Below are 57,671 nucleotides of genomic sequence, written 5' to 3' on the forward strand. Positions count from 1 at the left end.
GGGTGCACGCCAAATGCTGGCAAGCATGTTGTCTTGCTCTTGGTTGGTATCCTGAAATTCATCAACCAAAATAAGTGGGTAGCTGGTCTGAACAAAAGCTGCAAAGTGCTCACCTTGCTCCCCTTGTAGTGCTTCAGACAAAGTTTTTATTTGCTGCGCAAACGTAGTTTCACCCTGTTGCTGGAGGAGTGCAGGTAAACGCAGTTTCACTTGTTCACATAAATGGTATTTCAGATAACCTTCCGTTTCTACAAGCGCACTTTCCATATGCTGTGTATGTGCCAATACATCGACCAATTTTTGTAATGCTTCATCTGTATAGAAGCGTGTTGCATCTTGTTCAGCGCATTTCTTGGTAAAAACCTTACCGTCTTGAATGTTCTTCACAAACTTTTCAAGTGTTGTACGTGCATCTGTAAATTCTTTTAAAAAGAAGTGGCGCCCATCTTCTTTTAAAATACGTTCTATGGCCTCAGGAATAATTTGCTCAAATAAGACAGTAAAGCTATTTTGTCTAAATATTGTTTTGCTTACAGTTGGGAAAAAATTACCATCTGCCAAGTAGTAAGACGATAAGTGAGCAAAGCTCAAATTTCGTAGCTTGTCTCGTAACTTTAAAAATTGGTCTACTTCTATTTTTGGAGGCTGTACAGGCTTAAAGTATGCACTGGTAAAATTCAGTGCATCTTCTACAATTTTTATATACTGATGAGTTGGCTTTAGACGACCACTCATATAAAACCAATCTACTTGTTGTTGTGACTGTTTTTGTAGCCATTCACGCAGCACATCATGTATGAGTTGCTCGGTATACTGCTTTGACTGATCAGTAATATCAATTCGTTCAATTTTACCACTTTCAAATGCAAACTCTCGCAATAACTTTTGACTAAAGCTATCGAGTGTCCCCACAAACAACTCATCTAATTGCTCTAAAACCAATTGTAAACGACTACATGCATAAGCTACTTGTGTAGAAAATTTTTCTAATAAAACAATTTTTAATGGGTCTGCACCCTCTACCTTAAGTTGCTTGAAATGCTCAATATTTGCTTGATCATCAAATCCTTGTCGTTCCTTAAAGAATTGATGTATTTCAACCAAGCGCATACGAATACGTTGTTTCAACTCAGCGGCAGCAGCACGTGTAAATGTGGTTGCTACAACTTGTTTAGGCAAGTGCTTTTCTAGCAAAATACGCACAAGAAGACTAGACAGTGTAAAGGTTTTTCCTGAGCCTGCCGAAGCCTCTATCCAATGTAGCCCTTGAAATTGAATATCTTGAATGGGTTGAAAAGATACTTCTCGTACAGTTGGTTTCACAATGTTTTCCTTTTCAACTATTCATCAACATTCAAATATTCATAAATGGGCGCATATAGGCGATACGCCCATTCACGACAATGATTTTCTAATAAAATACTTGCATCTTGTTCCTGCAAAATAAATTGCCAATCTTGATGATACTTCGATGCTTTATCCTCACCTGCAGAGAATGCATCACTATATTTTTGTGGGTCATTCCAATGTTTAGAAAGTGTTTGCCAAGTTTTTTCATCTAAACCATTTTCTTCTGCCCATTCAGGCTGTTTGTTTCTTTCACTAGGTTTGAGCAAGAGTGCGGCAGGCAAAACAACAGGGGTCTTCAGTGCGTGTTGCCATAGACTCCACCAATGTTTCAAAAAGATATTTGCCTGTGCTGAACTAACCCCTTCATACGTAATGGTCTGATCACTAAATACAACAATATAACGATAGTCTTTGCCTTGCTCATCAAGGTTTAAATACTGCAGCCACAATAAATAATGAAGCCATGCTTTTGCACGTCGTTCGGCACGTGCACTTGAAATCTGTAGCTCAACCCACTGCGTTTCACTGGCTTGCTTTGGCACAGTAATACGTAAGTATACATGTTCTGAAATACATAACGTTTGTTGTGTCGTTTCTGTGGGCTTATCTGCATATGTATGCAAACGTTCTAATAATGTCAGATACTCTTGTTGCGACTGTTGCCATGCACTCTGCTGCACTTTACCCACAGGAAGCTGATCTAATAATATGTGCATATTTTCGACAGGTTCATCTTGTGCTTGTAAAAAACGCCTTACTTCATATCTTGCTAAACCATCCAACAGTAAGGGTTCTTCATCATTATTTTCTTCAATATTTTTTATATTTTCGACACCAAGCGTTTTTAAATAAAGCTGTGCGGGGAACGTAACATCATTCACCCATTGGTTGCTGTCTAATACCACAACATCCGATGTATCCATTTCATAACTCTGATCAATCCAAGGCTGTCTTCTTCCTGAATGGTGCTGTAATTGCTGTGCAACTGCAAACCATTGATCTTGGTAATGTATCGCACCTGAATTGATAAAGTTAATTGCATCAAAAGGTTGTAGTGCATGAATGTGATACATAGATTCAAGCTGTATTGGTACATTCATTTCTTTGAGATATTTCGACTTTTCTTCTGTAATTTCTGTATTTATATTTTCTTGAGTAATCAATGCCAAATGATCTATAAACTCTTGCAACACACTTGAGGGTTGCATTAGTTCACCACTTTTTTCATCAAAGCCATTATAAAATAACCAAAAATTCTCTTTGGCTAATAACAATGTATCTAAAAAAGCGCCTTGATCATCTTCTAAACGTGAGCGATCACCTAAAATTGGACGTAAAACTTGTATCAAATCAAAAGGGACATGCTGATTACGACTTGGAAACACACCACTGTCTAAACCAAGAACCACCATTAATTGATAAGAAATGGGACGAATTTGCCCAATTTCACTAAATGTAATATGCCCACTCGGTTCAGCATTTTCTAACTGACTTTCTAAGCCTTGCTCAATCTCTGAAATCACATATGCAAGTGGTAAAGTGAGGTCATCTAACTGCCCCATTTTTTCTTGTGAATTGCGCTTTTCATAGGTCACTGAAAGCGTCAACATACGAATATGTTTCTGAATGAGTTCCGCCACTGTACGTAAAATATCTTCGCCCTGTTGCTGAAACTGCGCAATTTCCTCCGCAAGTACAGTCAGCCAATACTCCACGCTGTAATGCTCTCCCTGCTCATGACAAATTAGCCAGTCTCGACGATGATCCAAGTCATTATAAATTTGAATTAAATAACCGATCAACGAAAAGTCTTCAGGCTGTACGTCCGCATAACTTAACGTATCTAAAACCATCGTATGTTCAGGTACTGCAATTCCCATGACTAAACGGTCTAAAGCAAATTTAAAACTAAAACGATAATCCTGATCTTCTTCAAGTAAAAAGCGTTTTAAATGTGCTTCATCTAGACCACGCTTAAACCCTGCATTTTCAAGGAGTGTAAGCATGCGTGTCACTTGTTCATGATCTAAACCATAATAGCGCTGTGTAGGCAATAAACTTAACCAATCGGCAAATTCACTATACTTAAAACGCCCTTGTGGCAACTGAATTCGACCAATCACTGCCAACCACGCATTGGTTAAATCAAACTGTGGTACACCTACAATTTTAATCGGTAAATAACTTTCCTGACGTTGCCCTTGTTGTCGCGGTGGTGGTGCAAACACACTACGAATCATGGGCTCAAGCATACTCAAATCAGGCGCAACCACTAAAATATCATCTAAACGGCGTGGTGCTTCTTTTGTTCCTTGTGACAACCAATATGTAAGCTGATCTTTTAAAACTTCAAGCTGCCTTAAATTGGAATGGCAGACATGCACTTGTATAGACTGATCCTCTAAAGCAAGCGGATAAGCATGCGCTTCGGGTTCCATAAGGAATAAAATATCGGACTGTACTTTACCCAATAAAGTATTCCGATAATCATCAAAGAATAAATCTTCCCATATTCCCTCTTCACCCGATGATAAGCCAGCCAATAAAGAGAAATGGTCACGTGCTTGTTTACCAAACCGTGTAAGCAATGGATGTCTCGACTCTCTTGCCTCTGCATTAAACGTTACATTAAAGGTTTGAATAAATGCTTCAATTTCTGTGTCTGTAACTTTTTTTCCTTGACGCTCAGTTTTATCCCTAAAACGCTGTACAGCCTGCGCATCATAGGTTTTTTTCCAATTTGGATCGACACTGTCCGCCCAATATTCTTGCGATGGATTGTAGTGATAAATCGTGACATCAATATATTGTCCCAAACGGCGCAAAAACTGTAATTGATTTGGGGGTAAATCTAAGAGTGTGAAAATTGTGACTTGTCGAGGTAACTGTTTTAATGCAGTAGTCTTGGTTGCTTCTAAAATTTGCCAAAACTGCTTATCAATGGCTTTGATTTTGAGAAAATCTTCATGAAAAACTTCATGCCATAACCAACGTTGCCATGCCTCTAACGATTCGGCTTGCTCTAAATTATATAAAGAAATATTTTTGGACTGTGGTGAAATCAAGGACTCCACATCAATAGGTCTATCTTGTCCCCAAGCATTGAGCCAATTTTGCTTACAAGTACACTTTCCTTGAGCATGTCCTTCAAAACAATAACCACGGTATAACATGTAATGACCAAATAGACGAGAAACCTGCTCAGAAACCCAATACAGCATGCTTTGCTTTTTTATTTGGCGTTGTAATGGGTCTGTTAAATGTGCAGCACTGTCAAAAATACGCGCAATAATATCGAATAACGCATGTTGCTCTGAGAGCTCTATTTGCGCAGATGTAATAAAAGGACGCAGTGCTTCATAAATACGCCACTTCATGACCAGTCGAGGAATATTTGCCTGACGAACTTGGTCTTTATCAGTCATTACTTGTTGGTAAACATACCACTGAAAAGTTTGAATACGCTGATGATAAATTTGATTGGCACTAATTCCTTGTTGCTCGGCAATATATTGTTTTAACCATTGTTCAATGGCCTGATTCGGCACAATAAAATGCTGTGTTTCCAACACCTGAAATGGATCATTCGTGACTTTCGATTGTTGCTTTAGTAGCATCTGTGCCAACACTTCAAGCTGTTGGCTTTGAAATACATGAATACCCATTTCTTATATTCCTCCGTTCCTAGAAGACGCATATTACATCACTCTATTCATCTAAAGTAGTGAAGTAAATTTACGTATCAATTACTTTTTTTATATACGTAAACACTTGCGAAGATTACCGTATTAAATGTAACCTTATTTTATCAAGCCAAATTTATATAAATATTAAGCTTATTGTCACTTTTATCGGCAACAAAAATTTTAAAGGTATCATGATATGAATATTGATAATGTACCCGAATATATTGATCCACATTTAGACTTAGAACAAGCAAAGCGTGAGTGCCTAGAGCTGATAAAAAAACGTGCTTACATTTCAGCAGGTGCTGCGATTGTCCCTATTCCATTTTTTGATGTTGTCATCGATGTCGGCTTACTTACATCGCTTATTCCCGAAATGAACCAACGCTTTGGGCTTTCAAAAGAATATGTGAGTGTTTTCAACCCAAAAACCAAAGAAGTAAAATGGGATGAACTCCGCAAACGTGGCGTTGAATTTACAGGCCTAATGGTAGCGCGCACAGGTGTTAAAAAATCAATTAATGGTTTTATTAGTCGTATGCTCACCAAACAAGTCACCAAGTTTATTCCTCTCGGTGGTCAAATTGTTTCAGCAAGTTTGGGCTATATTGTGTTCAAAAAGATTGCTGAAACACATATTGAAGACAGCTACAAACTTGCGAAAAGCGTTCAGGAAAAATCTCAGCCTACAACTGTAAGTGCTTAAGCCTTATGAAGGCGGATACCCCGCCTTCATTTGCTGAATAATTGCCTCTAGAACCTGTAACCGTGCATGTCGCTTATTGTCGGTGGCAATAATATGCCATGGTGCAAAAACAGTATCTGTATTGGCAAACATATCTGAAGCGGCTTGCAAATAATTATCCCACTTTTTACGATTTCTCCAATCTTCATCTGTAATTTTAAAGCGCTTATGCGGTGTTTCTTCGCGTGCCTTAAACCTTCTTTCTTGCTCATTTTTATCGATAGACAACCAAAATTTAATCACTACCGTATTGGTACTGACGAGATCCTGTTCAAAACGATTAATTTCATCATAAGCACGTTGCCATGCCGCATCATCTGCAAACTTTTCCACACGCTCGACCAACACTCGACCATACCAAGAACGATCAAAAATCGTAATTTTATCCTGATTGGTCTTCATCCAAAAACGCCATAAATAAGGATGTCTGAGTTCATACTTTTCTGGTGCAGAAATCGCATGAATCTCGTACTCACGTGGGTCAAGCTTCTTCACAATTCTTTTAATTGCACCCCCCTTACCTGCTGCATCCATCCCTTCAAACATAATGACGATACGGCGTTGATCTTCACGCAATAAGTGAGCCACTTGTTTCGTCAGTTTTTTTAATTGCTGTTTGTAAGATGAATGATCAAATGTTTGTTCTGGAGTATGAGTTAGTTTTTCATGAATACTGGATTGTTTCCAAATGGCTGTATTGACTACAGATGACAAAGCATCGTGTTTTAAATGCTTTAAGATATTAAGTGCAAACTTGGTGTTCCGTGATTTATTATCATCTTCATCTATCACAATCCAATCTTGAGTAAAACGTTGGCGTAATCTCTGTACATTTTCATACTGCTTTTTCTTATGCCAATCGACGCCATGTAAACGATGAAGTTGCTGTTCTGACAAGTCAATATTTTGAAGCCTTTTTTGCAAATGAGACCAAGATGTATCAAACCAAAATTTCATTACATCTACAGCATTGTTTTTTAAATCATCCTCAAAAGCCTGCATCTTCTGTACATACCCATCAAAGGTACTTTCATCAAAAGGATGATTAATGTGCATTGCTGTTGTGAGTAGATCACTATACCAATTGCCAAAAAGCACAACAATTTGTCCCTCTCTTGGAACAGAGGAAACATATGGTTGCCAAAAAGGTTGCTCATTATTCAGCAAATTTGGTGTGTCTGCCTTAACTCTTAAATAACGTGGATCCATCCACTCTCGTAATTGTTTTACAGCTTCACCTTTTCCTGCAAGTTCGATACCACTCACCAAAATAAGCAAACTTTTGCCAGTTTTTGTACCACGTGCTTTTTTAAAAGCATATTGTGCTTCGATGAGTGCAAGTGATAGTTCATCTTCACACATACTATTTTGGTTCATATCTACTTTCCCATTATTGTTCTTTTCGTTCATGATCAATTTATACCGTATTTTTACGCGATAAATATATTATTTTGAAGCAAGGCAATTTATGATGAATATGTTTTCTTTTGTTGTTTTATATTCATATGTCAAAACTTGCTGTACTTGATGATCTCGTATCACGGTATCAACAACTTAAATACCATAATAATCCTGCATTAAAAAAACGTTTACTTGATGTACAACAGTGGCAGAAACACAGACTATGCAAAGCACACCAACATTTTTTTGCACAAAAGAACCATGAGCTGATGGGGCACTATTTTGTGCAACGTTTATATGGTGGCCCTGACTTTGATCTCATTGCAGAACAAGTTTCTCGCCTCATTCAACACGCACATAAAATTGAACGTCTGATTCCAAGTGCAGCGATTGAAACAGGTACACATGGTATTGAGCTTTCCATCTTGGCCGTACAACTCGATGAAGAAGTTGCTGAAGCACTGCTTAAACAATATGACCCCAACACCCCCTTAAACAATGCAATGATGCAGCAGTGTTATATTCAAGTACAACAAGAAAAAGAGCGCCTTAAACAGATTGAAATGACAGACAAACTGGGCTGCTATTTAGACCGCCATTTACGCTCTTTTATGCTACAAACTGCATTCAAAATGGGAAAACCACTTGCATACAAACACCGCTTCGACACACTCTATCGTTTTATGCATGAGGGATTTGTTGCGCTCAAACCGCTAAACTCTGCTGCAACTTTTGTAAAAACGTTTACGAATAAAGAACGACAAGTGATTGAAAAATTACATACGGGGCATCCTTCACCATTTGCTTAACCAAGCAGTAAGATAAAATGCCACAACAACAGGTTTTTTCTGTATATTATTGACCTGTCTATACATTACAGCAAATACAAACAAAGATTCCTTGTTTAGGAATGTCGCTTTTTAACTATTCTTCGTGATCAGGAGAGACTCCATGTCGAATGAAAACCAAACGCCTACAACAACACCAAATACGGCTACTCAGTCAGACAAAGTGAGTCCATTTTTATCTTCTCCTTTACCTGAAGGTACGCCTCAGGGTCAGCAAACCTCATTGCAAACACCAAACGATAATAAATACACACTTCCAAAAGGTGCAAATAAAAACGAACACGTGGGTGAAACCACACACTTTGGTTTTGAAACAGTACGTACCGAAGAAAAAGAGCAAAAAGTTGCTCATGTATTTCACTCTGTTGCAAAAAAATATGACCTTATGAATGACCTTATGTCATTTGGTATTCACCGCTTATGGAAGCGCTTTGCAATTCAGATGTCAGGTGTGCGCCGTGGTCAGCACGTACTGGATATTGCAGGTGGTACAGGTGACCTTGCTAAGGTATTTAGTCGTGAAGTTGGTTCACAAGGGCATGTAGTTCTGTCCGACATCAACGAGTCGATGCTCAATGTTGGTCGCGATCGTCTTATCGATGCAGGTTGTACCAATGTCGACTTTGTTTTAGCAAATGCTGAATCTTTAGAACCATTTGAAGACAATAGTTTTGACCTTGTTACCATTAGCTTTGGCTTACGTAATGTTACCAATAAAGAGGCTGCACTTGAGTCTATGCTACGTGTACTTAAACCAGGTGGTCGCTTACTTATTCTTGAGTTTTCAAAGCCAATCTTTGAACCTTTTTCAAAACTCTACGATGCTTACTCATTTACAGCATTGCCGCTAATGGGCAAAATCATTGCAAATGATTCAGAAAGCTATAAATATCTGGCAGAGTCGATTCGTATGCACCCTGACCAAAAAACGCTGAAAGGCATGATGGAAAATGCAGGCTTCCAAAACTGTGACTACCACAACCTTACAGCAGGTATTGTTGCTGTGCATCGTGGCTTTAAACTTTAAAACATAAGGATATTCCTCATGTGGTCAGTATTGGCGCTTGGCGTTGCAGAAAAAATGGTTAACCGTATGGTTGACCTTGACGCACTCACACGTATTCAATTGAATTCGTTAGAAGGTCAACGACTACGCGTCATTATTGACTCTCCTCAACTCTCTGTAGATGTTCTTTTCGATGCTGAAAAGATTCGACTAGAACCGACGGTTACAGGTCATGCATCAACAACTTCTATTTTTGAGCAACGATCTTTTGACCAAAAAGAGCATGTGGTTGATGCTACCGCAACACTGCATGTCGAGAACATTGTTGCCTTGGCAAAGTTGCTACTAAATAAAGAGATGGGCAACATTCCTGTACAGGGTGACTATCATTTACTGCAAAATATTCAGAATATTTTACAGCACATGCAACCTGATATTGCTGCACAGCTTTCACCATGGATAGGTGCAAACCTTTCTAGTGCTCTCGGTCAAGTACATGTTGTGCCGAAATATCTTCAGCGCTCAATTCAAAGTCAGATGTTCTTTTTAGAAGACACCATTAAAGAAGACAGCAAGTTATTTGCTGCGCGATGGGAAATGGATGATCTCAACAAAGGCACTCGACAACTACAACAAAATATTGATCGCCTCGATGCTAAAATCAAATTGCTTAAAGCAAAGCTTCCTTTAAATCATTCGGGTGATTAAATTATGATTCCGCATATTTCACGTTTATTCGAAGTATGGCGTATTGCAGCGCATTATCGACTAGATACTTTAATCTCTGCGGAAGATATTCCACCCAAAGCACGCCCATTACTTAAGCTCATCCGCCTACACCCTGCAGCATGGTCAAGTAAGCATATAAACAACCCCATAAAACTGAAAGAAGCCCTTGAAGATATGGGGCCACTCGCCATTAAAATGGGGCAACTGCTTTCTACCAGACGCGATTTAATTTCACCTGAAATTTTACAGCAATTGGTCATGCTACAAGACCAAGTCAAACCATTTCCTGTACAAGTGGCAAAAGAGCGTATCCAAGCTGCTTTTAAAGCAGATTTAAATACCTTATTTAAGCGTTTTGATGACCAACCCCTTGCCGCTGCATCTATTGCTCAGGTTCATACGGCTGCCCTACATGATGACCGTGAAGTCGTTGTCAAAGTAACACGTCCTGATATTCGCCCCCAACTCATTCAAGATTTTGAAGTCTTAACATGGTTCGGACAACATTTAGAAAACCGACTCGAAGCTGCACGTGCAGTACATTTACTTGAAATTATTCAAGAATACCGTCAAACCATACTCAATGAACTCGATCTATCATTAGAAGCCAGTAATACCCGTCGTATGCGCCAGTGCTTTATAGGCTCAAGTATGATGTATGTGCCTGAAGTCTATATGGATAGCACAGATGCCATGGTTGCCGAGCGCATTACAGGTGTGCCTATTTCAGATACTGAAACCTTTGACCGCTTGGGAATGGACCGTGCAGATTTGGCTGAAAAAGGACTTACTGTCTTTTTTACACAAGTTTTTCGAGATAACTTTTTCCACGCAGACATGCATCCGGGCAATGTTTTCGTAGAAATCATTAACCCTAAAAACCCAAGATACATTGCACTTGACTGTGCAATTATGGGTGAGCTTTCCAAACAAGACCAAATGACTGTGGCACGCATGCTCCTTGCGGTCATGAATGGCAACTTTACACAATTGATTCAGGTCGTGCATCAAGCAGGTTGGATTCCACCCGATACAAACCAAGATGCACTTGCACGTGAGATGCGCAGAACCATTGCTCCAATGATTTCACAGCCAATGCATGAACTCGACTTTGCAGGCATCTTACTGCAAATTATGGATATTGCACGGCGCTTTAGATTAGAAATACCACCTCAACTCATGCTGTTGTTAAAAACACTAGTACATATCGAGGGCCTAGGCACAGATCTTTACCCTGAATTAGATATTTGGAAATTGGCAAAACCTATTTTAAACAAATGGGTCAAAGCCAATATGGATCCTATTTATAATATTAAACAATTTGGTAAACAGATCCCCGATCTTTTACTCGGTGCACAAGATTTACCAAGTCTGATTGTCGATAGCCTCAATGGATTAAAAAATCAGTCTGCATGGCAAGACAAGCAATTACGAGAAATACAACAACTGCGGTTACAGCTTGAGTATCAGCAAAAAAGAAACTGGATTTTTGGCAGCGTACTTTTAATTGTGCTCTCTATTGCGATTATTTCACCTTGGTTTATTTCTATACCGCTCATTATTATCAGTGCCTTACTTGTCATATGGCGTTTGGTTCGATAAGAAAAGCGTTTAGAATTCGTATAACTTCACGTACACTATTGGAATAGGTCTGTTATAGACCATATTTTCTTTTTTAGTTTTAATTTTGGTGATTTCCATGAATAACGTGCAATGGCTTGATGAGGTAAAATTTAACGAACAAGGCTTAATTCCTGCTATTGCACAGCATCATCAAACAGGTCGTGTACTCATGGTTGCATGGATGAATCGTACATCTCTTGCAATGACGGCAGAAAAAAACCAAGCGGTTTACTTCTCTCGTTCACGCCAAAAATTGTGGCATAAAGGTGAAACTTCAGGACACTTTCAAGTTGTCCATGAAATTCGCTTAGACTGCGATGCAGATGTCATTATTTTACAAGTAGAACAAAAAGGTGGCATTGCTTGCCATACAGGACGCGAGTCATGTTTTTATAGAAAGCTGACTGAAAATGGTTGGGAAATTGTAGATCATCAACTCAAAGACCCTAAAGACATTTATGCCAATGCCTCAGAGAAAAATGCACATACACTTGCAATGGAAAGTGCAATGACACAAGCAGAGTCTGTCGAAATTCTAGATTATTTAGGTCAGATGATGGTTGAACGCCAAAAAGCAGATCCCGACAGCTCATATGTTGCCAAGCTTTATCATAAAGGTTTAAATAAAATTCTAGAAAAAGTGGGTGAAGAAAGCTTTGAAACTATTCTTGCTGCTAAAGATTTTGACTTAGAAAAGAACTTGAACAATAAAAATGACTTCATCTATGAAGTGGCAGACCTTTGGTTTCATAGCATTGTGATGTTGGGATACTTCAACTTAAATCCACAAGATATTCTAAATGAGCTTGCGCGACGCCAAGGTCTTTCAGGTTTAGTCGAAAAGGCAAACCGTACACATTAAGATGACCACAACTCCAAAGCCTACAAACGAACAAAGTACAGCCATTGAACATGCATTGCTTGGTGAATCATTCAAAGTGGTTGCTTATGCAGGTACAGGTAAAACCACGACTTTACAAATGATTAGCCATGCCATGCCTCAACGGCGTGGTATGTATTTGGCATTTAATAAAGCCATTGCAAGTGAAGCTCAAAAAAAGTTTGACCGACAAGTCGACAGCAGAACTTTTCACTCCTTGGCTTTTCGCAGTGTCCCTCGTTCAATTACCGATAAGTTACGGCTTCCTCGTCTAAGCCCTGCTTTTTTGGCCAAAGAATACCGCCTTGAACCGATTACGCTGAGACGCTTAATGGGTGGACGCTATGAAAAATATACCATTATGCCAAGCCGCTTGGCAGGTCTAGTCGTCAATGCTGTAGGTTATTTTTGTTCTACAAACTCACAATACCCTGCCCCACGTCATATTCAAGCACCTAGTTGGCTACATACAGACGACATTAATGCATTACAAAAACACTTGTACCCTTTTTTAGAGCGACGTTGGCTTGAGTCAATTCACCCTGAGCATCAAGTAGGTATCGGGCATGATATCTATTTAAAACTATGGGCACTCTCTAATCCCGTTATTCCTGCAGACTACGTATTATTTGATGAAGCACAAGATGCCGATCCCCTCATGCTAGGTATTTTGCTCAAACAGCAACAAACCCAAGTCATTTATGTCGGCGATGCACATCAACAAATTTATGCATGGCGTGGTGCAGTCAATGCCATGCAGAAGCTGCCTTTGCCTGCTTCACGACTCACCACATCCTTTCGTTTTGGTGAAGACATTGCACAAGTGGCAAATTTACTCCTTGGCGGACTTGGTGAAACCGTACCTTTATTGGGGAATCCAAATCAAATCTCCAAAGTGGTGAATAAGCCTCATACCAAACAGCGTGATGCCATTTTATGTCGCACCAATGCACGTGCAATGGAGTTATTACTCGCAGGTCTAGTCAATCATGACAAAGTGACTTTGCAAGCAGATCATGCACGTTTAGGACGTTTTATAGATGCAGCAAGTATGCTTAAACAAGGAAAGCGCGTTACAGATGTACCTGAACTTGCGTGGTTTAACTCATGGCATGATGTACATGAATACTGTGAAACACATGAAGGCAGTGATATAAAACCATTGGTAAGATTGGTCGATGAACATGGTTCAGGCCCATTAAAAAAAGCACTTACCCAAATTACCCCCATTGATGAAGCAGACTATGTTATTTCTACTGCACATAAAGCCAAAGGCTTAGAATGGGATCGTGTTCATCTTGAAGATGACTACCAATTTAAGCTCAACCAACATGACTATAAAATTAGTGATGAGGAACTTCGTTTGCTTTACGTTGCATCTACACGTGCGAAATCAAGTTTAAATATCCATTATATTTATGATCTGATTCAACAACTTAAAAATAAAAAACCAAGAAAATAAAAAAGGAGCTTTCGCTCCTTTTTTATTTAAACTTTATCTTAGTTACGGTCAATACTGTTTAGCTCTCTAAATGCTTGCTCTAAACGTGTCACCATAGATGTTTGACCTGCACGTAACCATACGCGAGGGTCATAGAATTTTTTGTTTGGCTTATCTGCACCTTCAGGGTTACCTAACTGTGCTTGTAGATATGCTTCATTCTTTTTATAGAACTGTAAAACACCATCCCATGTTGCCCACTGTGTATCTGTGTCAATGTTCATTTTAATGACACCATAGCTGATAGATTCTTTAATTTCTTCAGCAGAAGAACCAGAACCACCATGGAATACAAAATCAAGTGAGTTATGCTCAAGATTATGTTTTTTGCTTACATAGTCTTGTGAGTCACGTAAAATTGTTGGTGTTAATTTCACATTACCAGGCTTGTACACACCATGTACATTACCAAATGATGCTGCAATGCTAAAACGTGGACTAATCGCATTTAGTTTTTCGTATGCATAGTCAACATCTTCAGGTTGTGTGTAAAGTGCTGAAGCATCCATATGGCTGTTGTCTACGCCATCCTCTTCACCACCGGTACAACCCAATTCAATTTCTAACGTCATGCCAATTTTTGACATACGTTCTAAGTATTTTGCACAAATTTCAATATTTTCTTCAAGTGATTCTTCAGATAAATCAATCATGTGTGAAGAAAACAGTGGCTTGCCAGTTGCTGCAAAGTGCTTTTCACCTGCATCTAATAAACCATCAATCCATGGCAATAGTTTTTTTGCACAGTGATCTGTATGCAGAATAACAGGTACACCATAATGTTCTGCCAAAAGGTGTACATGGTGCGCACCAGAGATAGCACCTAAAATTGCAGCGCCATGTGGCTGTTCTGTTTTTAAGCCTTTACCTGCAATGAATGTTGCGCCACCATTAGAAAACTGAATGATGATCGGACTTTTGACTTTTGCAGCAGCTTCAAGTGCAGCATTGATTGAATCCGTACCCACACAGTTTACCGCAGGAAGTGCAAATGCATTTTCTTTCGCTACAGCAAATACTTTTTGAACGTCATCGCCAGTTACAACACCTGGTTTTACAAAATCAAAAATTTTAGACATATTATGTTTTCCTATTTCATCAATCAGATGGATTCATTCGGATTACAAAAACAAAGTGAATTATATGATTTAACCCACATCGTATGATGCCGTTTGGAAAATTTCTTAATCAACCAAACCTTAGCATTACCATAAAACTTATTGATGAGATGGCAATACCAATTATTCATCAATTGAGCAGATCGTTTCTTATCTGCTCATTGCTTTTCGTAAAGTGACATCTTACTTTAAGCTGAGTAAAGGCATAGAAACAGAAAGAAATAAAATAGGCACATGAAAGTGTATATATAAAAGGTCTCGTCCCAATCATCACATTATTTAAGTGCGTTGCTTACGCTGCGTACTTATTAAGTGTTTATTCTCGATACGAACAAAATATCCTATTTCATTCTTCAGCAATATCCTATTTGCCTAGGCTCCTCTACTATTAAGAATACAGCAAAACTGAATAGCAGCATCAAATCGTAACCATTTTAAGACCATATGATTGTCATATCGTCCCGTTGTTTTGTTGTCAACTACTCTACAAGTAAAGCGGCATTTGTCATATACGACTTAAGACACAGTGACACTGTAAGTCTCATAATCACTTGCCAAATAAAGCAAAAATAAGATAACAGATTTATTGTTGTATACCTAAATTTTTTGGTTGAAGTTTCACTAAGTTCATTTTTGCTTTTGGCACACAATATGCACACCTCTTATAAAACAGATAAGAGATCTAAAATGATAAATCGCCATACAAATAAAATAACTCGAAACACACCATGGTATCAGCTTATTCTCGGTCTCATATGTATGGCTTCTATTTCTAGCCCGCAGTATATTTGGACATTATTAACCAAACCGTTTATCACAAAACTAGGCGTGAGTCTTCCCGAGCTACAAGTCACATTCTCACTACTTATTATTCTGCAAACCTTCTTCTCTCCATTTCAAGGCAAATTGATTGATAGATTTGGGCCTAAATTGCTCATTTTTATAGGTACCATTTTATCTGGTCTAAGTTGGATTCTTTCCTCACAAGTGACCCATTTAACTGAGCTGTATTTAGTGTATGGCTGTATAGGGGGTTTAGGTACAGGCATCGTTTATGTTGGTATTGTCGGCTTAATGGTCAAATGGTTTCCACAAAATCGTGGTTTTGCTGCAGGAGCTGTTGCAGCAGGTTATGGTATGGGTGCACTACTCACTACATTTCCTGTGAGTATTTCACTTGCTCAATATGGTCTTGAGCATACTCTTATTTTATTTGGTGTTATTTTTTGCTGTGTAGGTGGCATCGCAAGTCTAGGACTAAAAACACCTCCACAATCTGTTGATAAAATCAATGAACTATCATCAACTATAAGACACTATCAATTTACGTCTAAAGAGATGTTAAGCCAGCCCATTTTTTGGTTGATGTTTTTAATGATGGCCATGATGTCGACTTCGGGCCTGATGATTACCTCTCAAATGGCAGCATTTGCAGAAGATTTTGGTATTAGTCATACCATCGTTTTTGGTATGGCTGCTCTCCCATTGGCATTAAGTTTAGACCGTCTAACCAATGGTTTAACTCGACCTTTATTTGGATTTATTTCAGATAAGATGGGCCGAGAAAATACCATGTTTATTGCTTTTTTCTTAGAAGCAATTGCAATGTTAGTCTGGTTAATGTGCCGTCAAGATCCAATCTTATTTGTTATTTTGTCTGGCATTGTCTTTTTTGGTTGGGGAGAAATTTTTTCTCTTTTTCCATCTACACTTACAGACACTTTTGGTGTTAAGCATGCAACTGCGAACTATGGATGGCTTTATTTATCTCAAGGTATTGGTGCGATATTTGGCGGCCCATTTGCAGCATTACTCTTTCAACATACACAAAGTTGGAGCATTGTTTTTTACTGCGCCATTTCATTTGATGTACTCAGCGCACTTTTAGCATTACTCATTTTAAAGCCTTGGCGCAAACATTTTATAAAAAAATATATTCATTGATTTTTTAGATGCATGTTATGCTGTTTTTTAATGTTAAAAGCAACATTTTTTTACGCTGAATTGATTACAATATGTTTAGTTTTTCTTTTTTCATGTGATTCTAAACAATCTATGAACATATATAGATAATGTTTTTAAGCATTCCAAATTTTAAACTTTGAATATTGGATAATTCCTTGTTTTCCTTTGAAGTTTAAAAAACTAACCTAGGTGATTTCGGTCGGCCTAATATCATAAAAAGGACACAAGTGTGCTAGCGATTATCATACTTTTACCTTTGCTCTTGGGTACAGTACTCAGTGCAAGTCTACATCAGGTACCACGACTGATCAAAATGCTAATAGCTGTTGGTATTAGTCTGAGTTGCTTCACACTTTTGCTAAGCCAAGCAAATACAATATTTAATGGTCAAAGCATTGTTCAAGCATGGCAATGGCTTCCTGAGCTTGGTATCAACCTCAGTTTTCGTTTAGATGCACTTGGGCTCTTATTTTCGCTTTTAATTAGTGGTATTGGCACACTCATTTTTATTTACGCCTACTATTATCTGAGTGAAAAAAGCAGTTTGAGTAAGCTATATTGCTTACTCATGCTGTTTATGGCCGCAATGCTAGGCATCTCTCTTTCAAATAATCTAATTATTTTAATGGTTTTTTGGGAACTTACGAGTATTTCATCATTTTTACTCGTGTCCTATTGGCAACAATATGAAGCAGCACAGCGTGGCTCACGCATGGCTTTTACCATTACAGGTATGGGTGGTCTAGCCATGTTAGGTGGCTTTGTACTTTTAGGGCAAATTGCGGGAACATATCAAATTGATCAGCTCTTAAGCATGGGAGCCACGCTACAACATAGTCCACTCTTTACACCTGCACTTTTACTCATTTTACTTGGTGCATTTACAAAAAGTGCGCAGTTCCCATTTCATTTTTGGCTACCGAATGCCATGGCAGCACCAACGCCTGTTTCTGCATATCTTCACTCTGCCACTATGGTCAAAGCAGGCATTTTTATTGTTGCACGTTTTCTGCCTATTTTTCTTGGTTTTGCGCTATTCCATCAACTAGTAACAACCATTGGACTCATTACTTTTTGTATTGGTGCATTCTTTGCTGTATTTAAAGAAGATTTAAAAGGTCTCTTAGCCTATTCCACTATTAGTCATCTTGGATTAATTATGTGCCTATTGGGCATTGGTTCACCATTGGCTATTGCAGCAGCAATTTTCCATATTCTGAACCATGCAACTTTTAAAGCAGCGCTTTTTATGATTGCAGGGGTGATTGACCATGAAATGGGTACACGAAGTCTACGTAAGTTAAAAGGGGTATGGCAGCTTCTTCCATTTACAGGAACACTAACATTTATTACAGCCTCAGCAATGGCTGGCGTTCCACTCACCAATGGATTCATTTCTAAAGAAATGTTTTTTACAGAGATTAGCCAAGCTTTTACAGGAACAAGTGCCGTATTGGCAATTACTGTAACAACCTTAGCAGGTATATTTGCTGTCGCTTACTCTGTACGTATGATTCACGGTATTTTCTTTGATGGTTCACTTGGTGAGGAGATCCCAAACCAAGATGCACATGAGCCACCTTTTGGCATGCGTGCACCTATTCTCTTTTTAGCTATTGCTTGCTTGGCTGTGGGTGTTTTCCCTGCATTTTTTGCAGAAGACGCTGTTAAAACAATTACTGAATCGGCTCTCCAACAGCCTATAAACTCTCCTCATCTTGCTATTTGGCATGGATTCAATCTACCACTCATCATGAGTCTAATTGCTCTTGTAGGTGGTATTTTATTTTATGCATTCTTTGCATATCGTGAAAAAATTCGCCATATTGAACTTGAGCGTTTTCTAGGTCCACTACAATGCAAACTTATCTTTGAAGCAATACTTACATTTCTTGAAAATACATCTCGAAAAATAAAGCTAGCAACAGAAACAGGACGCTTACAAGGTTATTTATTTTGGATCATACTCTTTAGTATTGCCTTAGTTTCTATACCTTTACTTTCATATCCATTATCAACAGGTGCACGCGTACTTACCCATGCACCACCATTAGCTGTTGTACTTTGGGCATTGCTCTTCTCTGCCTGTTGGATGCTTCTTTGGTTTCACCATGAACGTGTTAAAGCAGTGCTCATTAGCGGTGCCGTTGGACTTGTAGTTTCAATTACTTTTATTACACTCTCTGCACCAGATTTGGCACTGACTCAAATTACTGTCGATGTTGTAACAACTGTATTGTTACTTATGAGTCTATCTTTACTACCACAACTTACGCCTTATGAGTCGTCACAAACCAGAAGATGGCGTGATGCGATTATTGCTATTAGTGCAGGCTTAGGTATTGGCTGGATTGCGTGGCTTATTTTAACGCGTGACCATGACTCTATTTCATGGTTCTTCGTACAACAAGCGCTACCGCTGGGTGGCGGTTCTAATATTGTAAATGTCATTTTAGTAGATTTTCGTGGCTTTGATACCTTTGGAGAAATTACCGTACTCGGCATTGCAGGTATTGGTACATTATGCCTTATGGATGGTATGCGTACACATGGCACAACAACTACAAAAGGGCTGACATACCGCTTCACACCATCACCTCTTTTGGTAAGAACCAGTACGTCTTGGGTACTTCCTATTGCTCTCATCGTCAGCCTATATATTTTTCTACGAGGTCATAACTATCCAGGTGGTGGTTTTATTGCAGGGCTTATTACTGCCATGGCACTCATTATGCAATACATTGCATTAGGGCAAGATCGTGCTGAACGCTTACTGCATGCAAAATCAGGCAGACGCTATGAGCGATGGATTGGCATAGGTCTAACTATTGCAGGGCTCACAGGCCTCGCTGCATGGGGCTGGTCTCGCCCATTCTTAACAAGTGCACATGTCTACGTAGAACCACCTTTACTTGGGTCACTTCACCTGACATCTGCAGCATTATTTGATTTGGGTGTGTACTTTGCTGTACTTGGTTCAACCATGCTTATGATTTCAGTACTTGGTGACTCTCGTCATTCATCTATGTCTGGTCCAATTGTACCTAAGGAGTAAAATTATGATTAGTCTTGAATTCTTACTTGCTTCGGCTATTGGACTCTTGGTTGCAACAGGTGTGTATCTTCTGCTTCGTGCAAGAACCTTTCCTGTGGTTTTAGGACTTGCCATGATTGGCTACGCTGTCAATTTATTCTTATTTGCCACAGGTCGAATTAAAATAAATTCACCTGCTATTCTAACTGAAGCAACCTCAATTACAGACCCTCTGCCTCAAGCACTTGTACTGACTGCAATTGTTATTGGTTTTGCAACAACTGCCTTTATTATTCAACTGGCATTGCGTAGCCGCTATGAGTCAGGAACAGACCATATAGACTCTAAAGAAATTACCGAGTTAGCCAATGACCCCAATGAGGATCATGCCCAATGATGAATCAAATAATCAGTTTTTGGCAGCTACAAACACCTATTATCAGTATTTTAATTCCTGCTTTTGCAGGCTTTTTACTCCTCTTATTAGGTAACCCAAGTTCAGAAGATTTACAGCATGATAAACGCCAGCCTCTACGCAGGCTCATTAGCTATACTGCAACATTTGCGGGCTTAGTCACTGCAATACTTTATTTAATACATGCATCTACAGGTCAGATCATGACATATGACCTTGGTGAGTGGCGTGCACCCTTTGGTATCGTCTTAGTTCTTGATCGACTCTCAGCATTCATGCTGTTTTTAACCTATCTTTTAGCAGTTCCCATCATATGGTTTGCAAGTAAAGACTGGGATTTAAGAGGACGATATTTTCATGCACTCGTTCAGTTCTTGCTCATGGGTGTATGTGGTGCATTTTTAACAGGGGATTTGTTTAACCTGTTCGTTTTCTTTGAAATATTACTCATGGCATCTTATGTCCTACTCATTTATGGACAAGGTAAAGCAAGATTTCAACTTGGCATTCATTATGTCATTATCAACCTATTTGCCAGTGCATTATTTCTTATCGGATTAGGACTCATCTATGCCAATGTAGGTAGCCTAAATATGGTCGATGTTGCTCGGTTAATGCAAAAACTACAACCCGATCAACTACATCTTGCAACCGCAGGTCTATATCTACTTTTCACTGTCTTTGCGATTAAAGCAGCAATTTTTCCATTAGGCTTCTGGTTACCTAAAACATATGCTGTTGCGAGCACTCCTGTTGCAGCATTATTCACACTAATGACCAAGGTCGGCATCTATGCCATTTTAAGAATAAACTCAACAATACTGCTTGATCACCCTTCCCCACTATTTGATATCCTTCTTATTTTAGGGCTTATTACATCAGTGTATGGTGTTATTGGTGCCATGGGTGCTATTCGCTTAAGACGCTTTGTCGGTTTTATGATTCTTTCATCACTCGGTACAATTTGCATCGGGCTAGGACTACATAAACCCGAAGCTTGGGCAGCAAGTTTATATTACCTGTTACATAGTACAATTATTGGGGCGGCCTTTTATTTGCTCTGTGGATGGATTACTGCTCAACGTGGAGAGTTTAAAGATCACCTCCGAATTGCACCCAAAATGAAGCAAAACACACTTATTTCTATTTGCTTCTTTCTTATTGCGTTAATGATGGCTGGATTACCTCCATTTAGTGGCTTTTTAGGCAAAGTCTTCTTATTAAAAGCAACACAAGATACGCCTCAACAGCTTTGGATTATTGGTACTATTCTTATTGTTAGCCTGCTTAGTATTATTGCATTTATACGCGTTGGGTTTATTTTATTTTGGCAAGCGACAGACCCAGAGTCGAATCCTAGCCGTATAGGTTATGAGGCATATCAGGCTTTACCTGATCATGCACCGAGTCGTAATGACACAACCATTTATATTTTAATGATGAGCCTCATCCTCTATGTTGTATTTGCACATCCAATACAGAAATATTTATTCAATGCTGCAACAACACTGACACAGCAACAAGCATATCAAAATCTAATTTTGCATAAGAATATGCGTAGTGAATTTATTAGTGTAGAACCATTTGATCCAAAATATATTGCGGAAACAAAATATGCAGGCGAAAACCCTGACCCTAATGCACATTTTATCCCTTATATTATTTCACCTGATACACTAAATGGCACGCATATTTCTTTGTATAAGAAACAGCAAATCGAAGCTCAACAACAACAATTAAATCAGTCCACTACGATTCCCACAAAGAATAATGGTGCAAAACTGCAACTTATGGAGCCATAAATGAAAAGAAGAACTCGCTTTTCCCGCTGGTTACCACATCCATTTTTTTCAGTTATTTCTGGAATTGCATGGCTAGTACTTAACCATAGTCTTGCAGTGGTAGATATTTTAACTGCTGCTATTCTTGCACTTGTTATTCCTAAAATGGTTGCAACATTTATCCCAAGAACACCAAGTGTTAATTGGATTGCAGCCATACAACTATTTTATACAGTACTCATAGATATCATTGTATCTAACTTTGTTGTTGCCAAACTCGTTTTAGGCCCTAAAAAGAACTTACAGCCAAAGTGGTTTCGCATCCCACTCTCTACACAGCATGAGCAAGTAAATGCATTATTGGCGATGATTATTACCACAACCCCCGGTACTGTCAGTGCAGGTATAGACCAAAAGCGAGGCGATATATTGGTACATGCTTTAAATGCAACTGATCCTGAAGCTGAAATAAAACAAATTAAAATGCGCTATGAACAACAGTTAATTAAGATATTCAAAGTAAAATCAGGAGAAAAGTTATGATTATCCTGCCATATATTCTTGGAATATGCTTACTTTCGACAACAATCTCTATGTCTCTTTGCCTTATACGTCTAATTATTGGGCCATCTATTGTCGATCGACTGTTGGCGCTAGATACCTTATTTTTAAATACGACAGGCTTAATTATTATTCTTGGTATTTATTGGACAACAACCTATCTTTTTGAAGGAGCATTACTTATTGCAATGCTAAGTTTTATTTCAACAATGGCTCTTGCACGCTACTTTACCAGTGGCCATGTTATTGATTAAGAAGGGATACATTTATCATGTCAACACAGCTTATCATGGAAATCATTGTCTCCTTTTTTTTACTTCTCGGTAGCTTCTTTATGCTCGTCGGAAGTATTGGAATGATTCGTTTACCCGACTTATTTACTCGCCTACATGCGCCAACCAAATCTAGTACGCTTGGTCTTGGTAGCTTTCTTATTGCATCAATGATTTATAGCTACTTTCAAGGTCATTTTGGGTTTTCAGCATTATTGCTTACTCTACTTGCTTTTATTACAGCACCTGTATCTGCAAACCTGATGGCACAAGCTGCACTTCACTTAAAACTTCGCTCTCTGAGTGGTGATGTTCCCGAAAGTATTGAAAGACCTCTACCATGGTCTAAATATCGCTTTGTTCCTAAAGGGAAGACAAGAAAAGAAAGTACAATTCATACAAACAAAAAATAATACATATAAAAAAGCCACCCGAAGGTGGCTTTTTTTAATCTTCATCTTTTTTTCGTTCAGGTAAGTCTTTTACCGCTTCTTCAATTAAGCCAAACATATAGTTACCGTGTGCATTTGTTTTATCATAATGAAAACGCAAACGTGGGGTAACACGTGTTTTTAATCTACGGCTTAACTCTTGGCGTAAAAAGCCAGAAGCTTTATTTAAAACACCAAGTGTTTCTTTATGTGCTTCTTCTGTTTGGTCATCTTGCAGGTCACGTCCCATTACAGTGACATAAACCTCTGCATAACCAAGGTCAGGACTTACTTTTACAGCAGAAATGGTTACATAACCACCTAAACGAGGATCTTTCAGCTCTTGGCGGATAAGTTCAGCGAGTTCTCGCTGAACCGTGTCTGCCATACGCTTAAGACGCTGACTACCTGCCATTAAAGACTCCGTTTAATAATTTGTACGTCGTATACTTCAATCTTATCAAGCGCTTTAATATCTTTATAGCCCTTAACTGCAAGACCACATTCCATACCAGCACGAACGTCTTCTACAACTTCTTTATAACGACGTAAAGACTCAAGCTCACCTTGGAAAATTACAACATCGTCACGTAAGATGCGGATTGGCTTGTTACGGTGGATTGTACCTTCCATAACCATACAACCAGCTGCTGCACCAAACTTACTAGAGTGGAACACTTCACGTACTTGCGCAACACCAAGAATCGTTTCACGATGTTCAGGTGGTAACTTACCACTCATTGCATCTTTAACATCATCAATTAATTGATAAATAACGCTATAGTAACGAATATCAATTTCATCTTCATCTGCTTTTTGGCGCGCTGTTGTATCTGCACGTACGTTAAAGCCAAGAAGTACAGCATCAGAAGATTCTGCAAGTGTTACATCTGACTCGGTAATAGCACCTACACCTGAACCAATAACACGTACTTTCACTTCATCTGTTGCAAGTTCATATAATGCAACTTGTAAAGCTTCCAAAGAACCACGAACATCTGTTTTAAGTACAATATTTACTGTTGGAACATCTTTTTTGCCCATTGAAGACATTAAGTTTTCCAAACGCATTGCACTTGCACGATCTAAACGTTTCTGACGCTCACGGTCTGAACGTGCTCCAGCAACTTCACGTGCTTTCTTCTCATCGTTTACAACAAGAACTTCATCACCTGCCATTGGCGCTTCAGGTAAACCTAAAATTTCAACAGGAATAGAAGGCCCTGCAGATTTAATACGGTTACCATTTTCATCAGACATCGCACGCACACGACCGTAAGATGAACCAGCAAGGATTAAATCACCAACACTCAATGTACCATTTTGTACAAGAATAGAAGTTACCGCACCACGACCTTTATCTACACGTGCTTCAATAACAACACCTTGTGCAGCACCTTCAGCCGAAGCTTGAAGTTCCATCACTTCTGCTTGAAGTAAGATTTGATCGAGTAAGTTATCAATACCTTCACCTGTATGTGCAGATACTTTTGCTACAGCAACATCTCCACCCCATTGTTCAGGAACGATTTCTTTTGCTGTTAACTCATTAAGTACACGATCAGGATCAGCAGATTCTTTATCCATTTTATTCATTGCAACAATGATTGGTGTTCCTGCTGCACGTGCATGGTCAATCGCTTCCGCTGTTTGTGGCATTACACCATCATCAGCAGCAACTACAAGTACCACGATATCTGTTGCTTTCGCACCGCGTGAACGCATTGAAGTAAATGCAGCATGTCCTGGTGTATCTAGGAAAGTAATAATACCTTTCTCTGTTTCAACATGATATGCACCAATATGCTGTGTAATTCCACCTGCTTCACCTGAAGCCACTTTCGCGCGACGAATACGGTCAAGCAATGATGTTTTACCATGGTCTACGTGACCCATAATTGTTACAACTGGCGGACGTGTTGTTAACTCACCACGTTTTTGCTCAGCTTGTTCAATTAAGTTGTCTTCAGCAGCATTATCAGAAACTAAAACAGGGTTATGTCCCATTTCCTCTACAACTAAAGATGCTGTATCACGATCAATCGCTTGGTTTTGGTTAACAAGTTCGCCCATTTTCATGAGTATTTTAATCACTTCGCGAACTTTGATTGCCATTTTTTGTGCTAAGTCAGCAACAATAATGGTTTCACCAATTTCAACATCATAAACTTGTTTCTTCACAGGTTTTTCAAAACCGTGTTTGTTACCTTGGCTTGTTTTTAAGCCACGTTTATGATGGTTGTTTTTGCTGAAGTTTTGTTCTTCTTGGTTATGGCGACCACCTTTTTTACGGTTGTCTTTACCACCACCACCGCGTTTAATTTCACGGTCTTCTTTCTTAAATGATTCTTCATATGCTTGTCCAACAAGACCAGCTGCCAATGGAGAGTCATCTACAACACGAATTTTTGCAGCACCATCATCATTTGAATATTTTGATGCCATTTGGCGCATTTGCTCAAGCGTACGCTGTTGTGCTTCTTCAGCAGCTTTACGACGTGTTGCTTCTTCAGTCGCTCTTAATTGTGCTTCTTGCGCTTGTAATGCTTTTTTCTGTTCAGCATTTTTCGATGGTTTTGTGTTTGGCTTAACCATACCACCACCACGTTTTCTTACAACAACAGCAGCAGCTTTTGGTCCTTCTGCTGTTACTTTGTCTTTCTTCTGCGCAGCACGCATTGCTTCAAGTGTTGCATTTGCTTTACTTTCAGCATTTACTTTAGCATCTTGTTCAGCTTTTGCTTTTTGCTGTACTTGAGCTTTTGCTTTAGCATCTTGTTCAGCTTTTGCTTTTGCTTCTACAGCAATCTGTTGTGGATCAGGCTTTGTAAATGTACGCTTTTTACGTACTTCTACATTAATTGTCTTCGCCTTACCAGAAGTACTGGCAACTTTTGCTGTACCTGTTGTTTTCTGTTTCAAAGTAATTTTTCCTGCACTTCTCTCATTTTGACCATGCGTTTTTTTAAGATGGTCTACGAGAGTGTTTTGCTGTTCTATAGTCAAGACATCATCAGCTACTCGCTGTGGCAACCCTGCATTTTTCACCTGCTCTAGGAGCTTCTCAACAGGACGTCCCACGCTTTGCGCCAACTCTTTTATAGACTTGTCCGTCATTTATTACCTCCTAGTTAAACCATGATTCTCTAGCTTTCATAATTAATTGACCAGCTTTTTGAGCACCAAGACCATCGATATCTGCAATATCATCAGTTGCTTGATCAGCTAAATCATCAATTGTGATCACGCCACGGCTAGCAAGTGCATATGCAATCTCTTGCGTCATGCCTTCCATACTTAATAATTCAGGGCTCGGTTCTTGAATGTTCTCTTGCTGTTGTAACGCTTCTGCCAATGCAATTTCTTTTGCACGACTTTGTAACAGCTCAACAGTATCTACATCTAACTCAATTTCATTAAATGTTTCTGCAGGAACATAAGCAATTTCCTCAAATGAGGTGAAGCCCATCTCAACGAGTGCCATCGCAAGGCCTTCATCAATATCTAAACGTGTTACAAACATATCTAGGTATTTTTGAGTTTCATTTTGCTGACGTGCACGATACTCTTCTTCAAGCATCATGTCTAACTTATATCCAGTTAAGTCAGATGCAAGACGAACGTTTTGACCTTGAGAACCAATCGCTCGCGCCAATTGATCACTTGTCGCAAAAATAATATCTGCTGTTCTTGCATCTTCATCAATTACGATACCAGATACATCAGCAGGCTCAAGCGCACTTGCAATATATTGTGCAGGATCATCAGACCATACAACAACATCTATACGTTCGTTATTTAATTCTTGCTGAACAGATTGAATACGTGTTCCACGCATACCAATGCATGCACCAACAGGGTCAATACGGTGATCATTTGTTTTTACAGCAATTTTAGCACGCACACCAGGTTGGCGCGTTGCAGCCTTAATTTCAATAATTTCTTCTGAAATTTCAGGAATCTCTTTTTGCATTAAAGCAATTAACATTGCTGGTTTTGCACGAGAAAGTAAGAGTTGCGCACCACGACCTTCACGGTTTACTTCGTAAAGAATTGCACTTACACGTTGTTTCGGACGTAGTAATTCTTTTGGAATCACTTCATCACGTGCAAGGTAAGCTTCGGCATTGTCACCAAGATCAATAATAAAGCCATCTTTTGTTTGCTTTTTCACTTCACCGTAAACAAGCTCACCCACTTTCGACGCATATGCATCTGCCACAAGCGCACGCTCTGCTTCACGGATTTTTTGAACAATCACTTGTTTTGCAATTTGTGCTGCAATACGACCAAACTCAATAGATTCAACTTCAAGCTCACGAATATCGCCAATAGAGCATTTCGTAGGATCTAAATCAGAAATTGCATCTTGGCAAGCAGGCATTTCATGATCTTCATCAGCAACAACTTCCCATTGACGGAAAGTAGTATAGTCACCCGTTTTACGGTCAATTTCTACACGTAAACGCGCTTCTTCTGAATTTGTGCCTTCATAAAATTTTTTCTTAGTCGCAGCAACCAATGCTTGTTCTAGTGCTTCAAAGATGGCTTCGCGGCTCACACCTTTTTCATTACTAACCGTTTCTGCAACGGTAAGAATCTCACGACCCATAAGTCACCTATATTTCAGATTTTCTTAATAGTTTAATCTTGATAAACCAAGTTTGCTTTATCGATATTGTGACTATCGATATCTAATACTTGCTGTTTTTCCACTTCAACTTGAATCATTTCACTTTCAAGATCAACTGCTACAAGCTTGGCTTGAAATTTACGACGATTATCTACAGCACTGATTAGACGCAGTGCAACTTGTTGGCCAATATACGCCTGCAGTTGAGATAATTCAAAGAATGGACGATCCCATCCTGGAGATGAAACTTCTAATGAGAACTCACCTGAAATTGGATCATGAACATCTAAAATAGCACCAACTTGTTGTGTTACTCGAACACAATCTTCAACACTAATACCTTGCTTCTCTTGAGCTTCATCATTAGTTGTATTTGTTGGTTTGTCAATGTAAATGCGCAGCATTGAGCGCTTGCCTTGAGGTAGGAATTCGATACCCCATAGATGAACATCACAAGCTTCTACCGCTGGGGCAATCATATCTTGTAATGCTTGGGTTTTATTTGATAGTTTCATGTACTCTCGTCATTTTGTGCAATACAACAATCGGCCTTTGCCGACCAAACCTCTTGTAGTGAAGCATGTCTTTTTGACCAATTGATGTCGACACTACACGATAGCAATAAAAAAGGGCGTAAATCCGCCCTTTATAACACAGAAAAGCTATAGCCCACTGTGCAAAAAGGCCCACCTATCTGTGAGCCCTCTTAGCAAGAATCTTGGTAGCGGGAGCTGGATTTGAACCAACGACCTTCGGGTTATGAGCCCGACGAGCTACCAGACTGCTCCATCCCGCAATAGTTTGCAATAATATATCTAATTTAAGCGAGAAACTCAAGTTTAAATTAGCTTAATGAATTTGCAAGTTTCATTAAAAATGGTAGCGGGAGCTGGATTTGAACCAACGACCTTCGGGTTATGAGCCCGACGAGCTACCAGACTGCTCCATCCCGCAACAACATCTTACTTTCTGGTTTAAAGTAAGCACCAAGTAATCTACTTGATGGAGCGCATTGTATAGAGCTAATCGCTTTAACGCAAGTCTTTTTATTCATTATTATAATAAGTATGACTAAGGTGCCACTTTTTAACCAATTTAGCTTTAATTTGGCTAAAATAGATCAACTGTTCTCTTTTATGTGCATATTTACCCACAGCACAACCTGTTAAAAGATTATTTTTTCTAATATGGAATATCCTTATTATGAATACATCAGCAACGGAAGGCGTACAGGATGTACCTAGACATGGATGTAAGCTGATAGATCATTGGATGATCGACACATTGGACGTTAACGAGGATGTTGACCTTAATAAACCCGAGCTTGCTCGGGTTTGTGTTTTTTAATTCAAATAGTTTTATCTCTATAACTATAAAAATATTTTAAAATATACGTTATCAAGTAAGTTCCTCCGCTAAATATAGCTTTTATCTAATAATATAATACCTATATTTCATAAAGTAGAGAAAATCAAAATAAACAATAACTATAAAGTTAATTCATATAGTTAAAGAATGCACCCAAGGGTGCATTCTTTAATTTAGTAAATTAAGGTGATGTTAAAGTAGCTTTATACTGACATGAACTTCCAACAAACTTCTGATCAACATTAGACTCACAAGTCCAAGTTCCACTTGCATCACGATGCCACTGAACTTGCTTACCATTAATACCAGGATTTCCAGTAGTAAAAGATAAAACAATATTTCCTGAACCATTTGAACCTTGAGCTAACGAGATATTTCCAAATGTTGGATTAACAATACCTAAATCAGTAGTTCTTTGACCAACAACCGCCGCTGTATAACCGGTTTGACCAGGTGTACCTGATGCAGCTACTGGTGCTGTTGATCCATCAGGGAATTTACCATTGTCCATCACAAAAGATTCAAGTCCTGTTTTATTAGCTGCAACCGTTTGAACAGCTGCAGCAACATTTGAACGACCAACATAATTTTGATATTGCGGAATTGCTATCGCAGCCAAAATACCAATAATCGCAACAACGATCATTAATTCAATAAGAGTGAAACCCTTTTGAGCATTCATAAATTTTACCCCAATGTGTTTATAAGATTGTAAACCTGTGTACTTACATTAACAGATTTACCTAACAATTATATTACAGCAACTACTGTGCCAAATCTATTTTAATATAATTTTCACTTATTTAACTATTCCCTCGTATTTTTTTTACAAAAAAATCTACAGGCAATGTAAAAAATATGACATTTTTTGTCATAAAAATACAACCAATGACATATTTTATAAAATAACACCTGAGTCTCTATAATTACCTCTTAAATATTCTATTTTATATTTTTCAAGAATTTTCCACTAAATTTCAAAATTCTCTTTTTCACTTAATATTCATAAAAAAACCGAGTAATCTCACTCGGTTTTTTATTTTTTATTAAATCTCTAAATAATCCAAGATACCTTCTGCAGCCTGTCTGCCTTCCCATATTGCAGTCACCACTAAATCTGAGCCTCGCACCATATCTCCACCTGCAAAAATTTGTGGATGTGAAGTCTGAAACTTAAACTCTTGCGCCTCAGCAGCCAAGACACGCCCTGAACCATCTAATTGGATATCTACATCTTGAAACCAAGATTCAGGACTTGGACGAAATCCAAAGGCAAGTAATACAGCATCGGCAGGTACAATTTCTTCAGAGCCCGGAATAGGTTCAGGGCTACGGCGTCCACGATGATCAGGCTCACCTAATTGTGTAGTGACAAATTTAACACCAGTCACCTGACCATTTTCACCCACCACTTCAATTGGCTGTCGATTAAATAAAAACTCTACACCTTCTTCACGTGCATTACGAACTTCTCTACGTGACCCTGGCATATTTTCTTCATCACGGCGATAAGCACAAATCACTTGTTCTGCACCTTGACGTATAGAAGTACGGTTACAGTCCATTGCAGTATCACCACCACCAAGAACAATTACCTTTTTCCCTTCCATAGAAATATATTCACTTGGGTCTTTCTCCCAATTTTGACAACGGTTAACATTGGCAATTAGAAAATCAAGTGCATCATGTACACCCTTCAAATCTTCACCCACAAAACCACCCTTCATATAGGTATATGTACCCATTCCCATAAAGACAGCATCATAGTCTTTCAGAAGATCTTCAATTGTTACATCTGTACCGATATTGGTATTCAGCTTAAATTCAACGCCCATACCCGTAAAAATTTCACGACGGCGCTTCATCACATCTTTTTCCATTTTAAATTCAGGAATACCAAATGTAAGTAAACCACCAATTTCTGGGCGTTTATCAAAAACTGTCGGCTTAACACCGTTACGAACCAAGATATCTGCACAACCTAGCCCTGCAGGCCCTGCACCAATAATTGCAACCTTTTTATCTGTCCATTTCACATCAGACATATCTGGTCGCCAACCTAAAGCAAAAGCAGTGTCGTTAATATACTTTTCTGCGTTTCCAATAGTCACCGCACCAAAACCATCATTTAAAGTACATGCACCTTCACACAAACGGTCTTGTGGACAGACTCGGCCACATACTTCAGGCAGCGTATTGGTTTGATGACATAACTCTGCTGCCTGAAAAATACGACCTTCTGAAATGAGTTTTAGCCAGTTTGGAATATAGTTATGTACTGGACACTTCCACTCGCAGTAAGGGTTACCACACCCTAGACAACGATGGGTTTGGTCTTGCACCTCTTCTTTATGAAAAGGTTGATAAATTTCAACAAACTCTGCTTTACGTACATCTACTGCTTTTTTTTGTGGATCTTGACGAGCAACATCTAAAAACTGGAAGTCATTACTAAGGCGCTGTGCCATATTCTTCTCCATGGGGTCCGTGTGAATGGATCAACACCATTCACACCTACCTATTCATTTCACATAAAGGCCTAATTTATTGCGGATCTGCTTGGGTTGTTTTAAGCAAGGTCAGTAAATTCGCAGCTTTGGGTTTAACTAACCAGAATTTACGACTATAAAAATCAAATTCATTGCGAATCTTATAAGCCCAAGCACTTCCAGTTTCTTGAATATGCTCATCAAGAATTCGTAATAAGTTTTCTTGATGCTCTTCCATAGATTCTGTAGAAATACGTGTTAAATCAATCAGTTCATGGTTATAACGATCGACAAAATCATTTTCCAAGTCAAGTACATAGGCAAAACCACCCGTCATACCCGCACCGAAGTTATGCCCCACTTTGCCAAGAACAGTGACAATACCGCCTGTCATATATTCACAGCAGTGGTTACCTGCGCCTTCAATGACAGCAAAAGCACCCGAGTTTCTCACTGCAAAACGCTCTCCTGCTGTACCCGCAGCAAAAACCTTACCGCCTGTTGCACCATAGAGGCAGGTATTACCAATAATTGCCGTTTCTTGGCTTTGGAACTGAGAACCTTTTGGTGGGAATATAGAAATTCGACCACCTGCCATGCCTTTACCAACATAGTCATTGGCATCGCCTTCTAACTTAATATGTAAACCACCTGCATTCCATACACCAAGTGATTGTCCTGCTGTACCTTTTAAGTTAACAACAACAGGCGTTTTTTCCATATTTAAATTGCCATGACGGCGTGCTATCTCACCTGAAAGACGCGCACCAATAGAGCGGTCACAGTTACCCACTTTAAATGCATATTCACCACCTGAGCTACTTTCAATTGCAGGCAAAATTTCAGAAACCATTTTCTCTGCAAGTATGCCTTTATCAAACGGTGCATTTCCCTCTACTTGGCAATACTGTGCTTTTCCTTCTGCAAAAGCATGTGATTGTAAAAGTGGTGAAAGGTCTAAATGTGCATGCTTTTGAGTTTCACCCGGAAGGACTTCAAGTAAATCTACACGTCCAATTAAGTCTTTTAGTGAGCTTACCCCTAGTGCAGCAAGCCACTCTCTCGTTTCTTCTGCAATAAATTGGAAGAAGTTAATGAGCATTTCAGGTTCACCAATGTAATGCTCTTTACGCAAGCCTTCTTGCTGCGTTGCAACACCGGTAGCACAGTTATTCAAGTGGCAAATACGTAGATACTTACATCCTAAAGCAATCATTGGCGTTGAACCGAAACCAAAACTTTCTGCACCTAAAATGGCTGCTTTTACAACATCTAAACCAGTTTTCAAGCCACCATCAGTTTGCACACGGACTTTGCCACGCAAGTCATTTACACGTAGTGCTTGATGCGCTTCTGCGAGTCCTAGTTCCCATGGAGAACCTGCATGATGAATAGATGAAAGTGGAGAGGCTGCCGTACCACCGTCATAACCTGAAATGGTAATAAAGTCGGCATAGGCTTTTGCTACACCTGCTGCGATTGTGCCGACACCCGGCTCAGATACCAATTTCACAGACACCATTGCTTTTGGATTAACTTGTTTTAAGTCAAAAATAAGCTGCGATAAATCTTCGATTGAATAAATATCATGGTGCGGTGGTGGTGAAATAAGTGTTACACCCGGTACCGCATAACGTAACCGCGCAATCAAGCCATTAACCTTACCACCCGGTAGCTGTCCACCCTCACCCGGTTTTGCACCTTGTGCAACCTTAATTTGTAGCACTTCAGCAGAGACCAAGTACTCAGGTGTAACCCCAAAACGCCCTGAAGCAATTTGCTTAATTTTAGAGTTTTTAATCGTGCCATAACGTGCAGGATCTTCACCGCCCTCACCTGAGTTAGAGCGCCCTCCCATCGTATTCATCGCAATTGCGATGGCTTCATGTGCTTCTGGCGATAATGCACCAATAGACATACCTGCCGAGTCAAATCTTGGTAGAATCGCTGTTATTGGTTCAACATTTTCTAAGGCAATTGAATTGTCTGTTTTGAGTTTTAATAAATCTCGAATCGTTGCAATTGGTCTTGTATTTACAAGCTCTGCATATGCTTTAAAGTCTGCATAGTCACCCGAACGAACTGCTTTATGTAGCGAGTTAATTACTTCTGGGTTGAAGGCATGGTATTCCTTACCAAACACAAACTTGAGCATTCCACCTTGATCAATGGGTTGACGATGTTTCCATGCCAAAGTAGCAAGTTTCTTTTGATCTTCTTCTAGATCTGCAAATGTTGCTCCCTGAATACGACTTGCAACACCCTTAAAACACAGATCGACCACTTCACTCGACAAACCAACAGCTTCAAACAATTGCCCACCACGATATGATGCAACTGTTGAAATACCCATTTTAGATAAGACTTTGAGTAAACCTTTATCTATGCCCTTTCTGAAGTTGTTCTGCGCTTGAGTTGGATCACCAAGTAATTCGCCCTTAGCCACAAGATCATGAATCACATCGTATGCTAAATAAGGGTAAATTGCGGTTGCACCAAACCCTAAAATCACAGCAAACTGATGTGGGTCACGTGCTAAAGCAGTTTCAACAATAATATTTGCATCTGCTCTCAATCCTGTTTGAATCAAGTAATGGTGTACTGCACCTGTAATCAGCACAGCATTGGCAGGTAAATAACCTTCTTTTATTTTTTTATCTGAAAGAATAAGTACCGTTTTTCCATCACGAATCGCCTGTGCAGATTCTTCACAAATGCGTGTTATTGCCTGCTGTAGCCCTTCACTTATTTCATAGTTCAGATCAATTTCTGAAATTTCATAACCTGTACGACCCAATGTACGCAGTTGATGCATTTTAGAGTTGGAGAGAACTGGACTCGAAATAATGAGACGGTCAGCATGTTCAGGGCCTTGCTCAAATACACTTTGCTCACGCCCAAGACACGTCTCTAAAGACATGACAATAGATTCACGTAAAGGATCTATTGGCGGATTGGTCACTTGCGCAAATTGTTGTCTAAAGTAGTCAGAAACATGGCGTACTTGTTTAGATAGTACAGCCATTGGGGTGTCATCACCCATAGACCCAACTGACTCTTGACCATTTTCAGCAATTGGTCTGAGCACCTGATCACGTTCTTCAAACGTCACCATAAACATTTTTTGTGCAGCTTTGAGTTGATCACCTGTCAAACCTTTATCTGCCAAATGCTCTTCTAACTGTGGGCTCACTTGTAAACGAAAAGCATTTTCACGTAACCACTGACGATATGGACGCATGCGTTTTAAATGATTGTTTACATCTGCGGTATCTAACATTTTACCTGTAAGCGTATCTATCACGAGCATTTCACCCGGACCAACACGTCCTTTAGATATCACATCCTCAGATTTGTAATCCCAAACACCAATTTCAGAAGCTAGTGTAATATAACCATTTTTGGTAATGACCCAACGTGCAGGACGCAGACCATTACGATCAAGCATACAAATTGCATGGCGACCGTCTTGAATTACAAGACCTGCAGGGCCATCCCATGCTTCCATATGTTTAGAGTTAAATTCATAAAAGGCACGCAAATCTGCATCTAAGTTTTCAACATTCTGCCATGCAGGTGGTACAAGCATGCGTAACGCACGGAATAAATCCATACCACCGCCCACAAGAATTTCAAGCATATTATCTAAGCTTGAAGAGTCTGAACCTGTACGGTTTATAATTGGATTAAGTTCTGTTAAGCCCGGCAAAAGCGCATTTTTTAGTTTTGGCGTACGAGCAGCAGCCCAATTGCGGTTTGCAGTAATGGTATTAATTTCACCATTGTGTGCTAAATAACGGAAAGGCTGTGCAAGAGGCCAACGTGGTAACGTATTGGTAGAAAAACGTTGATGGAAAACTACAATATGTGACTCAAGTGCAGGATTGGCAAGATCGGTATAAAAGTCTGCAATTGCCTCTGGCATCATTAAGCCTTTATAGCTAATGACTGTCGAGCACAAGGTAGTAATATAAAAATCAGGATCGTGTTGTTGTTTTTGTTCTGCACGACGGCGTGCTAAAAATAATTTACGGTTAAACTCAACTTCTGTCACACCCATTGGGCAATTCACAAAAACTTGTTCAAAATGAGGAAGAGACTGTAAAGCAATTTCGCCCAATGCATCATTATTGGTTGGGACAATACGCCACCCAATGACACGCAATCCCTCAGCTTCAATTTCTTTTTTTAGTACATCTTTTGCAAGCTGTGCTTTATCATGATCTAAGCTTAGAAAGACAGTCCCTACAGCAAACACTTCACTGAGTGTAATATCACTAATTTTTGGCGCTTCTTGTCTAAAAAATGCTTTTGGCATCGCAAGTAGCAAACCACATCCATCTCCCGTTTTGCCGTCTGCGGCAATCCCTCCTCGATGGGTCATACAGCTTAGACTATGAATAGCTGTTTTGACTAAGTCGTGACTTTCATTGCCCTCCATATGGGCAATTAAGCCGAAACCACAATTATCCTTAAACTCATCTGGTTGATATAAACCTTGAGCGGGAGCTACTGTTTTTAGCGATGGCATGTGCATAGCGTACCCTTCTTTAATTGATGCTCCTAAATGAGCGACACACAGTAAATTTTCTTTATAACTTTATTGCGATACCTTTTAGAAATAAATTAGACTTTCCTATAGCAGCTTACTGATCATTTCTGCCTCTTTATATGCACACTTTTAATGCACTAAAGAGTCTAAAGTTACTTAGTTTGATAAGATTTGCGCTAAAACAAAGAATAATAGTGCAATCTATGCACCAATATATGCAAAATAAGTGCCAAATTAATGAAAAAAATAAAGCAAGTAAAAATCTCATTTTTTTAATTTTAAGAAATCTATGACCTATTTTTTTGCACCATAATGAATTTTAAGCGATAAAGTTGCGTAAATTATGTATCAATATAGTGCACAATTAAGATTTAAATTAGTTTATTGTTACTTTAGGTGTAGATACCGCAGGCTCAATTGTACGATCTAATACATCTGTAGTTGTTTGAATAGGATTTGGTAAACTCGTTGTTCTTGGTACTGGTGCATTTGTTAAATTTATTTCATATAACTTACTATCAGAAGACAATTCATCTGTTCCCATATCATTCACTTGACGTGAATAACTCGACAAAGGCTTTACAACAGGATGTAAAGATTTTGGTAACCCAAGATTCAAGTTTTGTAACCCTCGATCTGCCTGAGGCTCATTAGGATATAAACCATAATCTAAGACATATTGATCAGGTTGATTCTCATTAGATAGCCTGAAATAAATAAATTTATCTCTATCAGCTCTCTGCTTTAGAAAGTCCCGAATAACTTCTTCCTTTCCTACCGTAAGTATTTCAAGCGTAAAGCCATAAGGGTTTCTTTGAATAAACTTTGTCCCTCTAAATTCAGCCTCATGCGTGCCTGAGCTAATTGCTCGTGTTGTCTGTTGCAAAGGCTTCACATCATCGTCAAGTACGCCCAAATTGGTCATTGCTGAAACCCTTTCAGCTTGAAATTGTGGATGTACGTCTTCTTGCTCAATGTCTTTTTCTGTATTGGGAAGCGCTTTTGTGGTTAAACTTAAAAATAAAGCAGCAAATAAACAACCAATACCAACGATTAATGATACCCATGGTAAAAACTGAGATTGTTGTTTTTGCTGCTGAGACATTATTATTCACCTTTTTTTTGATTATTCAGAATGGCCTGTTTCATATAATCTACATTAAATTCTTCAGTAATGACTGCATGACCCAATTTTTTCATCAGAATAAGTCTAATTTTACCATCAAGTACTTTTTTATCATGTGACATATAAGAGAGAAACTCATCTAATGGTATTTCAGGGCAATAAATAGGTAGGTTTGCTTGCTGAATAATATGCTTAACACGTGCTAGGTCTTCAGTTGAAATCCACCCCATTAAATGTGACAGTTCAGCAGCCATAACCATACCTACAGCAACAGCTTCACCATGCAGCCATGTACCATAGCCGAGATAAGACTCAATTGCATGACCAAAAGTATGCCCTAGATTTAACAGTGCTCTTTCACCTTTTTCATGCTCATCATTTGCCACAATACGTGCTTTATGCGCACAAGAACGGTATACCGCTTCTGCCAAAGCCTGCTCATCACCCGCCACAAGTTTTGGCATATTGCCTTCAAGCCATGCTAGAAACTCAATATCGCCCAACAGTGCATACTTAATAATTTCAGAAAGACCAGCAGAAAGCTCACGTGGTGGCAAAGTTGATAGTTGATTCATATCAGCAAAAACAACAGATGGTTGTTTAAATGCACCTATCATATTTTTACCAAGCGGATGGTTAATGCCCGTCTTTCCACCCACACTTGAGTCAACTTGAGATAGCAGTGTTGTTGGAACCTGTATAAAGTTTACACCTCGCTGAAAACTTGCCGCAGCAAAACCAGCCATATCACCAATAACACCACCGCCCAATGCAAGCACTGTACAGTCACGATTAAACCCTGATGCCAATAAAGCATCAAAAATTAAGTTTAGATTTTCAATATTTTTAAATTTCTCACCATCACGTAAAATGCACTGCGCTGTCACTTTATCTAAGGCAGTTAAAGCTTTTTTATAAGTTTCTAGATATAAAGGTGCAACCGTATCATTTGTTACAATCATCACTTGCTTACCTTGAATATAAGGCTTTAACAAATGTTGAATATCTAAATGGCTCCCAATGAAAATAGGATAACGGCGATCGCCAAGTTCAACATGTAATGTTTGCATAAATTTCAACCAGTGCAAAAGTTAGATAAATTATTTTAGAATATCATCAAGAATTTGATATGCTAAATCTCGCGCAGCGCCACTGTGTGTATCCACAACAAAGTGTGCAACTTCCCTATATAAAGGATCTCGTATAGAAAGAAGATCCTGTAATTTTTGTTCAGGGTTTTCAACTTGCAATAATGGACGGTTTTTGTCTCTATAGGTTCGCTGTAGTTGAATTTCTACAGGTGCAAATAGATAAATAACAATTCCGCGTTGCTTCAATACATTTCTATTAATCAGCTGCGTTACTGCACCACCACCTGTCGCAAGTACAATCTGCTTACGTTTTGTTAATTCTTTTAATACGCATGTTTCACGCTGACGAAAACCATTTTCGCCTTCTTTGTCAAAAATCCAAGGAATGGAGGCACCTGTTTTTCTTTCTATTTCATGGTCACTGTCTATAAACTCTCTCCCGAGAATTTCAGCCAAATGACGACCCACAGTTGTTTTCCCAGCCCCCATGGGCCCTACCAAATATATATTTGGTAGGGTAGTTATTGCTTTTTTTGGCAAGGAGCCACCTATTTCATTACATCAATTAAGCTTATATTAATGATTTCTTGAAAAAGTGTCATTAACAATTCTTGGTGTAATAAAAATCAATAGCTCTCTTTTTTGCTCTGTACGGGTTCTATTCTTAAATAAGTTACCCAAACCAGGAATATCTCCAAGTAAAGGTACTTTACTTACATTGTTAGAAGTAGAGTTTTCATATAAACCACCGAGCACCACCGTTTCACCATTGTTTACCAATACATTGGTTTGTAAAGTATTGGTATCAATTGCATAACCTGCATCTGTAAGTAAACCTAAAGTATCTTTTGAAATATTTAATTTCATTTGAACTTTACCATCAGGTGTAATACTTGGTGTCACTTTTAACTCAAGTACAGCGTCTTGGAATGTAGTTGTGGTGCCACTATTACCACTTGTTGTAGCATAAGGAATTTTTGCACCAGATTTAATAATTGCTTCTTGTTTATCACCTGTCATGACTTTCGGTGTAGAAAGTACTTCACCAAGACCATCTGACTGTAAAGCGGATAGTTCCAAGTTTAATAGTGAATCAGCAGTATTTAATAAACCAAATGCAATGCTAGGAGAATTACTCAGCGTTGAGCCCAAATCAACATTCAAATTATTTGAAACCGTACTTGAAGTCCTTAAACTACTAACATTAGCAATTGAACTACCAATAAGCGTTCCTGTACTACGTGTATTTGTACCATCTGTTACAGAACCACTACGACCAGCAACACCCCATTTCACCCCAATTGATTTAGAAAAATCCGTCGAAGCTCTCACAATACGCGCTTCTACCATAACTTGCTTAACAGGAATATCTAACTGTTTAAGTAACTGCTGAATTTGCGTTATTTTGGTTGCTGTATCATTAATAATAATCGTATTTGTACGATCATCTACAGAAATTGTTCCACGTGGGCTAAGTAATGAGCCTCCACTATTATCATCGCTACCACTTAATGCATCTTTACTTTCTCCACCACTTTTCTTTGTTGCAGAAATAAGTTTTTGAATATCTGATGCCTTGGCATAATTCAACTGAATATATTCAGTTTGTAAAGGTGCAAGTTTAATCGACTGTGCATATAGCTTTGCTTGGTCTTCATCTCGCTTGATCATATCACTGGTAGGAGCAATCCAAATAACATTGCCTGTACGACGCTGATCTAAGTTTTTAGTCTGTAAAATAAGTGCAAGTGCCTGATCTGCAGGAACATCTTTCAAGTGTAATGTAATATTACCCTGAACATTATCTGCTGCAACAATATTTTCCCCTGAGAAATCAGCAAGGAGCTGAAGTACACGTCTAATTTCGATATCTTGGAAATCTAGAGATATTTTTTTACCACTATATTTCGTTGCTTGCATTGCACGCTGCGTAGGATCTAACTTTTTACTTACATTAATTGTAAGCTTGTTATCTGCCTGATACGCCATGTAATCAAAGCTATCATTTGCTTGTATTTCAATAACACCATTATTTCCATCATTAAAACTATCAACAATCGATACAGGTGTTGCAAAATCATTCACATTTAAACGTCTTGCTAAATACAGTGGAACTTTATTACCAGTAAATCGTGCAATAATTTTATTATTACGCTGTTGAATATCTACAGGTATTTTAGGGTTAGACAAATCAACAATAATCTGTCCATCACCTTTATCATTACGTTGGAAACCAATATTAGAAATACCTTGCGCAGCAGATGGTAATACTGCTTGAGGTGTTGATACCTGCTGTACAGGTGATGTTGTTGGTAATACTCTTAATATGTAAGTATTTCCTTCAACACGCGTTGAGAATTTACTATTTTGCTTTAAGTCAATGCTCAAACGAGTTCGTGCATTATCAGATGAAACATTAATTGCACTCACTTGATCATTTGAAAAAGGAATTTGACTCTGAGTTGTGGTATTTGTTGTCTCAGGAAAATCGAGTATAAGCTGAGAAGACTGTTGTACCTGATATGCTTTAGGTTGCGGTGGTAATCCATTAAACATAATACGAATTTCAGTGCCCTGATTTGCTACTTGCATTGGAACAATGCCTGTCACAGCTACACCAGCTTGTGCAGTTTGCATTATTGCAACAACAGTTGCACTTAAAAGAAATCGACGAGAGATAGAGTTCATGCTGTGGTCATCCCCAAAAAGTATTGAATTACAATTGTCATTATTATCCCCAAAAAATTAAGACGTTTGGCCCAATAAAATAAGTGCTCGTGGCCTTTCAACATATCCACCATTACCATCAGAAACAACTTCTAATAAATCAAGTTTTGTTGGAGATATTTTCACAACGCGACCTTGATTTAACCCCATATAGTTTCCTGTTTGCACACGATAAATCTGTGAATCTGGTGCTTGAATCAGTGCTACATCTTGCCCATTTGCTCCACGTAGTGTGCCTTTCATCATTAAAGATTCAAGTGGATAAGCTTCAAGCGGCTGTGGTGCACGTGAAAAATTTGGATAAACACGTTTACCAGCCATTACTTTCAGCTCAGTATAAAGAGAACTCGGTAAAAATGGACTACGAATATTTTGTGCACTATATTGAAATGAAGGTGTCGTTTCAAATACTGGTGCTTTTTCAACAGGAAGTGGTGGTTGATTTTTAATCTGAGCCATTTGCCCATTTACTTCCTCTACTCTTGAATCACACCCTGAGAGTAGCAATACACAAGCTAGACAAGTTAATTGATAACGCATTAATGTGCCCCTTTCTTTGTGTTAGATTGTGTTGAATCTTCACCACCCAAGTAACGATATGTCTTTGCATTAATAATATAAGTTAACTCTGGAATTTCAGATCTTTTATTACTATTCGACTGTGCAGTAATTGAGAAATTATGTAGCGTTACAATTCGAGGCAATAAAGCAATATCACTTGCGAACTGTCCAAAGGCATGAAAGTCACCTGTTGCTTCAATAGAAATAGGCTGTTCTAAGAAAAAGTTTTGGCGTACTTCAGGGTCTAAATGAATATTTTTAAACTTTAATCCAGACTCTACCCCCGTTACATTAATATCTTCGACTAGACCAGGTATTTCAGACTCTTTTGGTAATTGCTGTAATTGTTCATTAAAGCTATCTTGCATGGTTTTCAACTGAAGTTGATAACGCTCTAAGTTTCGTAACGTTGATTCTTTTTGACGGTACTCATTCAACAAGCTTTCTTCTTGAGATTTGGCAGCTGAAATTTGCTCTATTACACTACTAATAATTGCAAAATAGCCAACAGCACAAATTATAAAGACAATAAATACCCAACACGTCGCTTTCACCAAAATAGGCCAACTACCGTAGTTGTTTGGATCTAACGAGTTAAACTGTTGTGTAAACTTTTTCAAGGTCATTTTTTGCTTTGGGAGCTGTGCTGAAAAATCATGTAAATCATCATTTTGACTCATTGCTTACTCCCCTCTTTGCTCAATATTCGTTAATGCATTTAAATCATTTGCTTTTTCACCAAGGTCTGCCGTGACTATAAAAGTTCCATACTTATCTTCATCACGTGGCACAACAGAGCTTGGCATATTTGCTGTACCTTTATTATCATTTGCTAAAAATGAACTCATAAATACATTACGATACCAAGGGGAAGCTGACATCAATCGCATCATTTCAGCAACAGCATTTGGACTTTCAGCACGACCTTCGAATGTAAAACTGTCGCCATTACGTGTAAATTTGGTCAAAAATACATTTTTAGGTATCACTCGTGGCAGTTCATCTAATAGACGAACAACAACAGGGCGCTGTGATTGTAGATTCTGAATTAAATGCATTCTGTCAACAATCTCTTTTCTACGCTCTTGCAACCCATCTAAAGATTTCAGTTTTTGGTCTAACTCTTGGTTACTCGTGGTCACAATTTGGTTTGCTTGCGTTTGGTCATTTAACCTTTGATTAAAATAAAACCATGCCAATGCTGTAATCACAATACCAATTAAAGCCGCAAGTACTGAGATAAAAACAAAAGCTTTTTTTCTTGTTTCACGAAGCTCATCACGCCAAGGCAATAGGTTAATTTTAGACATTAGTCAAAACTCCTTAGCGCTGTACCACAAACAACCATTAAAGATGGTGCATCTTGCTTTATTTTTTTAATATTTACTTGTGGAGAAAAAGTCATTTGTAAGAATGGATCGGCAACAGTGACACGATAGCTAAGTGTACTTTGTAAAAATTTTGCTAAGCCTTCTAAATTTGCTGTACCGCCAGCCAATAGAACATGGTCAATTTCATCATATCGAGATGCTGAGAAAAATAATTGTAATGAGCGTGTTGCTTGCTGTGCTAATGCATCCATAAATGGATGTAACACTTCATGCTCATAGTCTTCCGGCAAACTATTGTCTTTTTTAGCACGTCCAGCCTCGGCATAAGACAGTCCATAACGGTTTTGAATATCTAATGTAAGCTGCTTACCACCAAAACTATGTTCACGTGTATAAACAATTTTGCCCTGATCCAATATTGATAATGTCATCATTGAATGACCAATATCAAATAATGCTACAACCTTTGCAGCAATAGGTAATGTATTTGAGAAAATTGAGAAGGATCTCTCAACCGCAAGACTCTCAACATCAGCAACTTTAGGCGAAAGACCTGCATAAATAAGTGCTTCATTTCGTGCGTCAACATTTTCCGTTCGTGTCGCGACCAATAAAACATTTACTTTATTTTGTTTATTTGGAACAACTGAAACCACCTCAAAATCTAAGCTCACCTCATCTAGTGGAAATGGAATATATTGCTCTGCATCTAAACGAATCTGAACTTCACGCTCATCATCATTCATGTCCAAATCCATTTCAATCACTTTTGAAATGACGCTTGCTGTCGGTACAGCAAATGCCGTTTCATCAGATTTTGGATTACCTTGTGCAATCGCACTTTCGATTGCTTCCGATACAGCCTCAGGATTTACAATATTTTTTTCGACTACAGCCCCTTCAGGAAGAGGCTCAATCGCATAAGAGAGCACTTCATAGCGCCCACTTTTTACAGAAAGCTCCAAAATTTTCACAGAAGTTGAACTAATATCAACTCCTATTAACCCCTTTTTCGGTTTACGATTTAACCTAAGCACAATAACTATCCCAATCCCAATCTACTTTTTATAAAAAACGCTACAACGCAAAGTTCTGTTTGTAACATAACCAATATAATAACGTATATAGTACTTTTCATGCGAATATTCTAAGCTATACTTTCATTTTGCTACCCAATTCATATATCAAAATTAATATATATTATGAAAAACCCATATTTCTCAGGTCGAACATACCCACTTTTCTTGCTGATTCTTATCATAATTTTGGCAATTCCAGTCGGATTTTATGGCATGTATCTCTACATTGCCCCTTCTCTTCCTGATATGAGTAGCATTAAAAAAGCACCGTTGCTTAAGCCTATCCAAATCTATACCTCCGATAACCAACTTATTGGTGAGTATGGTGGTCGACTTTCAGTACCCGTTGAATATAAACAAATTCCCCCTCAATTTATTCATGCTTTTTTAGCAGCTGAAGACTCTTCATTTTTTGAGCATAGTGGTATCAGTTTAAAAGGCCTTGGACGTGCAGTCAGTGAAAGTATCTCTGGCTCAGATGTCCAAACAGGCGGCTCAACGATTACGATGCAAGTTGCAAAAAACTACTACCTTAGCCCTGAAAGAACACTTAAGAGAAAACTCACAGAAGTATTCCTTGCTCGAAAGCTAGAACAAAATTTAAGCAAAGAAGAAATTCTATCACTTTATGTGAATAAAATCTTCCTTGGTAAAAATGCTTATGGTATCGCTGCTGCTGCAAAGATTTATTACAATAAAAATCTAACCCAGCTTAGTCTTGCCCAAATGGCAATGATTGCAGGATTACCTAAAGCCCCTTCTAAATATAATCCTGTTGCAAATCCAGAGCGTGCACTTGAGCGTAGAAACTGGATTCTTGGAAGAATGTTGCAACTCGGCTATATCAATCAGCATGAATATCAGATTGCTGTTGCAGAACCATTAAATCTAGATATGCCTGATCGCGGTGTAACCACTCAATTTCCATATATTGGGGAATTGGTTCGTTCCGAAATCGTAGATAAATTTGGCCCTCAAGCTGTAGATGCCGGGTTTAAAATTTATACCACAATCAATAGTAAACGTCAGGCTTATGCTGAAGAAGCCGTACAAGATGGTTTAGAAGAATATGATCGTCGCCATGGTTGGCGTGGTGCTGAAGCGCATGATCAGCCTTTAAGCCAATTTTCCACTTATGCCAATGCCTACCCAGCCAAAGTACTTGAGGTTAACCAAACTACATTTGTCGCAGAACTTAAAGATGGTAAAAAAGTAACAATCCCTTGGGAGGGTATGGTTTGGGCAAAACCCTATCATAATGCCAATAGTGTTGGCCCTGCTCCAACGAAAGCATCACAAATTGTAAAAGTGAATGATATTGTACGCTTACGCCCAAATACAGCTCAAACCGCTTGGTCTCTTGTTCAAATTCCTAAAGTACAAGGTCAACTTATTGCCATTAATCCAAACAATGGTGCGGTTGAAGCAATGGTTGGGGGCTATAGCTACTATCAATCTACCTTTAACAGAGCACTACAAGGTTGGAGACAGCCAGGGTCAACCATTAAACCTTTTATTTATGCTTTAGCGCTTGAACGTGGTATGACACCAAATACAATGGTTGATGATGACCCAATTACTATTGGGAAATGGTCACCTAAAAATGCTGACGGTCGCTTTTTAGGTATGATCCCATTAAGGACAGCACTTTATTTATCTAGGAATACGGTTTCTGTACGTTTACTACAAAGTGTAGGCATTGAACGTGCTCGCCAACTACTCATGGATTTTGGTTTACAAGAAAATCAAATTCCGCGTAACTATACCATTGCGCTTGGAACGCCACAGGTGCTGCCTATTCAAATGGCAACAGGTTATGCAGCTTTTGCAAATGGTGGCTACCGTGTAGAACCTTTCTTTATCGACCATGTTGATGATGCTTACGGAAAAACGTTATACCGAGCTAACCCAGACTATGCATGTATTCCATGTATAAATGAAGATACAGCAAAGAAATCAGGACAAGTTTCAAGTACTCCTGATGATGAAGCATTCTTAACACATGATAAAAATACAGCAGCACCTAAGCTCAAAGAAGCAGATCAAAACAAAAGTGACTACCGTCAAGCACAGCGAATTATCAAATCTAGCTCTGCTTATGACATGGCAAATATACTCCATGATGTAATTCAAATTGGTACGGGTCGTGCTGCACTTTCTGTTGGACGTGAAGATTTGGGTGGTAAAACAGGGACAACCAATGATGCTCGTGATGCTTGGTTCTCGGGCTTTAATGGAAAACTTGTCACCATAACTTGGGTTGGATTTGACCAACCAACTACATTAGGTAAAAGAGAATACGGTGGTGTTGCAGCACTTCCTATTTGGGCAAATTTCATGAAAAATGCACTCAATGGTACACCTTATTCTTGGGTGACATTTGATAAAAATGCCACAGACCCTGACTTGCACATTACACCACAGCAACGTTTAGCCCAAAGTGAAGATCGCGCATCACCACCTATGGCCCATCCAATATATAGACCAGCACCGCCACCTAAAACGAATATCAGCAATAAAGACTTTGGCGGACTACCTGAAGATTCAGGGCTTATTCCAGATGATAACGAAAGTAACAATGCGGCTAATAAAGAAAAAACAGCTTCACCTCCAAAGAAAGATGATCTAGAGCAACTGATTAACCAAGTTCAATAAAATAAAGAAAGCCGTTTTAATTAAACGGCTTTCTTTTTAAATATATATAACTGAAAACTTGCAGTTGCCTCAAAAGACTGCCGAGACTCCAATTGTTCACGGCGTTCTAATTTTGCCTTATACGCATATGGTGTCATCGCAACCAAGTTTTTTAGTGCCGCTTGATCTAAAGTCAAAGGTGCATCTATACGCTGCTGCGCCACAAGATCAAATTCATTTTGAAGCTGTTTTTCTATTTTCTCAGGGTCATGTAAATTGACTTCCCCAAACAATGCCTCTCTCACGGTATATAAATGCTCTGGTGCGGCAACTGCAACCAAACAATATCCTTCAGGCTTTAAAACCCTTAATATCTCAGATGTAGGAATTGGACTAAACACGGTGGTGCACATATCCATAGAGGCATCAAGTACAGGTAAAACTGCCCCTGTTCCCACAATCCATGTCACATTTGTATTGGTTTTCGCAGCTCTCTGTACAGCACTTTTTGAAATATCCACACCCACACAAACATCTGTAGATGCTTGCATTGCACTGGTGTAATACCCCTCACCGCAACCAATATCAAGTAAGTATTTTACCGAATATTTGTCTACACATGCTGTAATTGCTTCTTTTAAAGGTGAGTAATAACCTTCCGATAAAAAAGCACGTCTTGCAGTCACAGACCCAGGTGTATCGCCTGGTGTTTTACTATGCTTGTGCTGAACAACATGTAAATTCACATAACCTTGTTTCGCAACATCAAAACTATGCTTTTGGGCACATTGCCAAGTTTTTACCTGTAAAAGGAGTGCCTCGCGGCAAACAGGACACATTAAATAAGGTTGAGCAACTGCTTCCACTTGTTCAGACTCCATCATAAAAAAAAGCTGGTCAATCGCCAGCTTTTTTGTTTCTTCTTTAGCTTATCGCAATTTTAACGTCATTAGACCTAAAACTACTAAGAAAATCGTAATAATCCAAAAGCGAATTACAACCTGAGTTTCTTTCCAGCCTTTTTTCTCATAATGATGATGTAAAGGTGCCATGAGAAAAACACGCTTATTACGCATTCGGAGTGAGCCAATTTGTAAGAAAACAGAAATTGCTTCCATCACAAAAACACCGCCCATAATTGCAAAGACAATTTCTTGTCTTACCATGACTGCAATTGTGCCTAACATGGCACCAAGTGCCAATGCACCAACATCACCCATAAAGATTTGTGCAGGATGTGCGTTATACCATAAGAAAGCTAGACCCGCACCCACCATGGCAGAGCAAATCACGACAAGCTCTGAGGTATATTTCACATATGGAATATGTAAGTAACTTGCAAAACGAATATCACCAGAAAGATAAGAGAATACACCTAGTCCAGCAGCAACAAGAACAACAGGCATAATGGCCAAGCCATCTAAACCATCTGTTAAGTTCACGGCGTTCGATGCACCATTAATGACAAGATAAGTAAATGCTAGAAATGCTAAACCGAATGGAATGGCTGACAATGGAATACTAATATTCTTAAAGAAAGGCACAAGGAGGTCTAGCATGTTATGAGTAACGATCGGATTACCTTGCGAATTTGCAATCCAATACAACGCAATACCTGCACCGAGTGAACCTACAGAAGTCCAAAAAAACTTCTTTCGTGCAGGTAAACCTGCATTGTCCTTGTAGCGAATTTTAATCCAGTCATCTGCCCAACCAACTGCACCAAAAATCACCATAACCCCAAGTACGATCCATACATAAGGGTTAGATAAGTCTGCCCAAAGTAATGTGCTAATGCCAATAGACATTAAAATAAGTACACCACCCATGGTTGGCGTACCCATTTTTTGCGCATGACCCTCAGGGGCATAACTACTTACCGCTTGACCATACTTTAAAGCACGTAATTTGCGAATCATAACTGGGCCTAAACCCAAACCAATTAACAGTGACGTGATTACACTAAGCAATGCACGTAATGTCAGATACCGAACAACAAGGAAGGATGTATCAAACCCTGCCAATTGTTTAAACAACCATAACAGCATTTAAAGCTTCTCCATCAAGTCAGCCATCAACGTCTCCATATGGGTAAAGCGAGAACCTTTAAACAAGAAGTTCATAGACTGAGGTTGATGTTTTTCAATCATGTGAATTAAAGCAGGCAACGCGTGTGCCTGCGTCTCAAAATTTATTATTTTATCCGATGCCTGAGCACCCGACTTAATCGCTTTTGAATACTGACCTACTGCCACAATATAATCGATTTCTTTTTCAGCAAGTTTCTGTCCTAAAGCAATATGTTCCCGCTCTGCTTCTGCACCTAACTCCCCAATGTCACCAATTACCATGACTTTTAGGCCATTTTGTTTCAATAATACATCTGCTGCTGCAAGCATTGAGCTTGGATTCGCATTATATGTGTCATCAATAAACGTGTATTGATGATGTTGAATAAAGTTTAAACGTCCTTTTGCACCGACAGCATGTTGTAAACCTTTTACAATTTGCGTGAGAGGAATTTTGAGTGCAATTGAAAAAGCGGCAGCGGCCAATGCATTTGATATGTTGTGCTCACCTGCAAATGGCAAACATACATCTGCTGTACCCTCAGGTGTATGCAGACAAAATATTGACTGCTGCGCTTCCAACTGAATATCTGTGGCAAAAACATCTCCTCCCAGACCAAAACTGAGCGTTTCAAGGTGTTGGGTCGTGTTTAAAATATTTACCGTAAAGTCATCTTTTGCAGGTACAACTGCAATGCCAGTTTCAGATAAGTGATTATATATTTCAGATTTTGCTGTACAAATTCCTTCGCGCCCACCAAACTCACCCAAATGAGCTGTACCAATATTTAATATACCTGCGACATCAGGACGTACTAAATTAGACGTATAATCAATTTCACCTTGATGGTTTGCACCAAGCTCCATCACTGCATAACGGTGTTCAGGCAACAACTCCAACAACATCATGGGCACACCCAAGTCATTATTTAAATTACCACGTGTCACAAGTGTCGGTGCAACACCATTTAAAATGCTACTTAGCATTTCTTTTGTTGTTGTTTTACCACTACTTCCTGTCAGTGCAATAACCTGCAAGTTTTTACAAGATTGACGGCGAAATGCACCCAAATGACCAAGTGCTATACGCGTATCTGAAACTATCAATTGAAAAATATTGTCTACTTCAGCGACAGGCTCAGAAACGATAACAACCGTACAACCATGTGATGCAACTTGAGAAACAAAAGTATGACCATCAAAACGTTCACCTTTTAACGCAAGAAATATATCTCCTTGCTCTGCATGACGAGAGTCAGTCAGTACACGTTTCAATAATTCTGATGGTTTTTTATCTTGATACCAATGTCCGCCTGTTGCCTGTTGCAAGTCATTTGCTGACCACGGTGTAAGATGCCCTAAACTTGTTGTTGACGTATGCATTAGTGATGATCTCCTGCCAAATATGCATTCGGCTGTGCATGCTGTGCCTGAATCGCAGATTTAACTTCAACGACATCATCAAACCAATGTCTTACACCATTCACTTCTTGATAATTTTCATGCCCTTTGCCTGCAATCACTACAATGTCACCTGCTTGTGCATGCTTCACTGCATATTTTATGGCTTCTCTTCGATCATCAATTTCTTTTAAAACTTCAGATAACGTTAAGCCTTGCTTCATATCAGCAAAAATTTGTGTGGGGTCTTCTGTACGTGGATTATCCGATGTTAAAACAACAAGATCTGCCCCATTTATGGCAGCTTGTGTCATAAGAATGCGTTTACCACAATCTCTATCACCACCACAGCCAAAAATAGCCCATAGCTGATGATTGACGTGACGTTTTAAACTTCCAAGAACTTGAATTAGTGCATCAGGCGTATGGGCATAATCAACCACAAAAATGCGCTCATCATCACGAATCACTTGCATTCTTCCGGGTGCACCTTCGAGTAAAGAACACTGTTCAATTAAATCTTGAAGAGGTTCACCCAGCGTTGCAACGGCGATTAAACTTGCAACCAAATTTTCAATATTAAAATGACCAAGCAAAGGGCTCTTGACGCGGTATACATCATCGGCTGTATGCAAAGTAAATTCTGCACCATCTAAACTAAATGAAATTTCCGACACATAAAAATCTGCCGTATGATCTTTCATTGAATACGTTAATATACGAGGTTGGCTTGGGTTGTTTTTCGCAGCCTCTTGCATGACTGATGCATATGCATCATCTAAATTAATGACGGCTGTTTTGAGTGTTTGAAACTGAAAAAGCTGTGCCTTTGCTGCCGCATAGACATCTAACGTGCCATGAAAATCTAAATGATCTCGACTCAGGTTACTATAAACAGCAACCTCTATATTCGAACCACTCAAGCGCCCTTGCACTAGCCCATGCGAACTTGCCTCCAAAGCAACGAACTGTGCCTCTTGCTCTGCATAATGATAAAGCTCATTTTGTAAACTAAGTGCATCTAACGTGGTATGAGACGATGCAACAAGATGAGGTAAAATACCATTTCCTGCTGTACCCATTACTGCACAACGCTTATGTTGCAAAGTGAGTAACTCTGCCATTAAACGTGCAATTGTGGTTTTACCATTTGTACCTGTCACAGCCAAAATTCTTGCTGTTTCAACAGGCTTTTTACTCTCTAAATATTGCTTTTGCCATGCACCCATTAAGTGGCGAACATCCGAACAAACAATATTATTTTCAATATTTAGTGCTTGTTCAGAAATCACACCTAAAGCACCTTTCTCTAATGCAGCTTGTGCAAAATCAAGTGTTTTTTCAGGCTGACTATAGCTATTCAATGCAATAAAAATTTGCCCTGAACGAATATACCGACTATCTAAACAGAAGCCCTCAAAAGGTTGGTTTACCCAAGACGCTTGTATTTCAACGGGATAAATTTCTTGCAAAGTAATAGACATAAAAACTCACTTATCGCCGAACATTTGTAGATTGTAATGGTTTATCTAAAGGTACATTCAGCAAGCGTAAAGACTCTTGCATAATTCTTGAAAAGACAGGTGCAGCAACCAAGCCACCATAGTAAGCACCTTGCGGATTCTCTACCACAACTACCATTGCTATACGTGGATTGCTAATTGGAGCAATACCTGCAAATAGTGCACGATACTGTGTTTTAGAGTATCCCTTACGGTCTGGATTCAACTTATGCGCTGTACCTGTTTTACCGCCGACTCGATAGCCCGGAATCTGTGCTTGAGGAGCTGTTCCTCCCGGCTGTGTTACTTGTTCCAACATACCAACAATTTCATTGGCAATTTTAGGCTCAAGTACCTGTTTCCCTTCAGCAGGTTGGTCTAACTTATATAAAGACAACGGCATTTCTTTACCATGATTAGCTAGCATGGCATAGCCTTGCGCAAGCTGTAATACTGTTGCGTTTAAGCCATAACCATATGCCATGGTGCCAATTTCAGAGACATTTAAATATTTTTGAGGCAAAATTAGACCCGCACTTTCACCTGGAAAATGCACAGCAGATTTCGAGCCAAAGCCAAAACGTCTAAAAGTAGTTGGTAACGTGGTTGGTGGTAAAGAAAGGGCAATTTTTGCTGCACCTACGTTGGATGACTTAATAATAACGCCCGCAAGTGTAAGTACACCATGATCGTGTGTATCACGAATTGTATGCCAACCAATACGCATAGAACCCGGATGCGTATCAATAATTGAGTTTGGTGTATATTTTCCACTTTCAAGCGCTGCAGCAATGGTAAATGGCTTCATGGTTGAACCCGGTTCAAACATATCAATTGCGCCACGGTTACGCATCGCATCTTTATTGTTTAAGTCATCTTTATCATTCGGGTTATATGAAGGCCAACTTGCCAGTGCTAAAATCTCACCCGTTTTCACATCGACTGCAATCGCTGTCGCTGAACGTGCATTATTTGCGACACCTGCTGCTGTTAACTCCCTATACATCAAATATTGAATACGAGAATCAATACTTAGAGTAAAATCTTCACCATTTTGAACAGGTCGAATAATATCTGGATCGCGCACACGGTTACCAAATTTGTCTCGAATATTCGTCTGTAGACCAGGTTCACCAGTTAACTGAGTATTCAGCTTCATTTCTAAGCCTTCAACCCCCTTACCATCATTATTGGTTAAACCAATAATCTGAGCATTCGGTTGTGGCTGTGGATAATAACGCTTATATGATTTTTCTGTATATATGCCTTGGAAATTACGCTGTAAAATAACGTCAGCTTCAGGTGGTGGTACTTCAGTTTTTAATACCAAATAACGCGAGTTTGGATGGGCGTTCATACGTGCCTTTAATGTTGCACGATCCATACCTACCGCATCTGCAAGCTCATCCAAATTAAAGTCTTTATCTGGTAGCTTTTGTTTTGGTTTACGTCTTTTACCATCGACCGATGGTGCAGTCATTGCCTCATAGAGTTTTTTATTATCAAAATAATCTTTTGGATCCATAATAATTTTCATGATTGGCGAGCTAATTGCCAAAGGAATACCATTACGATCACTAATGACACCACGCATTGGCTCTACAGTTTGATCTCGCTGAATCAATGCATTGGCTTTATTTTGCAAAAAGTCTTTATTAATAATTTGTACGTAAAATGCACGACAAACCAGCGCAATGAAGCAGACTAAAATCATGCCCCAAATTAAATAAAAGCGCCATTGGTCAAATGCAGCAGTTGGTTTTTCTGTAATTGAACGCTTAAGTTTACGTGTTTGCTTCATTTGTTTTTCAGCCATAGAGCAACCTTATTTTTTTTGCTCCAACGAAGGTAAAGAAATTACAACAGTATCTGCGGTAGGTGGAGAAAACATTCTCAACTGGGTCACTGCACGTGTTCCAATTTGAGAGGTTGAGCCGAAGGTTTGCTGCTCAATCAGCAACCTCCCCCACTCTGCATTCAAATCATCTTCCTCTCGTAAATACGTCGTCATTTGTCTATAGTCATGCCTATATTCAAACACTTCAAAAACTACCATCGTTGCACTTATGAAAATCAGAAGTACAAGAAAGAAGTATGCAATAATTTTCTTATGCGAGACGGTAAACCGAGAGGCTTGATTTTCTATTACTTCTAGTTCTTCTGCTTTCATCTGTTGCCTTTTTTCACCAATCCTTCTGCGACACGAAGCCATGCACTTCTAGATCTTGGATTGCTTTTCACTTCTTCAGGGCTTGCACAAACACGTGCAATTTTCTTTAATCTTCGTGTGTCTTCTTGTTTTTGCGGCATTCCCCAGCCACTATCTTCAGGCAATGTCGACTCTTGCTGAATAAACTGTTTAATCATTCTATCTTCAAGTGAGTGAAAGCTTATCACAGCTAGGCGACCTTTAGGCCCAATTAAATCGACTGCTTGGGGTAAAAAGGTTTCAATATCTTCTAATTCTTTATTAATGGCAATACGGATGCCTTGAAATGCTCTTGTTGCAGGGTGTTTCTTTTTTTCCCACTTTGGGTGTGCTTTTTTGACAATTTCAGCAAGCTCTGCAGTCGTTGCAATATCTCCTGCCTCTTTAATTGCACGAGCAATACGACGGCTATAACGCTCTTCACCATATTTGTAGATGGTATTCGCTAAAACTTCTTCATCCACATCTAATAGCCATTCTCTTGCAGTCTGACCTTTAGAGTTATCCATTCGCATATCAAGCGGGCCATTATGCATAAAGCTAAAGCCACGTTCAGCTTCATCAAGCTGTGGTGAGGAAACGCCTAAATCTGCCATAATGCCATCAACATGCTCAATACCAATGGCATTTAATTCTGCTTGTATATCGGCAAAACTTGCATGAATAATTTTAAATCTTGAATCTTCTTTTTCGAGTTCAGCAGCAACTGCAAGAGCTTGTGGGTCTTTATCAAAAGCATAAACACGGCTATTTTCATCTAACTTAGAAAGTAAAAGCCTTGTATGACCACCCCGACCAAACGTCGCATCTACATATACCCCTGTACGACGATCAGCAAGAAGCGCATCTATAGTTTCATTAAGCAGTACAGAAATATGTGACATAAAAAACAAGCATCAAATGATTTAAAAATGTAATTGCACATTATCTATGGCTTTACTACAAGTACCAAATAACTTTTTGTAGAAAAATATTAACCTAATTCATGACTTTTCAATGCTTTTATCTATTTTTTATACAAAAAGGGACTTAAAAAGCATAAGTACAATATATAAAGTCACCAATGCTATGAAATATGAATATTCAGTATCATATACATGTATTATTTATAACTTTACACATAGCAACTGTGAATATAATTCTGATGCCTGTATACATATTGTAAAATAAAAATGAATCTCATTTAATTTATTTCAGCTATAGTACAACACATGATCACGATACAGTTACAACAACGGGTCTAAAAAGTCACTTTTTAAAATATTTTTTGGGAGTATATCAATGGGCATTTTCAGCTTGGTTTTACTAAGCCTATGTATTGGAACAAGTACAACATCATTGTATGCCAATGCAATAGAAAATGTGCATACCGCAAAAGTGGCTCAGCCTCTCATCATTAAACAAAGTCTTTCAGAAAAATCAGCAACATCTTTAATTGAGCAAACGCTAAATAAACAAAGACAAGCTGTCGATCAGCTCAGTTCTAATTCAGATGATATAAAAATTTTAACTACGATTCATGTCCAACCTACGCAAAACTTTTTTGCTGCTCAACATGACCGTTTCTCCCGTTTTATACAAAGTCTATTTTCACACGACTCATAAGAAAAACCTCATTCAAAGTTAAATTCATAGATTGCCACCTGTATTTTTCACGTTACACTTGGCGTTATAATGGTTTTTATTTGAATTAAAGTAACTATGACTGTTCGTACTCGTATTGCTCCGTCACCGACTGGCTTTCCACATGTTGGAACTGCATATATCGCCCTATTCAATTTATGCTTTGCTAAACAACATGGCGGCGAATTTATTCTCCGTATAGAAGATACAGACCAACAACGTTCAACACCTGAATCTGAAAAAATGATTTTAGATTCACTACGTTGGCTTGGTATCGAATGGAGCGAAGGCCCTGATGTTGGTGGCCCACATGCACCATACCGCCAATCTGAACGTATGGATATCTATAAGAACTATGCATTAGAACTTGTAGAAAAAGGACATGCTTTTTATTGTTTCGCCACAGCAGAAGAACTCGATCAGATGCGTGCAGAACAACAAGCACGTGGTGAAACACCAAAGTACGATGGTCGTGGACTTAAACTTTCAAATGAAGAAGTTTCTCGTCGCCTTGCAGCAGGTGAACCCCACGTTATTCGTATGAAAGTTCCTGAGGAAGGTACTTGTCAGTTCAATGACTTGTTACGTGGTGAAGTTGAGATTCCTTGGGCACAAGTAGATATGCAAATTCTACTCAAAACTGATGGTTTACCAACATACCACCTTGCAAACGTTGTTGATGACCATCTCATGGAAATTACCCATGTATTGCGTGGTGAAGAATGGCTGCCTTCTGCTCCTAAGCACCAATTGCTTTATCAGTATTTTGGTTGGGAGATGCCTATTCTTTGTCACATGCCTTTATTGCGTAATCCAGACAAATCAAAACTTTCAAAACGTAAAAATCCAACTTCAATTAATTACTATAAAGATATTGGCGTTCTACCTGAAGCACTACTCAACTATTTGGCACGTATGGGCTGGTCAATGCCTGATGAGCGCGAAGTATTTACACTTGATGAAATGAAAGCAAATTTCGATGTCAAACGTGTTTCACTCGGCGGCCCAATCTTTGACGTAGAAAAGCTTAATTGGTTAAATGGTCAATGGATCAAATCACTTACACCAACTGAATTATTAGGCCGTATTCTTCAATGGCAAAATGACAGTAAAAAACTTGAAGATATTGCAGCAGCAATTCAACCACGTATTAGTCTTCTTTCAGAAGCAGTGAATTGGTCGGCATTCTATTTTAACCATATGCCAACACTGACAGCAGAAATGTTTGAGCATAAAAAGTTAACACCTGAACAGGTGCGCCAAAGCCTACAGTTTGCAATTTGGCGTTTAGAAAAAACCTTTACATGGAACAATGATACCGTTAGCCAAATCTTAATGGATTTAGCAAATCAGATGGACATCAAGCTCCGTGACTTTATGCCAACATTCTTTATTGCAATTGCAGGCTCAACAAGTGCAACCCCGATCATGCAAGCTATGGTAACTATTGGGCCAGATTTAACTTATGCTCGATTACGTCATGCACTTGAAATTGTCGGCAAACCAAGTAAAAAAGAGTTAAAAGTGTGGGAAAAATTAAATGAATCACTAGAGTTGGCTAAAAACAACCCAACTGATTCATAATATACATATTTTACTTGACCTTAGTGAGCGTTATTCATAGTATAGCGCTCACAACACAGCTGGGGTTATAGCTCAGTTGGTAGAGCGCTACAATGGCATTGTAGAGGTCAGCAGTTCGATCCTGCTTGACTCCACCAGTCTCTCGTTGTTTATATGTCCCTATCGTCTAGAGGCCTAGGACATCGCCCTTTCACGGCGGTAACCGGGGTTCGAATCCCCGTAGGGACGCCAAATTCCAAAAAAGCCTAGCATCAATTATGTTAGGCTTTTTTTATTGGGTTGCTGAATATATTGTCAGTACATGGTTGTTCTAAGTCAAAAGTGACCTTGCTTTCACAAAGGTTTA

General features: G+C 38.9%; 43 protein-coding genes and 4 tRNA genes. 19 read left to right on the forward strand and 28 right to left on the reverse strand.

What is annotated here, in order from left to right:
* Together P256_RS13380 and P256_RS07230 are read right to left on the reverse strand one after the other, a co-directional pair.
* On the reverse strand, nt 1-1,323 hold a 1,323-nt coding region (locus P256_RS13380; protein WP_023273034.1), incomplete at its 3' end, for a UvrD-helicase domain-containing protein.
* A gap of 17 nt (nt 1,324-1,340) precedes the next feature.
* On the reverse strand, nt 1,341-5,015 hold the full coding sequence (locus P256_RS07230) for an exodeoxyribonuclease V subunit gamma (protein ID WP_023273035.1): 3,675 nt from the start codon (nt 5,013-5,015) through the stop codon (nt 1,341-1,343).
* Nucleotides 5,016-5,232: 217 nt separating this feature from the next.
* On the opposite strand from P256_RS07230, the gene P256_RS07235 reads away from it, so the two are divergent.
* Entirely contained in the window at nt 5,233-5,742 is a 510-nt protein-coding gene (locus tag P256_RS07235; RefSeq protein ID WP_023273036.1) for a class I SAM-dependent methyltransferase, read from the forward strand.
* A 3-nt stretch (nt 5,743-5,745) separates the two neighbouring features.
* Here P256_RS07235 and P256_RS07240 read toward each other — a convergent pair whose 3' ends face one another.
* Nucleotides 5,746-7,191: a phosphate--AMP phosphotransferase gene (locus P256_RS07240; RefSeq protein ID WP_228130233.1), complete on the reverse strand. Its 1,446-nt coding sequence runs from the start codon at nt 7,189-7,191 to the stop codon at nt 5,746-5,748.
* 95 nt (nt 7,192-7,286) lie between these two features.
* Between P256_RS07240 and P256_RS07245 the strand changes: the two genes are divergently transcribed.
* From P256_RS07245 to P256_RS07270, 6 genes are all read left to right on the forward strand, one after another.
* The gene (locus tag P256_RS07245) at nt 7,287-7,991 is read left to right on the forward strand and encodes a DUF8198 family protein (protein ID WP_023273038.1); all 705 of its coding nucleotides are present in this window, start codon (nt 7,287-7,289) and stop codon (nt 7,989-7,991) included.
* A 142-nt stretch (nt 7,992-8,133) separates the two neighbouring features.
* The gene (ubiE, locus tag P256_RS07250; RefSeq protein WP_023273039.1) at nt 8,134-9,057 is read left to right on the forward strand and encodes a bifunctional demethylmenaquinone methyltransferase/2-methoxy-6-polyprenyl-1,4-benzoquinol methylase UbiE; all 924 of its coding nucleotides are present in this window, start codon (nt 8,134-8,136) and stop codon (nt 9,055-9,057) included.
* Nucleotides 9,058-9,075: 18 nt separating this feature from the next.
* Nucleotides 9,076-9,744: a ubiquinone biosynthesis accessory factor UbiJ gene (locus P256_RS07255; RefSeq protein WP_023273040.1), complete on the forward strand. Its 669-nt coding sequence runs from the start codon at nt 9,076-9,078 to the stop codon at nt 9,742-9,744.
* A 3-nt stretch (nt 9,745-9,747) separates the two neighbouring features.
* Nucleotides 9,748-11,367 carry an ABC1 kinase family protein gene (locus tag P256_RS07260; RefSeq protein WP_023273041.1) on the forward strand — a complete coding sequence of 540 codons (1,620 nt, stop codon included), beginning with the start codon at nt 9,748-9,750 and terminating at the stop codon, nt 11,365-11,367.
* Nucleotides 11,368-11,464: 97 nt separating this feature from the next.
* Nucleotides 11,465-12,250: a bifunctional phosphoribosyl-AMP cyclohydrolase/phosphoribosyl-ATP diphosphatase HisIE gene (hisIE, locus tag P256_RS07265; RefSeq protein WP_023273042.1), complete on the forward strand. Its 786-nt coding sequence runs from the start codon at nt 11,465-11,467 to the stop codon at nt 12,248-12,250.
* Between the two features lies 1 nt (nt 12,251).
* On the forward strand, nt 12,252-13,730 hold the full coding sequence (locus P256_RS07270; protein ID WP_023273043.1) for a UvrD-helicase domain-containing protein: 1,479 nt from the start codon (nt 12,252-12,254) through the stop codon (nt 13,728-13,730).
* Between the two features lie 38 nt (nt 13,731-13,768).
* On the opposite strand, the gene fbaA is transcribed toward P256_RS07270, so the two are convergent.
* A complete protein-coding gene (fbaA, locus tag P256_RS07275; protein WP_023273044.1) occupies nt 13,769-14,848 on the reverse strand; it encodes a class II fructose-bisphosphate aldolase in 1,080 nt (359 codons plus the stop codon).
* 726 nt (nt 14,849-15,574) lie between these two features.
* On the opposite strand from fbaA, the gene oxlT reads away from it, so the two are divergent.
* The 7 genes from oxlT to P256_RS07310 all read left to right on the forward strand — a co-directional run bounded on the left by oxlT (nt 15,575) and on the right by P256_RS07310 (nt 23,328).
* Nucleotides 15,575-16,831 carry an oxalate/formate MFS antiporter gene (gene oxlT, locus P256_RS07280; RefSeq protein WP_023273045.1) on the forward strand — a complete coding sequence of 419 codons (1,257 nt, stop codon included), beginning with the start codon at nt 15,575-15,577 and terminating at the stop codon, nt 16,829-16,831.
* A 250-nt stretch (nt 16,832-17,081) separates the two neighbouring features.
* Entirely contained in the window at nt 17,082-19,907 is a 2,826-nt protein-coding gene (locus P256_RS07285; protein ID WP_023273046.1) for a monovalent cation/H+ antiporter subunit A, read from the forward strand.
* A gap of 4 nt (nt 19,908-19,911) precedes the next feature.
* Nucleotides 19,912-20,283 carry a Na+/H+ antiporter subunit C gene (locus P256_RS07290; protein WP_023273047.1) on the forward strand — a complete coding sequence of 124 codons (372 nt, stop codon included), beginning with the start codon at nt 19,912-19,914 and terminating at the stop codon, nt 20,281-20,283.
* Nucleotides 20,283-22,103: a monovalent cation/H+ antiporter subunit D gene (locus P256_RS07295; RefSeq protein WP_040331992.1), complete on the forward strand. Its 1,821-nt coding sequence runs from the start codon at nt 20,283-20,285 to the stop codon at nt 22,101-22,103. Before P256_RS07290 ends, P256_RS07295 begins: the two co-directional genes overlap by 1 nt.
* On the forward strand, nt 22,104-22,625 hold the full coding sequence (locus P256_RS07300) for a Na+/H+ antiporter subunit E (protein ID WP_023273049.1): 522 nt from the start codon (nt 22,104-22,106) through the stop codon (nt 22,623-22,625).
* Nucleotides 22,622-22,897 carry a monovalent cation/H+ antiporter subunit F gene (locus tag P256_RS07305; RefSeq protein WP_023273050.1) on the forward strand — a complete coding sequence of 92 codons (276 nt, stop codon included), beginning with the start codon at nt 22,622-22,624 and terminating at the stop codon, nt 22,895-22,897. Before P256_RS07300 ends, P256_RS07305 begins: the two co-directional genes overlap by 4 nt.
* Nucleotides 22,898-22,914: 17 nt before the next feature.
* On the forward strand, nt 22,915-23,328 hold the full coding sequence (locus P256_RS07310; protein WP_023273051.1) for a Na+/H+ antiporter subunit G: 414 nt from the start codon (nt 22,915-22,917) through the stop codon (nt 23,326-23,328).
* Nucleotides 23,329-23,362: 34 nt separating this feature from the next.
* On the opposite strand, the gene P256_RS07315 is transcribed toward P256_RS07310, so the two are convergent.
* The 17 genes from P256_RS07315 to P256_RS07395 all read right to left on the reverse strand — a co-directional run bounded on the left by P256_RS07315 (nt 23,363) and on the right by P256_RS07395 (nt 44,261).
* Nucleotides 23,363-23,761, reverse strand: a complete 399-nt coding sequence (locus P256_RS07315; RefSeq protein ID WP_023273052.1) for a ribosome-binding factor A — start codon at nt 23,759-23,761, stop codon at nt 23,363-23,365.
* Entirely contained in the window at nt 23,761-26,463 is a 2,703-nt protein-coding gene (gene infB / locus P256_RS07320; protein WP_023273053.1) for a translation initiation factor IF-2, read from the reverse strand. The genes P256_RS07315 and infB overlap by 1 nt, the downstream gene beginning before the upstream one ends.
* A gap of 10 nt (nt 26,464-26,473) precedes the next feature.
* Complete coding sequence (gene nusA, locus P256_RS07325; RefSeq protein ID WP_023273054.1) at nt 26,474-27,958, reverse strand: transcription termination factor NusA; 1,485 nt, start codon at nt 27,956-27,958, stop codon at nt 26,474-26,476.
* Nucleotides 27,959-27,990: 32 nt separating this feature from the next.
* The gene (gene rimP / locus P256_RS07330) at nt 27,991-28,494 is read right to left on the reverse strand and encodes a ribosome maturation factor RimP (protein ID WP_023273055.1); all 504 of its coding nucleotides are present in this window, start codon (nt 28,492-28,494) and stop codon (nt 27,991-27,993) included.
* Nucleotides 28,495-28,698: 204 nt separating this feature from the next.
* Nucleotides 28,699-28,775: transfer RNA gene (locus P256_RS07335), tRNA-Met, on the reverse strand.
* Nucleotides 28,776-28,856: 81 nt separating this feature from the next.
* A tRNA-Met gene (locus P256_RS07340) sits at nt 28,857-28,933 on the reverse strand.
* A gap of 595 nt (nt 28,934-29,528) precedes the next feature.
* Nucleotides 29,529-30,029 (reverse strand): pilin, encoded by a 501-nt coding sequence (locus P256_RS07345; protein ID WP_023273057.1) that lies wholly within the window; start codon nt 30,027-30,029, stop codon nt 29,529-29,531.
* A gap of 364 nt (nt 30,030-30,393) precedes the next feature.
* Nucleotides 30,394-31,815 (reverse strand): FAD-dependent oxidoreductase, encoded by a 1,422-nt coding sequence (locus P256_RS07350; protein ID WP_023273058.1) that lies wholly within the window; start codon nt 31,813-31,815, stop codon nt 30,394-30,396.
* Between the two features lie 76 nt (nt 31,816-31,891).
* Entirely contained in the window at nt 31,892-36,367 is a 4,476-nt protein-coding gene (gltB, locus tag P256_RS07355) for a glutamate synthase large subunit (RefSeq protein ID WP_171068514.1), read from the reverse strand.
* A gap of 397 nt (nt 36,368-36,764) precedes the next feature.
* Complete coding sequence (locus P256_RS07360; protein ID WP_023273060.1) at nt 36,765-37,493, reverse strand: hypothetical protein; 729 nt, start codon at nt 37,491-37,493, stop codon at nt 36,765-36,767.
* A gap of 2 nt (nt 37,494-37,495) precedes the next feature.
* The gene (aroB, locus tag P256_RS07365; RefSeq protein ID WP_023273061.1) at nt 37,496-38,584 is read right to left on the reverse strand and encodes a 3-dehydroquinate synthase; all 1,089 of its coding nucleotides are present in this window, start codon (nt 38,582-38,584) and stop codon (nt 37,496-37,498) included.
* Nucleotides 38,585-38,614: 30 nt separating this feature from the next.
* The gene (aroK, locus tag P256_RS13385; protein WP_040331948.1) at nt 38,615-39,145 is read right to left on the reverse strand and encodes a shikimate kinase AroK; all 531 of its coding nucleotides are present in this window, start codon (nt 39,143-39,145) and stop codon (nt 38,615-38,617) included.
* 36 nt (nt 39,146-39,181) lie between these two features.
* Nucleotides 39,182-41,293: a type IV pilus secretin PilQ gene (gene pilQ, locus P256_RS07375; RefSeq protein ID WP_023273063.1), complete on the reverse strand. Its 2,112-nt coding sequence runs from the start codon at nt 41,291-41,293 to the stop codon at nt 39,182-39,184.
* 57 nt (nt 41,294-41,350) lie between these two features.
* Nucleotides 41,351-41,872 carry a pilus assembly protein PilP gene (locus tag P256_RS07380; RefSeq protein WP_023273064.1) on the reverse strand — a complete coding sequence of 174 codons (522 nt, stop codon included), beginning with the start codon at nt 41,870-41,872 and terminating at the stop codon, nt 41,351-41,353.
* A complete protein-coding gene (locus P256_RS07385; protein ID WP_023273065.1) occupies nt 41,872-42,573 on the reverse strand; it encodes a type IV pilus inner membrane component PilO in 702 nt (233 codons plus the stop codon). Before P256_RS07385 ends, P256_RS07380 begins: the two co-directional genes overlap by 1 nt.
* A gap of 3 nt (nt 42,574-42,576) precedes the next feature.
* A complete protein-coding gene (locus P256_RS07390) occupies nt 42,577-43,203 on the reverse strand; it encodes a PilN domain-containing protein (protein WP_023273066.1) in 627 nt (208 codons plus the stop codon).
* On the reverse strand, nt 43,203-44,261 hold the full coding sequence (locus P256_RS07395) for a pilus assembly protein PilM (protein WP_023273067.1): 1,059 nt from the start codon (nt 44,259-44,261) through the stop codon (nt 43,203-43,205). The genes P256_RS07390 and P256_RS07395 overlap by 1 nt, the downstream gene beginning before the upstream one ends.
* Nucleotides 44,262-44,426: 165 nt before the next feature.
* On the opposite strand from P256_RS07395, the gene P256_RS07400 reads away from it, so the two are divergent.
* Complete coding sequence (locus tag P256_RS07400; RefSeq protein WP_023273068.1) at nt 44,427-46,958, forward strand: penicillin-binding protein 1A; 2,532 nt, start codon at nt 44,427-44,429, stop codon at nt 46,956-46,958.
* A gap of 20 nt (nt 46,959-46,978) precedes the next feature.
* Here the strand turns inward: P256_RS07400 and P256_RS07405 are convergent, their stop codons facing one another.
* From P256_RS07405 to rsmH, 7 genes are read right to left on the reverse strand one after another with little or no spacing between them, the layout of a single operon-like run.
* Nucleotides 46,979-47,818 carry a putative RNA methyltransferase gene (locus P256_RS07405; protein ID WP_051353571.1) on the reverse strand — a complete coding sequence of 280 codons (840 nt, stop codon included), beginning with the start codon at nt 47,816-47,818 and terminating at the stop codon, nt 46,979-46,981.
* A gap of 48 nt (nt 47,819-47,866) precedes the next feature.
* Nucleotides 47,867-48,985, reverse strand: coding sequence for a phospho-N-acetylmuramoyl-pentapeptide-transferase (gene mraY / locus P256_RS07410; protein ID WP_023273070.1), 1,119 nt, complete (start codon nt 48,983-48,985; stop codon nt 47,867-47,869).
* A complete protein-coding gene (locus P256_RS07415; protein ID WP_023273071.1) occupies nt 48,986-50,389 on the reverse strand; it encodes a UDP-N-acetylmuramoyl-tripeptide--D-alanyl-D-alanine ligase in 1,404 nt (467 codons plus the stop codon).
* Nucleotides 50,389-51,891, reverse strand: a complete 1,503-nt coding sequence (locus tag P256_RS07420; protein WP_023273072.1) for a UDP-N-acetylmuramoyl-L-alanyl-D-glutamate--2,6-diaminopimelate ligase — start codon at nt 51,889-51,891, stop codon at nt 50,389-50,391. The genes P256_RS07415 and P256_RS07420 overlap by 1 nt, the downstream gene beginning before the upstream one ends.
* A gap of 10 nt (nt 51,892-51,901) precedes the next feature.
* Nucleotides 51,902-53,725 (reverse strand): penicillin-binding protein PBP3, encoded by a 1,824-nt coding sequence (gene ftsI, locus P256_RS07425; RefSeq protein WP_023273073.1) that lies wholly within the window; start codon nt 53,723-53,725, stop codon nt 51,902-51,904.
* A 9-nt stretch (nt 53,726-53,734) separates the two neighbouring features.
* Complete coding sequence (gene ftsL / locus P256_RS07430) at nt 53,735-54,079, reverse strand: cell division protein FtsL (RefSeq protein ID WP_023273074.1); 345 nt, start codon at nt 54,077-54,079, stop codon at nt 53,735-53,737.
* A complete protein-coding gene (rsmH, locus tag P256_RS07435) occupies nt 54,076-55,002 on the reverse strand; it encodes a 16S rRNA (cytosine(1402)-N(4))-methyltransferase RsmH (protein WP_023273075.1) in 927 nt (308 codons plus the stop codon). Before rsmH ends, ftsL begins: the two co-directional genes overlap by 4 nt.
* 397 nt (nt 55,003-55,399) lie before the next feature.
* Between rsmH and P256_RS07440 the strand changes: the two genes are divergently transcribed.
* The 4 genes from P256_RS07440 to P256_RS07455 all read left to right on the forward strand — a co-directional run bounded on the left by P256_RS07440 (nt 55,400) and on the right by P256_RS07455 (nt 57,556).
* On the forward strand, nt 55,400-55,723 hold the full coding sequence (locus P256_RS07440; protein ID WP_023273076.1) for a hypothetical protein: 324 nt from the start codon (nt 55,400-55,402) through the stop codon (nt 55,721-55,723).
* Nucleotides 55,724-55,819: 96 nt separating this feature from the next.
* Complete coding sequence (gene gltX / locus P256_RS07445; protein WP_023273077.1) at nt 55,820-57,325, forward strand: glutamate--tRNA ligase; 1,506 nt, start codon at nt 55,820-55,822, stop codon at nt 57,323-57,325.
* 61 nt (nt 57,326-57,386) lie between these two features.
* Nucleotides 57,387-57,462 (forward strand) — tRNA-Ala (locus P256_RS07450).
* An 18-nt stretch (nt 57,463-57,480) separates the two neighbouring features.
* Nucleotides 57,481-57,556: transfer RNA gene (locus P256_RS07455), tRNA-Glu, on the forward strand.
* The last annotated feature ends 115 nt before the right edge of the window (nt 57,557-57,671 follow it).

Origin of the sequence: Acinetobacter nectaris CIP 110549 (assembly GCF_000488215.1) — a bacterium.
Classification (GTDB): Bacteria; Pseudomonadota; Gammaproteobacteria; order Pseudomonadales; family Moraxellaceae; genus Acinetobacter; species Acinetobacter nectaris.

Bases quoted from the DNA above. Each gene is read 5' to 3' on its own strand.
- P256_RS07230 (WP_023273035.1), bottom strand. From the start codon at position 5,015: ATGGGTATTCATGTATTTCAAAGCCAACAGCTTGAAGTGTTGGCACAG.
- P256_RS07235 (WP_023273036.1), top strand. From the start codon at position 5,233: ATGAATATTGATAATGTACCCGAATATATTGATCCACATTTAGACTTA.
- P256_RS07240 (WP_228130233.1), bottom strand. From the start codon at position 7,191: ATGAACGAAAAGAACAATAATGGGAAAGTAGATATGAACCAAAATAGT.
- P256_RS07245 (WP_023273038.1), top strand. From the start codon at position 7,287: ATGTCAAAACTTGCTGTACTTGATGATCTCGTATCACGGTATCAACAA.
- ubiE (WP_023273039.1), top strand. From the start codon at position 8,134: ATGTCGAATGAAAACCAAACGCCTACAACAACACCAAATACGGCTACT.
- P256_RS07255 (WP_023273040.1), top strand. From the start codon at position 9,076: ATGTGGTCAGTATTGGCGCTTGGCGTTGCAGAAAAAATGGTTAACCGT.
- P256_RS07260 (WP_023273041.1), top strand. From the start codon at position 9,748: ATGATTCCGCATATTTCACGTTTATTCGAAGTATGGCGTATTGCAGCG.
- hisIE (WP_023273042.1), top strand. From the start codon at position 11,465: ATGAATAACGTGCAATGGCTTGATGAGGTAAAATTTAACGAACAAGGC.
- P256_RS07270 (WP_023273043.1), top strand. From the start codon at position 12,252: ATGACCACAACTCCAAAGCCTACAAACGAACAAAGTACAGCCATTGAA.
- fbaA (WP_023273044.1), bottom strand. From the start codon at position 14,848: ATGTCTAAAATTTTTGATTTTGTAAAACCAGGTGTTGTAACTGGCGAT.
- oxlT (WP_023273045.1), top strand. From the start codon at position 15,575: ATGATAAATCGCCATACAAATAAAATAACTCGAAACACACCATGGTAT.
- P256_RS07290 (WP_023273047.1), top strand. From the start codon at position 19,912: ATGATTAGTCTTGAATTCTTACTTGCTTCGGCTATTGGACTCTTGGTT.
- P256_RS07295 (WP_040331992.1), top strand. From the start codon at position 20,283: ATGAATCAAATAATCAGTTTTTGGCAGCTACAAACACCTATTATCAGT.
- P256_RS07300 (WP_023273049.1), top strand. From the start codon at position 22,104: ATGAAAAGAAGAACTCGCTTTTCCCGCTGGTTACCACATCCATTTTTT.
- P256_RS07305 (WP_023273050.1), top strand. From the start codon at position 22,622: ATGATTATCCTGCCATATATTCTTGGAATATGCTTACTTTCGACAACA.
- P256_RS07310 (WP_023273051.1), top strand. From the start codon at position 22,915: ATGTCAACACAGCTTATCATGGAAATCATTGTCTCCTTTTTTTTACTT.
- P256_RS07315 (WP_023273052.1), bottom strand. From the start codon at position 23,761: ATGGCAGGTAGTCAGCGTCTTAAGCGTATGGCAGACACGGTTCAGCGA.
- infB (WP_023273053.1), bottom strand. From the start codon at position 26,463: ATGACGGACAAGTCTATAAAAGAGTTGGCGCAAAGCGTGGGACGTCCT.
- nusA (WP_023273054.1), bottom strand. From the start codon at position 27,958: ATGGGTCGTGAGATTCTTACCGTTGCAGAAACGGTTAGTAATGAAAAA.
- rimP (WP_023273055.1), bottom strand. From the start codon at position 28,494: ATGAAACTATCAAATAAAACCCAAGCATTACAAGATATGATTGCCCCA.
- P256_RS07345 (WP_023273057.1), bottom strand. From the start codon at position 30,029: ATGAATGCTCAAAAGGGTTTCACTCTTATTGAATTAATGATCGTTGTT.
- P256_RS07350 (WP_023273058.1), bottom strand. From the start codon at position 31,815: ATGGCACAGCGCCTTAGTAATGACTTCCAGTTTTTAGATGTTGCTCGT.
- gltB (WP_171068514.1), bottom strand. From the start codon at position 36,367: ATGCCATCGCTAAAAACAGTAGCTCCCGCTCAAGGTTTATATCAACCA.
- P256_RS07360 (WP_023273060.1), bottom strand. From the start codon at position 37,493: ATGTCTCAGCAGCAAAAACAACAATCTCAGTTTTTACCATGGGTATCA.
- aroB (WP_023273061.1), bottom strand. From the start codon at position 38,584: ATGCAAACATTACATGTTGAACTTGGCGATCGCCGTTATCCTATTTTC.
- pilQ (WP_023273063.1), bottom strand. From the start codon at position 41,293: ATGAACTCTATCTCTCGTCGATTTCTTTTAAGTGCAACTGTTGTTGCA.
- P256_RS07380 (WP_023273064.1), bottom strand. From the start codon at position 41,872: ATGCGTTATCAATTAACTTGTCTAGCTTGTGTATTGCTACTCTCAGGG.
- P256_RS07385 (WP_023273065.1), bottom strand. From the start codon at position 42,573: ATGAGTCAAAATGATGATTTACATGATTTTTCAGCACAGCTCCCAAAG.
- P256_RS07390 (WP_023273066.1), bottom strand. From the start codon at position 43,203: ATGTCTAAAATTAACCTATTGCCTTGGCGTGATGAGCTTCGTGAAACA.
- P256_RS07400 (WP_023273068.1), top strand. From the start codon at position 44,427: ATGAAAAACCCATATTTCTCAGGTCGAACATACCCACTTTTCTTGCTG.
- P256_RS07405 (WP_051353571.1), bottom strand. From the start codon at position 47,818: ATGGAGTCTGAACAAGTGGAAGCAGTTGCTCAACCTTATTTAATGTGT.
- mraY (WP_023273070.1), bottom strand. From the start codon at position 48,985: ATGCTGTTATGGTTGTTTAAACAATTGGCAGGGTTTGATACATCCTTC.
- P256_RS07415 (WP_023273071.1), bottom strand. From the start codon at position 50,389: ATGCATACGTCAACAACAAGTTTAGGGCATCTTACACCGTGGTCAGCA.
- P256_RS07420 (WP_023273072.1), bottom strand. From the start codon at position 51,891: ATGTCTATTACTTTGCAAGAAATTTATCCCGTTGAAATACAAGCGTCT.
- ftsI (WP_023273073.1), bottom strand. From the start codon at position 53,725: ATGGCTGAAAAACAAATGAAGCAAACACGTAAACTTAAGCGTTCAATT.
- ftsL (WP_023273074.1), bottom strand. From the start codon at position 54,079: ATGAAAGCAGAAGAACTAGAAGTAATAGAAAATCAAGCCTCTCGGTTT.
- rsmH (WP_023273075.1), bottom strand. From the start codon at position 55,002: ATGTCACATATTTCTGTACTGCTTAATGAAACTATAGATGCGCTTCTT.
- P256_RS07440 (WP_023273076.1), top strand. From the start codon at position 55,400: ATGGGCATTTTCAGCTTGGTTTTACTAAGCCTATGTATTGGAACAAGT.
- gltX (WP_023273077.1), top strand. From the start codon at position 55,820: ATGACTGTTCGTACTCGTATTGCTCCGTCACCGACTGGCTTTCCACAT.